Source organism: Kitasatospora sp. NPDC001095 (genome assembly GCF_053598615.1).
Genome location: NZ_JBSFKQ010000010.1, coordinates 140,599 through 196,670, shown reverse-complemented (window position 1 = coordinate 196,670; position 56,072 = coordinate 140,599). Strand labels below are relative to the sequence as shown.

Annotated in this window: 49 protein-coding genes, 1 tRNA gene and 1 pseudogene (1 of these 51 running past the window's edge); 38 read left to right on the top strand and 13 right to left on the bottom strand. The window is 73.8% G+C overall.

What is annotated here, in order from left to right; genetic code table 11:
- Together ACWDBB_RS12655 and ACWDBB_RS12650 are read right to left on the bottom strand one after the other, a co-directional pair.
- Positions 1-881: the 5' portion of a cation diffusion facilitator family transporter gene (locus tag ACWDBB_RS12655; protein WP_449789556.1), read on the bottom strand. It extends 190 nt beyond the left edge of the window; only the first 881 of its 1,071 coding nucleotides appear in the window; it begins with the start codon at positions 879-881; the stop codon falls past the left edge of the window.
- Between the two features lie 194 nt (positions 882-1,075).
- Positions 1,076-1,804: a gamma-glutamyl-gamma-aminobutyrate hydrolase family protein gene (locus ACWDBB_RS12650; RefSeq protein WP_449789555.1), complete on the bottom strand. Its 729-nt coding sequence runs from the start codon at positions 1,802-1,804 to the stop codon at positions 1,076-1,078.
- A gap of 210 nt (positions 1,805-2,014) precedes the next feature.
- Between ACWDBB_RS12650 and ACWDBB_RS12645 the strand changes: the two genes are divergently transcribed.
- From ACWDBB_RS12645 to ACWDBB_RS12630, 4 genes are all read left to right on the top strand, one after another.
- A complete protein-coding gene (locus tag ACWDBB_RS12645; RefSeq protein WP_449789554.1) occupies positions 2,015-3,418 on the top strand; it encodes a glutamine synthetase family protein in 1,404 nt (467 codons plus the stop codon).
- Positions 3,419-3,421: 3 nt separating this feature from the next.
- On the top strand, positions 3,422-4,828 hold the full coding sequence (locus ACWDBB_RS12640) for an aldehyde dehydrogenase family protein (protein ID WP_449789553.1): 1,407 nt from the start codon (positions 3,422-3,424) through the stop codon (positions 4,826-4,828).
- Between the two features lie 7 nt (positions 4,829-4,835).
- Entirely contained in the window at positions 4,836-5,636 is an 801-nt protein-coding gene (locus tag ACWDBB_RS12635) for a 3-oxoacyl-ACP reductase (RefSeq protein ID WP_449789552.1), read from the top strand.
- Between the two features lie 110 nt (positions 5,637-5,746).
- Positions 5,747-6,919, top strand: a complete 1,173-nt coding sequence (locus ACWDBB_RS12630) for a DUF2510 domain-containing protein (RefSeq protein WP_449789551.1) — start codon at positions 5,747-5,749, stop codon at positions 6,917-6,919.
- A gap of 136 nt (positions 6,920-7,055) precedes the next feature.
- Here ACWDBB_RS12630 and ACWDBB_RS12625 read toward each other — a convergent pair whose 3' ends face one another.
- The 3 genes from ACWDBB_RS12625 to ACWDBB_RS12615 form a co-directional block, all read right to left on the bottom strand.
- Positions 7,056-7,970: a lytic polysaccharide monooxygenase auxiliary activity family 9 protein gene (locus ACWDBB_RS12625; protein WP_449789550.1), complete on the bottom strand. Its 915-nt coding sequence runs from the start codon at positions 7,968-7,970 to the stop codon at positions 7,056-7,058.
- Between the two features lie 242 nt (positions 7,971-8,212).
- The gene (locus ACWDBB_RS12620; protein ID WP_449789549.1) at positions 8,213-8,632 is read right to left on the bottom strand and encodes a hypothetical protein; all 420 of its coding nucleotides are present in this window, start codon (positions 8,630-8,632) and stop codon (positions 8,213-8,215) included.
- Between the two features lie 59 nt (positions 8,633-8,691).
- On the bottom strand, positions 8,692-9,915 hold the full coding sequence (locus ACWDBB_RS12615) for an amino acid deaminase/aldolase (RefSeq protein WP_449789548.1): 1,224 nt from the start codon (positions 9,913-9,915) through the stop codon (positions 8,692-8,694).
- Between the two features lie 91 nt (positions 9,916-10,006).
- On the opposite strand from ACWDBB_RS12615, the gene ACWDBB_RS12610 reads away from it, so the two are divergent.
- Positions 10,007-10,780, top strand: a complete 774-nt coding sequence (locus ACWDBB_RS12610; RefSeq protein ID WP_449789547.1) for an SseB family protein — start codon at positions 10,007-10,009, stop codon at positions 10,778-10,780.
- Between the two features lie 75 nt (positions 10,781-10,855).
- Here the strand turns inward: ACWDBB_RS12610 and ACWDBB_RS12605 are convergent, their stop codons facing one another.
- Positions 10,856-11,233 (bottom strand): DUF1844 domain-containing protein, encoded by a 378-nt coding sequence (locus tag ACWDBB_RS12605; RefSeq protein ID WP_224281591.1) that lies wholly within the window; start codon positions 11,231-11,233, stop codon positions 10,856-10,858.
- 465 nt (positions 11,234-11,698) lie between these two features.
- Here ACWDBB_RS12605 and infC point away from each other — a divergent pair, with 465 nt between their 5' ends.
- From infC to ACWDBB_RS12550, 11 genes are all read left to right on the top strand, one after another.
- The gene (gene infC, locus ACWDBB_RS12600) at positions 11,699-12,424 is read left to right on the top strand and encodes a translation initiation factor IF-3 (RefSeq protein WP_449789568.1); all 726 of its coding nucleotides are present in this window, start codon (positions 11,699-11,701) and stop codon (positions 12,422-12,424) included.
- 143 nt (positions 12,425-12,567) lie between these two features.
- Positions 12,568-12,762: a 50S ribosomal protein L35 gene (rpmI, locus tag ACWDBB_RS12595; protein WP_030286227.1), complete on the top strand. Its 195-nt coding sequence runs from the start codon at positions 12,568-12,570 to the stop codon at positions 12,760-12,762.
- A 109-nt stretch (positions 12,763-12,871) separates the two neighbouring features.
- Positions 12,872-13,267, top strand: coding sequence for a 50S ribosomal protein L20 (gene rplT / locus ACWDBB_RS12590; protein WP_030055649.1), 396 nt, complete (start codon positions 12,872-12,874; stop codon positions 13,265-13,267).
- 98 nt (positions 13,268-13,365) lie between these two features.
- The gene (locus ACWDBB_RS12585; RefSeq protein WP_449789546.1) at positions 13,366-14,232 is read left to right on the top strand and encodes a TrmH family RNA methyltransferase; all 867 of its coding nucleotides are present in this window, start codon (positions 13,366-13,368) and stop codon (positions 14,230-14,232) included.
- A 118-nt stretch (positions 14,233-14,350) separates the two neighbouring features.
- Positions 14,351-15,454 carry a sensor histidine kinase gene (locus ACWDBB_RS12580; protein ID WP_392874529.1) on the top strand — a complete coding sequence of 368 codons (1,104 nt, stop codon included), beginning with the start codon at positions 14,351-14,353 and terminating at the stop codon, positions 15,452-15,454.
- Positions 15,455-15,580: 126 nt separating this feature from the next.
- On the top strand, positions 15,581-16,702 hold the full coding sequence (gene pheS, locus ACWDBB_RS12575) for a phenylalanine--tRNA ligase subunit alpha (RefSeq protein WP_316520288.1): 1,122 nt from the start codon (positions 15,581-15,583) through the stop codon (positions 16,700-16,702).
- On the top strand, positions 16,702-19,203 hold the full coding sequence (pheT, locus tag ACWDBB_RS12570) for a phenylalanine--tRNA ligase subunit beta (RefSeq protein WP_449789545.1): 2,502 nt from the start codon (positions 16,702-16,704) through the stop codon (positions 19,201-19,203). The genes pheS and pheT overlap by 1 nt, the downstream gene beginning before the upstream one ends.
- A gap of 122 nt (positions 19,204-19,325) precedes the next feature.
- Positions 19,326-19,763 (top strand): GntR family transcriptional regulator, encoded by a 438-nt coding sequence (locus tag ACWDBB_RS12565; RefSeq protein ID WP_449789544.1) that lies wholly within the window; start codon positions 19,326-19,328, stop codon positions 19,761-19,763.
- On the top strand, positions 19,763-20,689 hold the full coding sequence (locus tag ACWDBB_RS12560; RefSeq protein WP_449789543.1) for an ATP-binding cassette domain-containing protein: 927 nt from the start codon (positions 19,763-19,765) through the stop codon (positions 20,687-20,689). The genes ACWDBB_RS12565 and ACWDBB_RS12560 overlap by 1 nt, the downstream gene beginning before the upstream one ends.
- A complete protein-coding gene (locus tag ACWDBB_RS12555; RefSeq protein ID WP_449789542.1) occupies positions 20,686-21,651 on the top strand; it encodes an ABC transporter permease subunit in 966 nt (321 codons plus the stop codon). Before ACWDBB_RS12560 ends, ACWDBB_RS12555 begins: the two co-directional genes overlap by 4 nt.
- Before the next feature lie 145 nt (positions 21,652-21,796).
- On the top strand, positions 21,797-22,639 hold the full coding sequence (locus tag ACWDBB_RS12550; RefSeq protein ID WP_449789541.1) for a chitosanase: 843 nt from the start codon (positions 21,797-21,799) through the stop codon (positions 22,637-22,639).
- A gap of 73 nt (positions 22,640-22,712) precedes the next feature.
- Here ACWDBB_RS12550 and ACWDBB_RS12545 read toward each other — a convergent pair whose 3' ends face one another.
- Positions 22,713-23,582: a 3-hydroxybutyryl-CoA dehydrogenase gene (locus ACWDBB_RS12545; protein ID WP_449789540.1), complete on the bottom strand. Its 870-nt coding sequence runs from the start codon at positions 23,580-23,582 to the stop codon at positions 22,713-22,715.
- A gap of 303 nt (positions 23,583-23,885) precedes the next feature.
- Here ACWDBB_RS12545 and ACWDBB_RS12540 point away from each other — a divergent pair, with 303 nt between their 5' ends.
- Positions 23,886-24,704 (top strand): SDR family NAD(P)-dependent oxidoreductase, encoded by an 819-nt coding sequence (locus ACWDBB_RS12540; RefSeq protein WP_449789539.1) that lies wholly within the window; start codon positions 23,886-23,888, stop codon positions 24,702-24,704.
- Between the two features lie 48 nt (positions 24,705-24,752).
- Here ACWDBB_RS12540 and ACWDBB_RS12535 read toward each other — a convergent pair whose 3' ends face one another.
- Entirely contained in the window at positions 24,753-25,655 is a 903-nt protein-coding gene (locus ACWDBB_RS12535) for a polysaccharide deacetylase family protein (protein WP_449789538.1), read from the bottom strand.
- A gap of 214 nt (positions 25,656-25,869) precedes the next feature.
- On the opposite strand from ACWDBB_RS12535, the gene ACWDBB_RS12530 reads away from it, so the two are divergent.
- The 3 genes from ACWDBB_RS12530 to ACWDBB_RS12520 all read left to right on the top strand — a co-directional run bounded on the left by ACWDBB_RS12530 (position 25,870) and on the right by ACWDBB_RS12520 (position 27,995).
- Entirely contained in the window at positions 25,870-26,754 is an 885-nt protein-coding gene (locus tag ACWDBB_RS12530; protein WP_449789537.1) for an SAM-dependent methyltransferase, read from the top strand.
- A 134-nt stretch (positions 26,755-26,888) separates the two neighbouring features.
- The gene (locus tag ACWDBB_RS12525; RefSeq protein ID WP_449789536.1) at positions 26,889-27,443 is read left to right on the top strand and encodes an HD domain-containing protein; all 555 of its coding nucleotides are present in this window, start codon (positions 26,889-26,891) and stop codon (positions 27,441-27,443) included.
- A 45-nt stretch (positions 27,444-27,488) separates the two neighbouring features.
- Positions 27,489-27,995, top strand: coding sequence for an FBP domain-containing protein (locus ACWDBB_RS12520; RefSeq protein WP_449789535.1), 507 nt, complete (start codon positions 27,489-27,491; stop codon positions 27,993-27,995).
- A 105-nt stretch (positions 27,996-28,100) separates the two neighbouring features.
- Here the strand turns inward: ACWDBB_RS12520 and ACWDBB_RS12515 are convergent, their stop codons facing one another.
- Positions 28,101-28,475 (bottom strand): RNA-binding S4 domain-containing protein, encoded by a 375-nt coding sequence (locus tag ACWDBB_RS12515; protein WP_392874564.1) that lies wholly within the window; start codon positions 28,473-28,475, stop codon positions 28,101-28,103.
- Between the two features lie 36 nt (positions 28,476-28,511).
- On the bottom strand, positions 28,512-28,916 hold the full coding sequence (locus tag ACWDBB_RS12510; protein WP_392874567.1) for a VOC family protein: 405 nt from the start codon (positions 28,914-28,916) through the stop codon (positions 28,512-28,514).
- A gap of 79 nt (positions 28,917-28,995) precedes the next feature.
- Here ACWDBB_RS12510 and ACWDBB_RS12505 point away from each other — a divergent pair, with 79 nt between their 5' ends.
- From ACWDBB_RS12505 to cobA, 16 genes are all read left to right on the top strand, one after another.
- Positions 28,996-30,207: a methyltransferase gene (locus ACWDBB_RS12505; RefSeq protein ID WP_449789534.1), complete on the top strand. Its 1,212-nt coding sequence runs from the start codon at positions 28,996-28,998 to the stop codon at positions 30,205-30,207.
- Between the two features lie 94 nt (positions 30,208-30,301).
- Complete coding sequence (argC, locus tag ACWDBB_RS12500) at positions 30,302-31,330, top strand: N-acetyl-gamma-glutamyl-phosphate reductase (RefSeq protein WP_449789533.1); 1,029 nt, start codon at positions 30,302-30,304, stop codon at positions 31,328-31,330.
- Positions 31,327-32,499 carry a bifunctional glutamate N-acetyltransferase/amino-acid acetyltransferase ArgJ gene (gene argJ / locus ACWDBB_RS12495; RefSeq protein ID WP_449789532.1) on the top strand — a complete coding sequence of 391 codons (1,173 nt, stop codon included), beginning with the start codon at positions 31,327-31,329 and terminating at the stop codon, positions 32,497-32,499. Before argC ends, argJ begins: the two co-directional genes overlap by 4 nt.
- Positions 32,500-32,672: 173 nt before the next feature.
- Entirely contained in the window at positions 32,673-33,548 is an 876-nt protein-coding gene (gene argB, locus ACWDBB_RS12490; RefSeq protein WP_449789567.1) for an acetylglutamate kinase, read from the top strand.
- Positions 33,545-34,777: an acetylornithine transaminase gene (locus ACWDBB_RS12485; protein ID WP_449789531.1), complete on the top strand. Its 1,233-nt coding sequence runs from the start codon at positions 33,545-33,547 to the stop codon at positions 34,775-34,777. Before argB ends, ACWDBB_RS12485 begins: the two co-directional genes overlap by 4 nt.
- 23 nt (positions 34,778-34,800) lie before the next feature.
- The gene (locus ACWDBB_RS12480; protein ID WP_360343103.1) at positions 34,801-35,349 is read left to right on the top strand and encodes an arginine repressor; all 549 of its coding nucleotides are present in this window, start codon (positions 34,801-34,803) and stop codon (positions 35,347-35,349) included.
- Positions 35,350-35,463: 114 nt separating this feature from the next.
- On the top strand, positions 35,464-36,888 hold the full coding sequence (argH, locus tag ACWDBB_RS12475; RefSeq protein WP_449789530.1) for an argininosuccinate lyase: 1,425 nt from the start codon (positions 35,464-35,466) through the stop codon (positions 36,886-36,888).
- A gap of 128 nt (positions 36,889-37,016) precedes the next feature.
- Complete coding sequence (locus ACWDBB_RS12470; protein ID WP_449789529.1) at positions 37,017-37,274, top strand: hypothetical protein; 258 nt, start codon at positions 37,017-37,019, stop codon at positions 37,272-37,274.
- Between the two features lie 207 nt (positions 37,275-37,481).
- Positions 37,482-37,982: a GNAT family N-acetyltransferase gene (locus ACWDBB_RS12465; RefSeq protein ID WP_449789528.1), complete on the top strand. Its 501-nt coding sequence runs from the start codon at positions 37,482-37,484 to the stop codon at positions 37,980-37,982.
- A gap of 545 nt (positions 37,983-38,527) precedes the next feature.
- The gene (locus ACWDBB_RS12460) at positions 38,528-39,568 is read left to right on the top strand and encodes a methionine ABC transporter ATP-binding protein (RefSeq protein WP_449789527.1); all 1,041 of its coding nucleotides are present in this window, start codon (positions 38,528-38,530) and stop codon (positions 39,566-39,568) included.
- Positions 39,565-40,296 (top strand): methionine ABC transporter permease, encoded by a 732-nt coding sequence (locus ACWDBB_RS12455; RefSeq protein WP_449789526.1) that lies wholly within the window; start codon positions 39,565-39,567, stop codon positions 40,294-40,296. Before ACWDBB_RS12460 ends, ACWDBB_RS12455 begins: the two co-directional genes overlap by 4 nt.
- Positions 40,297-40,353: 57 nt before the next feature.
- Complete coding sequence (locus ACWDBB_RS12450) at positions 40,354-41,178, top strand: MetQ/NlpA family ABC transporter substrate-binding protein (RefSeq protein ID WP_392874598.1); 825 nt, start codon at positions 40,354-40,356, stop codon at positions 41,176-41,178.
- A 198-nt stretch (positions 41,179-41,376) separates the two neighbouring features.
- On the top strand, positions 41,377-42,039 hold the full coding sequence (locus tag ACWDBB_RS12445) for a GNAT family N-acetyltransferase (RefSeq protein WP_449789525.1): 663 nt from the start codon (positions 41,377-41,379) through the stop codon (positions 42,037-42,039).
- Between the two features lie 139 nt (positions 42,040-42,178).
- Positions 42,179-43,432 carry a precorrin-6y C5,15-methyltransferase (decarboxylating) subunit CbiE gene (gene cbiE, locus ACWDBB_RS12440; RefSeq protein WP_449789524.1) on the top strand — a complete coding sequence of 418 codons (1,254 nt, stop codon included), beginning with the start codon at positions 42,179-42,181 and terminating at the stop codon, positions 43,430-43,432.
- A 483-nt stretch (positions 43,433-43,915) separates the two neighbouring features.
- Complete coding sequence (cobT, locus tag ACWDBB_RS12435; protein ID WP_449789523.1) at positions 43,916-47,905, top strand: nicotinate-nucleotide--dimethylbenzimidazole phosphoribosyltransferase; 3,990 nt, start codon at positions 43,916-43,918, stop codon at positions 47,903-47,905.
- A gap of 107 nt (positions 47,906-48,012) precedes the next feature.
- Complete coding sequence (cobA, locus tag ACWDBB_RS12430) at positions 48,013-49,260, top strand: uroporphyrinogen-III C-methyltransferase (RefSeq protein ID WP_449789522.1); 1,248 nt, start codon at positions 48,013-48,015, stop codon at positions 49,258-49,260.
- Between the two features lie 57 nt (positions 49,261-49,317).
- On the opposite strand, the gene ACWDBB_RS12425 is transcribed toward cobA, so the two are convergent.
- Positions 49,318-52,059, bottom strand: a complete 2,742-nt coding sequence (locus ACWDBB_RS12425; RefSeq protein ID WP_449789521.1) for a SpoIIE family protein phosphatase — start codon at positions 52,057-52,059, stop codon at positions 49,318-49,320.
- Positions 52,060-52,148: 89 nt separating this feature from the next.
- On the opposite strand from ACWDBB_RS12425, the gene ACWDBB_RS12420 reads away from it, so the two are divergent.
- On the top strand, positions 52,149-52,961 hold the full coding sequence (locus ACWDBB_RS12420; RefSeq protein ID WP_449789520.1) for a TrmH family RNA methyltransferase: 813 nt from the start codon (positions 52,149-52,151) through the stop codon (positions 52,959-52,961).
- Between the two features lie 821 nt (positions 52,962-53,782).
- On the opposite strand, the pseudogene ACWDBB_RS12415 reads toward ACWDBB_RS12420, so the two are convergent.
- Positions 53,783-55,072 (bottom strand): annotated as a pseudogene (locus tag ACWDBB_RS12415) (serine/threonine-protein kinase); the annotation flags it as partial.
- A gap of 406 nt (positions 55,073-55,478) precedes the next feature.
- Between ACWDBB_RS12415 and ACWDBB_RS12410 the strand changes: the two are divergent.
- Positions 55,479-55,679, top strand: coding sequence for a hypothetical protein (locus ACWDBB_RS12410; RefSeq protein ID WP_449789519.1), 201 nt, complete (start codon positions 55,479-55,481; stop codon positions 55,677-55,679).
- 307 nt (positions 55,680-55,986) lie between these two features.
- On the opposite strand, the gene ACWDBB_RS12405 is transcribed toward ACWDBB_RS12410, so the two are convergent.
- Positions 55,987-56,058: transfer RNA gene (locus tag ACWDBB_RS12405), tRNA-Val, on the bottom strand.
- Positions 56,059-56,072: the final 14 nt, after the last annotated feature.

The window sequence follows — 56,072 nt, the reverse complement described above, 5'->3', positions numbered from 1 at the left end:
GCGTGGCAGTCGCCGCCGGGGGTGACCAGGATGTGTGCGGACAGGGCGGGCTGGCCGGAGGTGATCTCCCAGATGTGCAGGTCGTGGATCTCCTCGACCAGCGGCTCGGTGACCATCCGGTCGGCCACCGTGTCCGGGTCGATCCCGGCCGGGGCGGCCTCCAGGAAGATCCGCCCGGAGTCCCGGACCAGCGCGATGCCGGCCTTGAGCATCAGCGCGACGACGATCAGCGAGGCGATGGCGTCGGCCCGTGCGAAGCCGGTGGTCAGGACGACGGCGCCGGCGACGGCGGTGGCGATGAACGCGTACAGGTCGGTCAGCACGTGCTGGAAGGCGCCCTCGACGTTCAGCGAGCTGCGGTTGGCCTTGGACATGCACCAGGTGGCCGCGAGGTTGACCACGATCCCGACCAGCGCGGTGACCAGCACCAGTGAGCCGGTGACCTCCGGCGGTTCGAGCAGCCGGGTGATCGCCTCGTAGCCCAGCCAGGCCGACAGCACCAGCAGGGTGACGCCGTTGGCCTGGGCGGAGAGGATCTCGGCGCGCTTGAGTCCGTAGGTGTAGCCGCCCCGGGCCGGGCGGGCGGCGAGCCGCATGGCGACCAGCGCGAGCACGATCGAGGCGGCGTCGGTGAGCATGTGGGCCGCGTCCGAGATCAGCGCCAGGGACTGGGCGGCGAAGCCGACCGCGACCTCGCCGGCCATGAAGACGACGATCAGGGTGAGGGCGCCGAGCAGCCAGCGTCGGTCCGCGTCGGCGGAGACGCCGTGCGAGTGGCCGCCGTGGCCGCCCGAACCGTGCGCGTGCCCGCCTGAGCCGTGCGCATGCGAGTGCCTGTGGTCATGCGCATGATCATCGTGCGAATGCTCCTGCCCGGCCATGGAAGTCCTCTCTGGGCGCACGGGTGGGAAGCGGGGTGCGTCGTGACCGCCCCGCAACCGAAGTGAACCGCAGAATCGACAAAGATCCAAAGGCTGTACTGGTGACCGTTGTCGTTGCCGTTCCCAGGGGCGCACCCGGTGCGTTCCGCACCCCGCCGAACAACCGAAATCCCCTTCCCCCGCGCCCAGTTGTGCTACCCCAGCATCAGTGTGTCGAGGACCGCCGCGGTGGCCGCCCTGACCAGGGCCCGCATCAGCCGCAGGTCGTCCCCCTGCTCCGGGTGCCACTGCACCCCGAGCGTGAACCCCGGCCCCTCCACCGCCTCCACCGTCCCGTCCGGCGCGTGGGCGCTCACCCGTAGACCCGACCCCACCCGGTCGACGGCCTGGTGGTGGAAGGTCGGCACCTCCAACTCGCTCTCCGGCAGCAGCCCGCCCAGCAGCGTCCCCGGCACCGGGCGCACCGGGTGCGAGCCGTAGCGGCCGGGCGTCCCGCCGTGCACGTCCACCGGCACCACGTCCGGCAGGTGCTGCACCAGCGTCCCGCCGCACACCACGTTCAGGATCTGCATCCCCCGGCAGACCGCCAGCAGGGGCATGCCCGCCGCCAGTGCCGACCGCAGCAGCGCGACCTCCCAGGCGTCCCGCTCCGGCGAGTCCACCTCCGTCGCCGGGTGGGCCGGCTCCCCGTAGTAGGCCGGGTCGATGTCCGGCCCGCCGGCGATCACCAGGCCGTCCAGCCGGGCCAGCACCTCCGGCGCGCGCTCCGGGGCGTCCGGCGGCAGCAGGACCGCGATCCCGCCGGAGTCCCGGACCTGCGCGGTGTACCGCTCGGGCAGCAGGGCCACCCGGCGGCCCCGCCAATCGCTCCAACTTGCGTCCACCAGGTAGGTGCTGACGCCGATCAAAGGCCTGCGATCCATGGCGCGCATTCTCCCTCCGAAGGGGCTGATCCACCGTCAGCCACGCGCGTCGGCGCGCCCCGGGCGGGCGGCGTCGTGTCGGTTCCCGGCCGGACCCCGGCCCGTCCCCTCCCGACACCCGCCCGCCCTCTTCCGCCCCGCGAGCCGCAGGCCGTACGGTTCGCTGTGACCGCTTGATCTCGAAGAGTGATCGAGGAGGAGGGCTCGGCCATGCCCGATACGCCCGAACTGTCCGCACGGGCCGCCGCCGGCGCGCCGTCCCGGCCGCCGCTGACCCTGGACGGCCTGCGCACCCTGGTGGACGCCGGCGAGGTGCACACCGTCGCGCTCGCCTTCACCGACATGCAGGGCCGTCTCCAGGGCAAGCGCTTCGCCGCCCGGTTCTTCCTCGACGAGGTCGCCGAGCACGGCGCCGAGGCCTGCGACTACCTGCTGGCCGTCGACGTCGACCTGAACACCGTGGACGGCTACGCCTTCTCCTCCTGGGCCACCGGCTACGGCGACTTCGCGATGCGCCCCGACCTCGGCACCCTGCGGCTGACCCCCTGGCAGCCCGGCACCGCCCAGGTCACCGCCGACCTCGCCCGGCACGGCGGCCACCCGGTGGACGCCGCCCCGCGCCAGCTGCTGCGCCGCCAGATCGCCCGGCTCGCCGAGCACGGTCTGGCCGCCGACATCGGCACCGAGCTGGAGTTCCTGGTCTTCCGCGACACCTACGAGCAGGCCTGGCAGGGCGGCTACCGCGGCCTGACCCCGGCGAACCTCTACAACGTGGACTACTCGATGCTCGGCACCGCCCGGGTCGAGCCGCTGCTGTCCCGGATCCGCACCGAGATGGCCGGCGCCGGCCTGGTGGTGGAGTCCGCCAAGGGCGAGTGCAACCTCGGCCAGCACGAGATCGCCTTCCGCTACGCCGACGCCCTCACCACCTGCGACCAGCACAGCGTCTACAAGACCGGCGCGAAGGAGATCGCCGCCCAACTCGGTTGCTCGCTCACCTTCATGGCCAAGTACGACGAGCGCGAGGGCAACAGCTGCCACATCCACCTCTCGCTGCGCGACGCCGTCGGCGCCCCCGCCTTCGCCGACCGGGACGGCCGGATGACCGACACCATGCGGCACTTCCTGGCCGGCCAGCTGGTCGCGCTGCGCGAGTTCGGCCTGCTGTACGCGCCGAACATCAACTCCTACAAGCGCTACCGCCCGGGCTCCTTCGCTCCGACCGCCGTCGCCTGGGGCCGGGACAACCGCACCTGCGCCTACCGGGTGGTCGGCCACGGCCCCGGCCTGCGGATGGAGAACCGGGTGCCGGGCGGCGACGTCAACCCGTACCTCGCGGTGGCCGGGATGATCGCGGCCGGCCTGCACGGGCTGCAGCGCAAGCTGGAACTGCCCCCACCCTGCCTCGGCAACGCCTACGCGGTCGAGGAGTACGCCCGGGTGCCCGCATCGCTGCGCGAGGCGGCGGACCTGTGGGCGCAGAGCGCCCTGGCCCGGGAGGCCTTCGGTGACGACGTGGTCGACCACTACCTGAACATGGCCCGGGTCGAGCAGGCCGCCTACGACGGGGCGGTCACCGACTGGGAGCGCTACCGATCCTTCGAACGGATGTGACCCGTGACCGAGCCGAACGCGAACACGAACGCGGACGCGGACGCGGACGCCGAAAGCAGCAGCAGCGTCCGCAATCCCGCCACCGGCGAGGTGCTCGCCACCGTCCCCGACACCACCCCCGGGCAGCTGGACGCGGCCGTCCGGCGCGCGGTGAGGGCCCAGGCCGGCTGGGCCGCGCTGGCCCCCGGCGAACGCGCCCGGCTGCTGCGCCGGTTCGCCGACCAGGTCGACGTGCACGTCCCCGAGCTGGCCGCCCTGGAGGTGGCGCAGGCCGGCCACCTCCTGGCCAACGCCCACTGGGAGGCCGGCAACGTCCGGGACCTCCTGGAGTACGCGGCCGGGGGAGTGGAGCGGCTGACCGGCCGGCAGATCCCCGTCCCCGGGGGCCTGGACGTGACCTTCCACGAGCCGGTGGGCGTGGTCGGGGTGATCGCACCGTGGAACTTCCCGATGCCGATCGCCGCCTGGGGCTTCGCCCCCGCCCTGGCGGCCGGCAACGCCGTCCTGCTCAAGCCCGCCGAGGCCACCCCGCTGACCGCCCTGCGGCTGGCCGAACTCGCCCTCGCGGCCGGCCTGCCCGAGGGCCTGTTCCAGACCGTCCCCGGCGCGGGCGCCACCACCGGCCGGGCCCTGGTGGACCACCCGGCCGTCCGCAAGATCGTCTTCACCGGCTCGACCGTCGTCGGCAAGGAGGTCGCCGCCCGCTGCGCCGCCCACGCCAAGCGGGTCACCCTGGAACTCGGCGGCAAGAGTCCCAACATCGTCTTCGCCGACGCCGACCTGGCCCGCGCCGCCGACCCGATGTCCTTCGCCGACAACAGCGGCCAGGACTGTTGCGCCCGCAGCCGGATCCTGGTCCAGCGCGAGGTGTACGAGGACTTCCTCGCCCTGCTGCTGCCCGCCGTCGAGACCCTGCGCACCGGTGACCCGGCCGACCCGCAGGCCCAGCTCGGCCCGCTGATCTCGGCCGCCCAGGTCCGCCGGGTGTCCTCCTACGTCACCCCCGACCTGCCGGTGCTGGCCCGCGGAAAGGTCCCGGACGGGCCCGGCTACTGGTACCCGCCGACGGTGATCGCCCCCGGGAACCCGGAGGTCCCGGCCGTCACCGAGGAGATCTTCGGCCCGGTCGCCGCCGTCCTGCCGTTCACCGACGAGGCCGACGCGCTGCGGCTGGCCAACGCCACCCGCTACGGGCTGTCCGGCTCGATCTGGACCCGGGACGTCGGCCGGGCGCTGCGCCTGGCCCGGGGCGTACGGGCGGGCAACCTGTCGGTCAACTCGCACTCCTCGGTGCGCTTCTGGACACCCTTCGGCGGCTACGGCGAGTCCGGGGTGGGCCGCGAGCTCGGACCGGACGCGCTGCGCCACTTCACCGAGACCAAGAACGTCTTCATCCACAGCGAGGAGTGACAGCCCGATGAGCGAGAAGCACGCCGCGCGGGACGACGTCGTCTGCCGCCGGCTGGTCGGCCGCACCGCCGTGGTCACCGGCGCGGGCAGCGGGATCGGCCTGGCCGCCGCCCGGCGGCTCGCCTCGGAGGGCGCGAAGGTGGTCTGCGCCGACCTCGACGAGGAGACCGGGCGGGCCGCCGCGAAGCGGGTCGGCGGGCTGTTCGTGCACACCGACGTCACCGACCCGTACATGGTCGAGGCGCTGTTCGACGAGGCGTACGAGACCTACGGCAGCGTGGACGTCGCCTTCAACAACGCGGGCATCTCGCCGCCCGAGGACGACTCGATCCTGACCACCGGACTGGACGCCTGGCGGAAGGTCCAGGAGGTCAACCTGACCTCCGTCTACCTGTGCTGCAAGGCCGCGCTGCCGTACATGCGCCGGCACGGGCGGGGCTCGATCATCAACACCGCCAGCTTCGTGGCCCGGATGGGCGCGGCCACCTCGCAGATCTCCTACACCGCCTCCAAGGGCGGGGTGCTGGCGATGTCCCGCGAGTTGGGCGTGCAGTTCGCCCGGGAGGGCATCCGGGTCAACGCGCTCTCGCCCGGGCCGGTGGACACCCCGCTGCTGCGTGAGCTGTTCGCCGCGGACCCGGAGCGGGCCGCCCGCCGGCTGGTGCACATCCCGCTCGGCCGGTTCGCCCGGGCCGAGGAGATCGCCGCCGCGGTGGCCTTCCTGGCCAGTGACGACTCCTCGTTCATCACGGCGAGCGAGTTCCTGGTGGACGGCGGCATCTCCGGGGCGTACGTGACCCCGCTGTAGTCGCCGCGGGCGGCGCGGCCGGGGTTCTCACCGGAATCTCATCGAAAACGGCCGGAATTCCCGGCTGCGCTGATTTCGCGCTTATCCGGCTGCCTTTAGATTTCTCTACCGTGAGCGAGCAGATTCCCGCCGGGTGGTACCCGGACCCGAAGGACACCTCCGGCGACCCGAGGCCGCAGCGGTGGTGGGACGGCAGGGGCTGGACGGCCGACACCCGGCCCGCGCCCTCGGACGCCCCGACGCCGGGCGCCCCGGCGGGCACTCCGGACTCCCCGCAGGCGGGCACTCCGGACTCCCCGGAGGCGGATCCGACGGGCGCCGCGACCCCGCAGCCTGGGACGGCCGACCGTCCCCGGGTGCTGGAGGGCGAGGTGCTGGACAGCGGCCCGACCGTCCGCTACCCGGAGCCGCCGCCCTTCGGCACCGCCTACGGCTCGCCCGCCGGGCCGCCGCGCAAGCCCCGGCGCAAGCCCTCCAAGCTGGTGGTCGCGACCACCCTCGCCGCCCTGCTCGGCCTCGGCGCGGGCTCGGGGATCACCTACCTCGCGATGGACGGCCACGGGGACCGCGCCCGGCGCAGCGCCCGCCCGGCCCCGCAGGACGGCTCCGGCCCGTGGGGCGGCCTCCCGGGCTTCGGCGACCCCGGCGACGGCGGGAGCGGGGACGGCAAGGGCGGCAAGGGCGGCAACGGGGGCGGGGGCGGAAACGGCGGCGGCCGGACCCGCCCGAGCACCGACCAGGCGATCGACGTGGTCAACCGGATCGTCCTGCCGGTCCCGGACGGCTGGCAGGCCGGCACCACCGACAAGGGCTACGCCATGCTCACCGTCGGCTCGTACACCTGCGTGGACGGCAAGAACGAGTGCTCCCTCGGCGGGGCGACCACCGGCCGGATCACCGGCGGCGGCACCGACGTCCAGGCGGCGGCCAAGGCCGACATCGCGTCGGCGGCCAAGGACTCGTACGGTGACCTCACCGGGCACCAGGAGCTCAAGTCGGAGGCCGTGAAGGTCAACGGCCAGGACGGCTACCTGGTCCGCTGGAAGGCGGACGCGGCCAAGGGCAACAGCGGCTACGTGCAGACCGTGGTCTTCCCGTCCGCCGACGGGAAGGCGCTGGTCTCGGTGCACTTCGGCTTCGACATCGCCGACAAGTCGCCGGACGTCGCGGTGATGGACACCATCGTCCAGGGCATCACCACCTACAAGGGCAAGCTCCCGGCCATCCCCGGCCTGCCCGGGACCGGCTCCGGCGGGCCCGGCGCCGGCGGCACCACCACCTGAGCCCCGCGCTCCTCACACCACACGGCGGCGGCCCACCCGGAGGGAAACCGGGCGGGCCGCCGTTCGTCGTCGCGCGGGGTGGTGTCACGGGACCGGGCCGGACGGGGGAGTGGCCGGCCCGGTCCCGTGCCCGGCGTCAGGAGTCGCGTCGAACAGCCTCGACGCGACGGCGCCGGAGCACCATGCCGGCCCAGCCGACGCCGATCGCGGCGGCGCCGGCGAGCAGCAGCGGACCGGTGGCCGAGGTGCCGCCCACGGCCGCGGAGGCGGTCGGGATCACCCGGCCGGCCGGGGAGTCCGGGTCCCCGCCGTGGCCGTGGTGGGCGACCGTGGACTTGGAGGCGTCGGCCGCGATCTGGGCGTCGCTGGGCGCGGCCGGAGCCTGGGCGGCGAGCGCAGACACGGCGGTGGTGGAGGCGCCGAAGTCGACGTCGGAGCAGGAGTAGAAGGCCTCCGGGCTGTCGCTGCGCTGCCACACCGTGTAGAGGACCTGACGGCCGGTGCGCTGCGGCAGGGTGCCGGAGTAGGTGTAGAAGCCGTTGACGGCGTTGCGGTCGACCTGCACCTGGGCGACCGGGGTCGAGTCGAGGTCCGACCACTTCAGCGGCTTGGTGGGGTCGTAGCCCGGCTTGGTGATGTAGACGGTCTGGGTGCCGACGTGCGGCGCGGTGGTGCGGAACTGGAAGGTGAAGGCACCGGCCTTCACCGCGGTAGCCGGCCAGTCGGTGCGCGGCCAGTCCAGCGCCGCGTACTTGTCCCGGTTGGCCGAGCAGAGCTTGCCGTCCGGGATCAGCGCCTGGGAGTTGCCGTTGGCGTTGGCGATGTTGACCTCGTTCCAGTCGTACAGCGGCTGGGTGCCGCCGGCGGCGACGAGGTCCTTGCAGACCTGGGACACCGGGTGCTCGGGGCCCTCGGCGTAGCAGGCGGCGACGCGGCTCACGGGGTTGGTCATCGTGCCGTGGGCGCTGGCGGTACCGGCGGTGGCACCGGCCACCGCGACGACCGCGGCGCCGATCACGCCGACGGACAGGGCGGTTCGCTTGATGGGCATGGGGTGGGGACTCCTCGACCGTCGTTCCGGGCGTGTGTGGGGGAACGGGCACGCCTGCCCGTTCGGGAGCCGCCGGCCCGGCGCGCGACCCCCGGGCCGAAGCGTAGGATTGGTCTGGACCAGAAGGCAATAGCCGTGCGCGCTGCGCTCGTTGACGGACTGTAGGCCCCCGAGCAGCGCAAAGGCCCGACGGACGGCTGTGGTTAGCCGTTCCATCGGGCCCCGTTAAGGCTCCGGAAAGGTCAGCGCTGCATGCCGTGGATGCTGCCGGCCTGGATCACGAGGTCGCTGTTGACGGTCGAGCTCCCGCTGATGACGTTGATGATGTACGTCCCGCCGGGCTCCTTGTGGAACTGGCCGGGAAGGAACTCCTGGAGGATCTCGAAGAGCTCCTCGGCCGCCTCCGGGTTCGCCCGGAACAGTGCGCGCAGCCGGTTGCGAACCGCCGCGGCCTGGTCGGCCAGGACCTCCTCGTCGCCGCCCGCCTCCAGCACCTCGGCGCGGATCACCTCCAGCTCCGCGCTCGCCTCCTCGTCCCGCTCGCCGCGCCCGAGCAGCCGGGCGATCCGCGAACTGGCCTGGTTCCAGGCGGCCGTGGCCATCAGCCCGGCCACCGAGGTCGCCCCGGACCTCAGCATCTCCTGCACGAGTTCGGCGTCCATGCTGCTCCCTTGTCGTACCGCAATGTCGGCACCACGGTAGGGCAAGGGCGGACGAGGCGTCAGAGGAACGTCTTCCCCTCGCCCCGGTACGTCGGCACGGTCCGTACGATCCGGTCGCCCTCGACCAGGTGCAGCTCGGCGAAGCGTTCGCACAGCTCGCCCGCCTTGGCGTGCCGGAACCAGACCCGGTCGCCGATCAGCAGGTCGTCCGCCGCCGAGCCGAGCAGCGGGGTCTGCACCTCCCCGGCGCCCTCCATCGGGTCGTAGCGCAGCCCGGCCGGCAGGTACGGCACCGGGGAGCGGTCCGGGCCGGCCGCGCCGGAGGCCGGGTAGCCGCCGCCGAGGACGGTCACCACGCCGAGGCCGGGGCGGCGCACCACCGGCTGGCCGAACAGCGCGGCCGGGCGGCCCCGGAAGGCGCGGTAGTTGTCGAAGAGCTGCGGCTGGTACAGCCCGGAGCCGGCCGCCACCTCGGTGACGGCGCGCTCGGCCACGGTGGATTCCACGCTGCCGGTGCCGCCGCCGTTGACGAACTCCAGGTCGGCCACCCGCCGCAGCCGCCGGACCGCCGCCGCGCGCCGCTCGGCCAGCTCCGTCCTGGCCTTGGCCTGCATCAACCGGATCAGCCCGGAGCGCACCGGCCGCCCGGGCACCCGGTCTCCCACCCCGGCGACGTGCCCCTCGTACGCCATCAGGCCGACCACCCGGAAGCCCCGGCGGCGCTGGACGAGCTCGGCGAAGGCGCCGAGGTCCTCGGGGGTGCGCAACGGCGAGCGGCGGGCGCCGACCCGGACCCGGCCGCCGAGCAGTTGCAGCGAGGTGTCCAGCTCCAGGCAGACCCGCACCTCGGCGTCGCCGCCGCGGGCCTCGTCGATCAGGTCCAGCTGGGCCGGGTCGTCCAGGACGACGGTGATCTCGCGGGCGGCCTCCGGGTCGGCGGTCAGCTCGGCGAAGCCGGCCCGGTCGGCGCTGGGGTAGGCGAGCAGGACGTCGCGGACGCCGGTGCGGGCCAGCCAGAGCGACTCGTCCAGGGTGAAGCTCATCACGCCGAGGAAGCCGTCCACGGCCAGCGCCCGGTCCAGCAGGGCCCGGCAGCGGATCGACTTGCTGGCCAGCCGGATCGGCTTGCCGCCGGCCCGGCGGACCAGGTCGGCGGCGTTCGCGTCGAACGCGGCGAGGTCCACGACGGCCACCGGACCGTCCAGGTGGGCGGTGGCACGGTCGTACCGGAGGCGGTCGGACACCGGGGCGGGTGCGGTCGCGGGCGCGTCGAGGATCACCATGGGCGCAGGGTGCCACAGCGCGCTACCGGTGGGTAGGGGCCGCGTGCAGGGAAATGGGGCCGTCCGCGCGCGGTGGCATAGGGTCGGGCGGGTGGACCGCAAAGACTTCTCCAACCCGGCGTTCGTCGGCAAGAGCATCCCGAACCCCGGCTTCTCCGACGACGACGGCACCGCCGACCCGGCGCTCGCCGAGGCCCTCGCCCGCTGGTCCCAGGACCGCGCGGCCGAGCCGGAGGTGCTGGCGGCACTGCCCCCCACCCGGCTGATGGTCCCGATCGTCGCGATCCTCGGCGAGGTCGAGGTGAGCCCGGACGGGCACCGGCACGAGAAGACCAGCGACATGGCCGTCCCGGTGCTGGAGGCCCCGGACGGGCGCCGCGCGCTGCCGGCCTTCACGTCGCTCGAGGCGCTCACCCGCTGGCGCGCCGACGCCCGCCCGGCGCCGACGGCGGCCCCGCAGGCCGCGATGGTCGCCTACTCGGAGCGCGCCGACACCCTGCTGATCGACCCGGCCGGGCCGGTGGCGTTCCAGCTGAGCGGCGCCCGGCTGCGGGCGCTCGCGGAGAACCGCCCGTTCCTGCCGCCGGTCCGCGACCCGGAGGTGCGCGAGGCGGTCCGTGCGCTGCTGGCGGCCGAGCCGCAGGTGGTCAGCGGGCTGCTGGCGGCCTCGGAGGGCTCGGACGGGGTGCTCGCGGTGGTGTTCGACCCGGCGCTGGACCAGGCCGGGCTGCAGGCGGCCGCGCAGCGGGTCGGGCAGGCGGTGGCCGCCGACCCGGTGCTGCGGGTGCGGCTGGACCGGGGGCTGGACCTCGCGGTGCTGCCGGCGAGCGCGGAGCTGCCGGGGGAGCCGCTCCACAGGCGGTAGGGAACGGAGAAGGCCACCGGCTCGCGGGAGTCGGTGGCCTTCTCCGTTCCTCCTCGCGCGAGGAGGAACCGAAGCTCAGGAGTAGACCGGCCCGGTGAACTTCTCGCCCGGTCCGGCGCCCGGGGCGTCCGGGACGATGGACGCCTCGCGGAAGGCGAGCTGCAGCGAGCGCAGCCCGTCCCGCAGCGGCGCGGCGTGGAAGTTGCTGATCTCCGGGGCGCCGGCGGTGACGAGCCCGGCGAGCGCGGTGATCAGCTTGCGGGCCTCGTCCAGGTCCTTGTCCTTCTCGCCGCCCTCGGCGAGACCGCACTTGACGGCGGCGGCGCTCATCAGGTGCACCGCGACGGTGGTGATCACCTCGACGGCCGGGACCTCGGCGATGTCGCGGGTGAGGTCGTCGAAGCCGATCGCGTCGTCGTCCGCGCCGGGGGTCTGGGTGGGCTCGCTGCTCAAGGGGGGCTCGTTCCTTCGTGCCGTGTGGGTACACGTGGAGCGTACAAGGGCCCCGGGGGACGCGGACGGGGCAGTGCGCCGGGGCGGAATAGCGTTCGACCTCCCGACGCTGTAAGCTTCGAGACTGACCGGCCGGGATCCCGTATGGGCACTCGGCCAGCAAGTGGAGGCTCCACTGAGGAGGCCCGAGAGGGCAACCGCGAAAGTCTCCCACCTGATCGGCCTCCGGGTCGACGGGTCCCGGTCCGCGACGGGCGCCCCTGGTGCCGAGTCGCCGCAGCGCCCCTCACCGGGCGCAGCCCCCGGTTGTGTGGAGCCCCGCTTGTACCGAGCGGGGCTTTTTTCGTGTGGCGGTGTACGTACCGGACAGCGCAGCACGAATGAAGCCCCGCCCAGTGGTCGAGTCCACTACGTGCGACCGCCGTCCGACGGCCGCATCGCAGAAGGTGCAACCGAGGAGGCCCCATCAGCACCGAGCCCCGCATCAACGACCGGATTCGCGTCCCCGAGGTGCGACTCGTCGGTCCCAGCGGCGAGCAGGTCGGCATCGTGCCGCTTGCCAAGGCGCTGGAGCTCGCGCAGGAGTACGACCTCGACCTGGTCGAGGTCGCGGCGACCGCCCGGCCGCCGGTGTGCAAGCTCATGGACTACGGCAAGTTCAAGTACGAGTCGGCCATGAAGGCCCGTGAGGCGCGCAAGAACCAGGCGCACACGGTCATCAAGGAGATGAAGCTCCGGCCGAAGATCGACCCGCACGACTATGACACCAAGAAGGGTCACGTCGTCCGGTTCCTCAAGCAGGGCGACAAGGTCAAGATCACGATCATGTTCCGCGGTCGTGAGCAGTCCCGCCCCGAGCTGGGCTTCCGTCTGCTTCAGCGGCTCGCCGACGACGTCCAGGACCTGGGCTTCGTCGAGTCCTCGCCCAAGCAGGACGGCCGTAACATGATCATGGTCCTTGGCCCGCACAAGAAGAAGACCGAGGCGATGGCCGAGGCCCGCGCCCTCGCGGACGCCCGCAAGGCCGAGCGTCAGGGCCGCACCGCCGGCTCCGACGCCCCTGCGGAGGCCGAGGTCGAGGACGCCGTGACCGAGGATGCCGTGACCGAGGCGCAGGACGCCCCGGCCGAGGCGCCGGCCGTCGAGGCCGACGCTCCGGTCGAGCAGCCGGCCGCCTCCCAGGGCGCCTGAGCCTTCACCGGCCAGGAGGGCCCGGGAGACCGGCCCACAGGGTGACGGGGCGTCCCGCCCGGTCACCGCAGATCCATCCAGTTCACGCCCGCGTGGCGACCGCCGCGCGGGCGTGAACGGGACCGACGAGGAGATACGGCGAAATGCCGAAGCAGAAGACGCACAGTGGCGCCAGCAAGCGCTTCAAGATCAGTGGCTCTGGCAAGGTGCTGCGCGAGCGCGCCGGCCGCCGCCACCTCCTGGAGCACAAGCCCTCGACGCTGACCCGCAAGCTGGCCGGGACCGTCGAGATGGCCCCCGCTGACGCCAAGAAGATCAAGAAGCTTCTCGGCAAGTGATCGCCCTCCCGCCCGGCGCGAGCCGCGAGCGGGGCAGCTGATCCTTCCCGACCCATTCGAATGACGGACCACGTGAAGTAGTCCGTGGTCCAACCCAAGGAGTAATCAAGTGGCACGCGTCAAGCGGGCAGTCAACGCCCACAAGAAGCGCCGGGTCATCCTGGAGCGCGCCAGCGGCTACCGTGGCCAGCGTTCGCGCCTGTACCGCAAGGCCAAGGAGCAGGTCACCCACTCGCTGGTCTACAACTTCAACGACCGCAAGAAGCGCAAGGGCGACTTCCGTCAGCTGTGGATCCAGCGCATCAACGCTGCGGCCCGTGCCAACGGCATCACCTACAACCGCTTCGTGCAGGGCCTGAAGGCCGCCAGCGTCGAGATCGACCGCAAGATGCTGGCCGACCTGGCCGTCAACGACCCGGGTGCGTTCGCCTCCCTGGTCGAGGTCGCCCAGAAGGCGCTGCCGGCCGACGTGAACGCCCCGAAGGCCGCCGCCGACGCCGCCTGATCTTCCGAGATCGGTTGAGCTCTGACCGGACCCGCAGGTTCGCCTGCGGGTCCGGTCCTGCTTTGCCCCCTCCTTCAGCGCCTCCGGAGAACGAGACCATGCCCAGCACCGACACCCCCCTGCTGACCTCCCTGCGCTCGCCGCGCGTCGTGGCCGCCCGCCGGCTGGCCAAGCGCAACCAGCGCACCAAGGAGCGCCGCTTCCTGGCCGAGGGCCCGCAGGCCGTCCGGGAGGCCATCGCCTTCGGCAGGCTGCCGGGCACCGGTGAGCACGCCGTGGTCGAGGTCTACACGACCGTGGAGGCCGCCGAGCGGCACGCCGGCATCGTCGAGGCCGCCCTGACCGAGGGGCTGCCGGTGCTGACCGCCACCGACGAGGTGATCGCCGGGATCTGCGACACGGTGACCCCGCAGGGCATCGTGGCGCTCTGCCGCTTCATCGACACCCCGTTCGACGAGGTGCTCCAGGCCCGCCCCAAGCTGGTCGCGATCCTCGCCCACGTGCGCGACCCCGGGAACGCCGGCACCGTGCTGCGCACCGCCGACGCGGCCGGCGCGGACGCCGTGGTACTCACCGACGCCTCGGTGGACCTCTACAACCCGAAGGCCGTCCGGGCCTCCGTGGGCAGCCTGTTCCACCTGCCGGTGGCGGTCGGCGTGCCGGTCGAGGAGGCCGTCGGCAGGCTGCGCGAGGCCGGGGTCCGGGTGCTCGCCGCGGACGGCGCCGGGGAGCGCGACCTGGACCGGGAGCTGGACGAGGGCACCCTGGGCGCGCCCGGCGCATGGGTGTTCGGCAACGAGGCGTGGGGGCTTCCGGAGGAGACCCGCGCGCTCACCGACGAGGTCGTGCGCGTCCCGATCCACGGCCACGCCGAGAGCCTCAACCTGGCCACCGCGGCGGCCGTCTGCCTGTACGCCTCGGCCCGCGCCCAGCGTTCGCCCGGCGGCTGCCGTTCGAACGCCTGACGCACCCCGGGGGCGCGTCCGGATCACCCCCTTGCAAGCCCTACTGCACGGGCTCGGGAGGCGCTAGGGTCTGCCTCTGTGGGGGGAACGGCACGGTGGGTAATCGGGGAGGCAACCCATGGTCGGCAGCGGGCCCGAGCTCGACCCGGACGACCTGCCGGACGGCCTGGTGGTCGCCGACGCGCTGGGCCGGGTGGTCTGCTTCAACCGGGTCGCGGCCCGGCTCACCGGCGTGCTCCCGCAGGCCGCGCTCGGCAGTGAGCTGGAGGACGTCCTCCCGCTGGAGGACCTGGACGGCCGCCGCTGGTGGCAGCTGACCGACCCGTACGGCGGCCTGGCCATCCGCACCCGCCAGCCGGAGCGCAACCTGCTGCTGCCCGGGGGGCGCGAGGTGCTGGTCTCCGCCCGGTACGTGCGCAGCGCGCCGGGCGGGCCGCTGGAGCGGCTGGTGATCGCCCTGCGCGGCACCGAGGCCAGGCGCCGCACCGAGCGCAGCCACGCCGAGCTGATCGCCACCGTGGCGCACGAGCTGCGCTCCCCGCTCACCAGCGTCAAGGGCTTCACGGCGACGCTGCTGGCCAAGTGGGAGCGGTTCACCGACGGGCAGAAGCGGCTGATGCTGGAAACCGTCGACGCCGACGCCGACCGGGTCACCCGGCTGATCGCCGAACTGCTGGACATCTCCCGGATCGACTCCGGCCGGCTGGAGCTGCGCAAGCAGGTGGTCGACCTGGCCGCGGCGGTGCGCCGGCACGTCGAGCGCAAGGTCGCCACCGGCATCCCCGAGGACCGCTTCGACATCCGGATCAGCGAGCCGCTGACCGTCCTGTGGGCCGACCCGGACAAGGTCGACCAGGTGCTCGCCAACCTGCTGGAAAACGCGGTGCGGCACGGTGACGGAACTGTCACCATCGAGGTGGCACCGGCCAAGGAGGTCGTCGAGGCGCCCCTCTGGGAGCGCGACGGCACTCCACCCCGCATCGTGGAGGGCACAGCGGTCACCGTGAGCGACGAAGGCGGCGGGATCCCCGAGGAGTCGGTGCCCCGCGTCTTCACCCGCTTCTGGCGCGGCTCCAAGCGCGGCGGCACCGGCCTGGGCCTCTACATCGTCAAGGGCATCGTGGAAGCCCACGGCGGCTCGATCCGCGTCGACCGCGCCCCGGGCGCCGGCGCCCGGTTCCGATTCATCCTGCCCGCCGGGGTCCCGGACTTCATGCTCTAGGGCTCCGCGGGGGCGGGCTGCGGGGAAGCGGCGCCGAGCGGCGCTACACGCTGCGACTACACTCGACCTTTGGCGTTGACCCCAAGACCTTGAGCACGGACGAGCAGGAGCACGGGAAAGATAGAGATGTCGGCACCCAACAAGTCGTACGACCCGGTCGAGGTCGAGGCCCTCAAGCCCGAGGTGGTGGAGCAGGCGCGGGACGAGGCGATCGCCGCGTTCGCCGCCGCCGGCTCCCTGGACGAGCTGAAGCAGGCCAAGGTCGCCCACACCGGCGACCGCTCCGCGCTCTCGCTCGCGAACCGCGAGATCGGCGCCCTGCCCCCGCACGCCAAGGCGGCCGCCGGAAAGCTGATCGGCCAGGCCCGCGGGGCCGTCAACCAGGCCCTCGCCAAGCGGCAGGCCGAGCTGGAGGCCGAGCGGGACGCCCGCGTGCTGGTCGAGGAGGCGGTGGACGTCACGCTGCCGTACGACCGCGCCCCGCGCGGCGCCCGGCACCCGCTGACCACCATGGCCGAGCGCATCGAGGACACCTTCGTCGCGATGGGCTACCAGGTCGCCGAGGGCCCCGAGGTCGAGGCCGAGTGGCTCAACTTCGACGCCCTCAACCTGGGCCCGGACCACCCGGCCCGCTCGATGCAGGACACCTTCTTCGTCCAGGCCCCGGACGGCTCCGCCGACTCCGGCGTGGTGCTGCGCACCCAGACCTCCCCGGTCCAGGCCCGCACCATGCTCGACCGCGAGCCCCCCATCTACGTGGTGTGCCCGGGCCGGGTCTACCGGACCGACGAGCTGGACGCCACCCACACCCCGGTCTTCCGCCAGGTCGAGGGCCTCGCGGTGGACGAGGGCATCACCTTCGCCGACCTCAAGGGCACCATCGAGGTGCTGGTCGAGAAGCTGATCGGCGGCGGCCTGGAGCTGCGCTGGCGCCCCTCGTACTTCCCGTTCACCGAGCCGAGCGCGGAGATCGACCTCCAGTGCTTCGTGTGCCGCGGCGAGAGCGTCGGCAACCCGGACCGGCCGTGCCGGACCTGCTCCTCCGAGGGCTGGATCGAGCTCGGCGGCTGCGGCGTGGTCAACCCGCGGGTGCTGGTCGCCTGCGGTGTCGACCCCAACCGCTACAGCGGCTTCGCCTTCGGCCTGGGCCTGGAGCGGATCCTGATGAATCGTCACAACGTCGCCGACATGCGCGACATGGTCGAGGGTGACGTCCGCTTCACCCTCCCGTTCGGGATGGAGATCTGATGCGCGTCCCGCTTTCCTGGCTGCGCGAGTACGTCGACCTGCCGGCCGGCGAGACCGGTCGTGACGTCGCGGAGCGCCTGGTCCGGGCCGGCCTGGAGGTCGAGACCGTCGAGCAGCTCGGCGCGGACCTCAAGGGCCCGCTGGTGGTCGGCGAGGTGCTCTCCATCGAGGAGCTGTCCGGCTTCAAGAAGCCGATCCGGCACTGCTTCGTGAACGTCGGCGACGCCAACGGCACCGGCGAGCCGCAGGAGATCGTCTGCGGTGCGACGAACTTCGCCGTCGGCGACAAGGTCGTCGTCGTGCTCCCGGGCGCCGTGCTGCCCGGCCCGTTCCCGATCGCCGCCCGCAAGACCTACGGCCACACCTCGGCCGGCATGATCTGCTCCGCCCGCGAGCTGGGCATGGGCGACGACCACAACGGCATCATCGTGCTCCCGCCGGAGTACGAGCCCGGCACCGACGCCATCGAGCTGCTCCAGCTCGTCGACGAGGTGCTCGACATCGCCGTCACCCCGGACCGCGGCTACTGCCTGTCCATGCGCGGCGTGGCCCGTGAGGCCGCCGCCGCGTACGGGCTGCCGCTGGCCGACCCGGCGCTGCTCGACGTACCGCCGGCGAACTCCTTCGGCTACCTGGTGAAGGTCAACGACCAGGCCGGCTGCGACCGCTTCGTGGCCCGTACGGTCGTCGGCCTCGACCCGAACGCCAAGTCCCCGATCTGGCTCCAGCGCCGGCTGCAGAAGTCGGGCATCCGCCCGATCTCGCTGACCGTCGACATCACCAACTACGTGATGCTGGAGGTCGGCCAGCCGCTGCACGCCTACGACAAGCAGCGCGTGGACGGCCCGATCGTCGTCCGCCGGGCGGAGCAGGGCGAGGTGCTCACCACCCTCGACGGGGTCGAGCGCAAGCTCTCCGCCGAGGACCTGCTGATCTGCGACAACAGCGGCCCGATCGGCCTGGCCGGTGTGATGGGCGGCGCCTCCACCGAGATCCTCGACCCGGCCGCCGGCCCGGGCACCACCGAGGTGATCATCGAGGCGGCGCACTTCGACGCGGTCGCCATCGCCCGCAGCGCCAAGCGGCACAAGCTGCCCTCCGAGGCGTCCAAGCGCTTCGAGCGCGGCGTCGACCCGGAGGCCGCCCGCGCCGCCGCGCAGCGCGCCGTCGACCTGCTGGTCCTGATCGCCGGCGGTACCGCCGAGGCCGGGGTCACCGACATCGCCGCCCCGCACCCGGTGCGCACCATCACCATCGCCGCCGACCTGCCCGACCGGGTGGCCGGCACCGGGTACGGCCGCGAGACCGTCACCCGGCGCCTGCAGGAGATCGGCTGCTCGGTCTCCGGCGCCGACATCCTGGAGGTCACCCCGCCGACCTGGCGCCCCGACCTCACCGACCCGTACGACCTCGCCGAGGAGGTCATCCGGCTGGAGGGCTACGACAACGTCCCCGCCCGGATGCCCGACGTCCCCCCGGGCAAGGGCCTGACCGAGGCCCAGCGGGTGAACCGCCGGATCGGCGTCGCGCTGGCCGGGGCCGGCTACGTCGAGGTCAACAACTACCCGTTCCTCGGCGAGACCGCCTTCGAGGCGCTCGGCCTGGAGGCGGACGACCGGCGCCGCCGCACGGTGAAGCTGGTCAACCCGCTGAACGACGAGGAGCCGGCGCTGCGCACCACGCTGCTGCCGGGCCTGCTCGGCGCGCTGCGCCGCAACGTCGGCCGGGGCAACACCGACCTGGCGATCTTCGAGACCGGCACCGTCTTCCTGCCCAAGGACGAGCTGAGCGTGGCCCCGCGCCCGGCGGTCGACCACCGGCCCAGCGACGAGGAGCTGGCCGCGCTGGACGCCGCGCTGCCGGAGCAGCCGCGCCGCATCGCCGTCGCCCTCGCGGGCGAGCGGCTGCCCTCGGGCTGGTGGGGCAAGGGCGCCCAGGCCTCCTGGGCGGACGCCGTCGAGGCGGCCCGCACGGTGGCCCGGGCGGCCGGCATCGAGCTGACCGTCCGCCAGGGCCAGCTGGCGCCGTGGCACCCGGGCCGCTGCGCCGAGCTGCTGGTGGCGGGCACCGACCGGGTGGTCGGCCACGCCGGTGAGCTGCACCCGCGGGTCGTCAAGGCGCTCGGGCTGCCGGCCCGCACCGCCGCGATGGAGATCGACATCGACCTGCTCACCGCCGACGGCGCCGAGCGGGTCGGCGGCCCGACCGTCTCCGGCTTCCCGGTGGCGACCCAGGACGTCGCGCTGATCGTCGACACCGCCGTTCCGGCGGCCGAGGTCGAGGCCGCGCTGCGTGCCGGCGCGGGCGAACTGCTGGAGGCCATCCGGCTGTTCGACGTGTTCACCGGCGAGCAGGTCGGCGAGGGCAAGAAGTCGCTGGCGTACGCGCTGCGCTTCCGCGCGGTCGACCGCACCCTGACCGCCGACGAGGCCACCGCCGCCCGCGAGGCGGCCGTCGCCGAGGCCGTCGCCCGCACCGGCGCGGTGCTGCGCGGCGCCTGACGCGGCAGCGCCCGAGGAGGGCCCCGCCCCGGACCACGAGTCCGGGGCGGGGCCCTTTCCGTTTCCCGCCGCCTCCTCCGCGGAGTTGACGGCACCTCAGTCCGTGGTTTATTTCTTTACCTATGGAAGTAGATAAAGGCGCCGACCAGCCCTCCCCGATCGAGTTCCGTCTGGACCCGGCCTCCGGTGTCCCGACCTACCTGCAGCTCGTGCAGCAGGTCGAACAGGCGCTGCGGATGGGCTGGTTGACCGAGGGGGACCGGCTGCCCCGAGTGCGCGAGGTGGTGGCCGGCCTCGCGATCAACCCGAACACGGTGCTCAAGGCGTACCGCGAGCTGGAGCACCGCGGTCTCGCGGCCGGCCGCCGGGGCCAGGGCACCTTCGTACGGGGCCTGCCCGCCGGCGTGGTGCCGCTGCGCGAGCGGACCGCGCTGCGCCGGGGGCTGCTGGACTGGATGCGCTCGGCGCGGACCGTCGGGCTGGACGAGGAGGGGATGGCCGCGGTGTTCGAGGACGCGCTGCGCGACCTGCGCGAGGGCCGGGACGGGGTGGTGGCCTGATGGCCGTGGACACGGTGATCGACTGCGCCGGGCTCGGCAAGCGCTACCGCCGCTCCTGGGCGCTGCGGGACTGCCGGCTCGCCGTCCCCGCCGGGCACGTAGCGGCCCTGGTCGGCCCGAACGGCGCCGGCAAGACCACGCTGCTCGGCCTGGCCGCCGGACTGGTTCTGCCGAGCGAGGGCGCGCTGACCGTCCTCGGTGGCCAACCGCCCGGCTCGCCGCGCGCGTTGGACCGGGTCGGCTTCGTCGCCCAGAACGCCGCGCTCTACCCCGGCCTGCCGGTGCGCGACCTGCTGGCGATGGGCCGACACCTCAACCGCCGCTGGGACGAGGCCCGGGCGCGTACCCACCTGGACGGCCTCGGCATCCCGCTGGACCGCAGGTACGGCCGGCTCTCCGGCGGCCAGCAGGCCCAGGTCTCGCTCGCCCTGGCCCTCGCCAAGCGGCCCGAACTCCTGCTGCTGGACGAGCCGTTGGCGTCCCTCGACCCACTCGCCCGGCACGACTTCATGGCCGTGCTGCTGACCGCGGTGGCCGAGGACGGGATGTCCGTGGTGTTCTCCTCGCACGCCGTCAACGAGCTGGAGCAGAGCTGCGACTACCTGGTGGTGCTCGGCGGCGGCCGGGTCCAGGTGGCGGGGGAGGTGGACGACCTGTTGGCCGGCCACCGGATGCTGACCGGTCCGACCGCGGAGGCCGACACGGTCGCGCGGCGGCTGCCGGTGGTCCGCGACCGCCGGGCGGGCGTCCAGTCCCACCTGCTGGTGCGCACCGGCGGCCCGGACGCCCCGGTCTCCGGCTCCTGGCGCCAACAGCGTGTCGGACTGGAGGAGTTGGTGATCTCCTACCTGCGCGAACCGGCCGTCTCCGCCCTCCCCGGCCCGCGCGGGGCCGTCCCCCCGAACGCGAAGGTGCTGCTGCCGTGAGCTCCCTGTCCCTGGCCCCGCCCCGCTCCGCCGTCCTGCGGGCGGCCGTGCTGCGCCACCGGCCCGCGCTGCGGACCCTGCTGGGTGTCCTCGCCGGGTTCCTCGTCGTGCTGGGCGTCACCGGGTACTACATCCACGCAGCGCTGGACCGCTCCGGTGCGGCCGGGTGTGACATGGCGCTGCGGAGCTGCACCGAGCGGTGGAAGGAGTTCCTGCGCGAGTCCGGATCCGAGCTGATGGTCGGTGGGAATGTGACGTACTTCCTCGGGGGCGCCCTCGGGGCGTTCGTCGGATCCCCGCTGCTGGCCCGGGAGTTCGAGCACGGCACGGTCCGCTTCGCGTGGACCCAGGGGGCCGGGCGCACCCGCTGGACGGTCGGCGGGCTGGTGGTCGGCGGCAGTGCGCTGGCCGTCGCGACGGCCCTGGTGGCGGCGGTGCTCAGCTGGTGGATCGAACCGATGGCGGTCCACGGGGGGCGGTTCACTCCGTTGGTGTTCACCAGTGCCCCGCCCGCGCTGGTCGGACGGGTGCTGCTGGTCTTCGCGATCTCCGTGCTCGCCGGGGTGGTGCTGCGGCGGACGGTGGTGGCGCTGGGGATCGGGGTGGTGGCCTCGGTGGTGACCACCCTGGTGGCCGAGTCGCTGCGCTTCCACTACCGCCCACCGCTCGAGGACACCCTGCACACGCTCGCCCAGACCTCGCTGGACCACCGCTGGGAGGGCGGCATCCGGGTCACCGACCCGGCGGGGAACCGACTCGACCTCGGCCGGCTCTACGACCTGGGCGGCGACTACTACGGAGCTCAGAAGCTGCTGAGCGACGGCGGCTATTCGCTGCACGAGTCCTACCAGCCGGACAGCCGCTACTGGACGTTCCAGTTCATCGAGTTCGGCTGGATGGCCCTGCTCGCCGTGGCCCTGTGCGCGGCGGCGGTCTGGTGGGTGCGGCGCAGGGCGTTCTGACCCGGCGTCCGGTCGACGGCTGCGATCCGCGGTTCCGGGGTTTTCTTGAAGAGGTTCCGTCAAAACGCTTGCGCGAGTGCGGCCCGAGGGGTTTCCTTCTTCTCGTTAGGAAAGTTTCCTAACCCACGAGGAATCGGAGCGTCCCATGCGCCCTCAGCCCCGTCGTGCCCTCCGCATCGCCCTCGCCGCCGCCCTGGTGGCCGCGCCGCTCACCGTCGCGGCCACCTCGGCGGCCCAGGCCGCCCCGTCGCCGGCCGCCGTCGTCCGGCTCGCGGGGGTCGGGCTGGACGACCCGCACAAGAAGGACATCGCCATGCAGCTGGTGTCCAGCGCGGAGAACTCGTCGCTGGACTGGAAGGCCCAGTACAAGTACATCGAGGACATCAAGGACGGCCGCGGCTACACCGCCGGCATCATCGGCTTCTGCTCCGGCACCGGCGACATGCTGGAGCTGGTCCAGCACTACACCGACCTCAAGCCCGGCAACGTCCTGGCCAAGTACCTGCCGGCCCTGAAGAAGGTCAACGGCACCGACTCGCACGCCGGCCTCGGCTCCGCGTTCGAGAAGGACTGGGCCGCCGCCGCCAAGGACACCGTCTTCCAGCAGGCCCAGAACGACGAGCGCGACCGGGTGTACTTCAACCCCGCCGTCAATCAGGCCAAGAGCGACGGCCTGCGCGCGCTCGGCCAGTTCGCCTACTACGACGCCATCGTCATGCACGGCCCGGGCAACAGCTCGGACAGCTTCGGCGGCATCCGCGCCGCCGCGATGAAGAAGGCCAAGACCCCCGCCCAGGGCGGCGACGAGGCCACCTACCTCAAGGCCTTCCTGGACGCCCGCAAGGTGGTCATGAAGAAGGAGGAGGCGCACTCCGACACCAGCCGGGTGGACACCGAGCAGCTGGTCTTCCTCAACGCCAAGAACTTCGACCTCAACCCGCCGCTGAAGTGGAAGGTCTACGGCGACAGCTACACCATCAACAGCTGACGCCGCACCGGACAGCGGGGCCCGGCGGCCGTGAACCGGCCGCCGGGCCCCGCTGTCCGGGAGCGCCGGGGTGTCAGGCGCTCGCGGTGTAGTCGTAGAAGCCCCGGCCGGACTTGCGGCCCAGCAGGCCCGCGTCCACCATCCGGGAGAGCAGCGGGGGAGCGGCGTACAGCGGCTCCTTGTACTCGTCGTACATCGACTCGGCGATCGAGACGATGGTGTCCAGGCCGATCAGGTCGCACAGCCGCAGCGGGCCCATCGGGTGGGCGCAGCCGGCCTCCATGCCCTTGTCGATGTCCGAGGCGGTGGCCACGCCCGACTCGAACATCCGCACCGCGGACAGCAGGTACGGCACCAGCAGCGCGTTGACCACGAAGCCGGCCCGGTCGCGGGCGCGGATCGGCTCCTTGCCGAGCACCTGGGAGGCGAAGGCCTCCACCCGCTCGGTGGTGGTCGCCGAGGTGGTCAGCGTGGGGATGACCTCGACCAGCTTCTGCACCGGCGCCGGGTTGAAGAAGTGCAGGCCGATCACCTGCTCCGGGCGGGTGGTGGCGGCGGCCAGCTTCACGATCGGGATCGAGGAGGTGTTGGAGGCGAGGATCGCGTCGCGGCGCTCGATCACCCGGTCCAGGGTCTCGAAGATCCCGACCTTGATGTCCTCGCGCTCGGCGACGGCCTCGACCACCAGGTCGCGGTCGGCGAAGTCGGACAGTTCGACGGTGAAGGACAGCCGGGCCAGCGCCTCGTCCCGCTGCTCGGGCGTCAGCTTGCCCCGCTTGACCGCCGTCTCCAGGGAGTTGGTCAGCCGGGTGCGGCCGAACTCCAGCGCCTCACCGCTGGCCTCCGACACCAGGACGTCCAGCCCGGCCCGGGCGAAGACCTCGGCGATGCCCGACCCCATCAGGCCGCAGCCGATCACTCCGACGCGCGCGATGTCACTCACTCAGTTGCCCTTCGACGGTGCTGGGGGTCGCCCAGCTACGGGTGGCCCAGCGAGCTGCTGGACGACGGGCCGGTGTACCGGAATGGGTGCACCGGTCACCGCCCCGACGACGTTACTACTCCGTACCGGCCAGTAGGTCACCCCCTCCCCGGCAGGGTGCCACCGGCGGGAATCCCCCGAACGGGTGAGGCAGGGGCCCCGGTCCCGTGTGCCCGGGGCCGGCTCCACCGCTCGGCCGACAGAATGCCGCAGAGGGGGACGGGGCCGAAGCGGACAGGGCCGGGGGCACGAAGGGAGCACAGCGTGTCGACGGTAACGCTCGCAGGACAGGTCGCCCTGATCACCGGCGCAGGCCGGGGCATCGGCCGGGAGCTCGCCATCGGCCTGGCCGCCGAGGGGATGTCCGTCGGCCTGGTCGGCCGCACCCACGAGACCCTGACCGACACCCTCAAGGAGTGCGTCAAGCGCGGCTCCCGGGGCGTCGCCGTGACCGCCGACGTCACCCGCCCGGGCTCGGTGCGCGAGGCGGTCCGGGTGGTCGAGCGCGACCTCGGGCCGACCAACCTGCTGATCAACAACGCCGGCCTGGTCGACCGCGCCGAGGTGCCGCTCTGGGAGACCGACGCCAACCAGTGGTGGCAGGTGATCGAGACCAACCTGCGCGGCCCCTACAACCTGCTGCGCTGCGTGCTGCCCGGCATGGTCGCCCGCCGGCGCGGCCGGGTGATCAACCTCAACTCGGGCTTCGCGCTGCGCCCGGACGGCAACTACACCGCGTACGCCACCTCCAAGGGCGCGCTGCTCCAGCTCTCCGACAACATGGCGGACTCGCTCGCCCGCAACGGCATCGTGGTCCTCGACATCAGCCCGGGCGCGGTGGCCACCGACATGACCGCCGGGATGCCGATGTTCCGGGACACCACGGCCTGGGGCTCCATCCCGTACATGGTGGCCGTCACCGTGGACGCCGCCCGCGGCCGCTTCGACGGGCTGCACGGCCGGTTCATCCACGCCGGCCGGGACAACCTGGAGGAGCTGGTCAACCGCGCCGACGCGATCAGCGCCGCGGACGCCCGCACGCTGAGGCTGCGCCCGTACAAGGACGACGACCCGATGGTCTGACCGGGTGTCCGGGCCGGAGCGTTCGGGTGCCCGGGCCGGGGCCGGGGGTCAGGCGCAGAGCTGGCTGGCGGTCACCGGCTTGAGCCCCGCCTTGGCCAGGCCGTCCAGGATCGCGGGCAGCGCGTCCACCGTGCACTGGTGCCCCATGTGCAGTGCCACCACTGAGCCGCCGCGCGCCGAGTTCAGCACCCGGCGCTGCAGCTCGGCGGCCGAGGGGTCGTTGTAGTCGCGCGGGTCCACGTCGAAGGACAGCACGTGCTCGTACCCGACCGCCTTGGCCTGCTCGCGCACCATCGGGGTGGCGTACTGCGCGGCGGAGGGGCGGAACCAGCGGCCGATCGAGCCGGTGAGCTTCTGCAGGCGCTCCGCGCACTGGGCGATCTCGGCACGGGCCTGCTCCGGTGTCATGGCCGAGATGTTGAGGTGGTTCTGGGTGTGGTTGCCCAGCTCGTGGCCGCCGTCCAGGATCCGCCGGGCCATCTGCGGCTGCTGGTCGAGCCAGCTGCCGACGACCATCACGGTCAGCCTGGCGCCGCGCTGCTCGGCGACCTCCAGCAGCGCGGTGGCCAGCTTCGGGTCGCCGCTGCCGTGGAAGGTGAGCGCCACGTTCCTGCCGGTGCGAGGCCCGTACGCGACCTCGACCGGGGTGCCCGGCGCGAGCGGCGGCAGCACCGGCGGGGCCGGCGGGGTGGACGGCTCGGCGGCGGTCGGCTCGCCGTCGGGCCGGGCTTCCGCCGGGACGGTGGGCGTGGCGGAGGCCGGGCCCTCGCCGCCGCTCCAGGCCGGGTCGGTGGTGTGCTGCGGGTCCACGGTGCCGGGGTGCGCGGCCAGCGCCCCCGGGTCGGCCCGGCGGAGGTTCCCGGTGCCGCAGGCGGTGAGCAGGCCGCCCGCGGCGGCGAGGGCGGCGAGGCGGACGGTGGAGTGCAGTACGGTGCGGCGGTCGGCAGTCATCGGCAGCCAGCATAGAGAGGACGGCTCCGGCGGGCGATCCGGTCCGTCCGGTCGGCCGGACCGGCCTTGACGTGCACACACTCTGTCGCCGGCAGTTGCGTAAACCTGAACTCCCGCTGTTTCCGTGCCGTGTCCTTGGATACGATCGCCGCGCACCGCGTGTTGACAGGCGGTGGCCAAACTCTTCCGGTATTGCGCATTGGGGGCGGACAGGATGTACGAGGACGGCGCGGCGACCGGCCGGGGCACGGACACCGAGTGGGACTGGGCCAGAACCGACGACTGGCAGCCGCCGAGCGAGCTGGACACCGGCGTCCCGCACACCGCCCGGATGTACGACTACTACCTCGGCGGCAAGGACAACTTCGAGGCCGACCGCAAGGCCGCCCAGGCCGCGATAGCGGCCTACCCCGCGCTGCCGCTGCTGGCCCGCACCAACCGGCAGTTCCTCGGCCGCGCCGTGGAGTTCGTGGCGGGCCGGGGCGTGCGCCAGTTCGTCGACATCGGCACCGGCATCCCGGCCGTCGGCTCCACCAGCGAGGTCGCCCAGCGGGTCGCCCCGGACGCCCGGGTGGTGTACGTGGACAACGACCCGATCGTCGCCACCCACGCCCGCGCCCTGCTGGCGAGCCACCCCGCCGGGCACACCTCGGTGATCGAGGCCGACCTGCGGGACCCGGCCGCGATCCTCGGCCACCCCGCGCTGGCCGGCGCCATCGACCTCTCCCAGCCGGTCGCGCTGATGCTCGTCGCCGTGCTGCACTTCATCCGGGACGAGGACGGCGCCCAGCAGATCGTCCACACCCTGCGCGACGCGCTCGCCCCCGGCAGCGCGCTGATCCTCTCCCACGGCAGCCCGGACTTCGCCTCCCGCGAGAGCGCCTCCGCGGGCACCCGCGTCTACCGCAGCGCCAGCGCCCCGCTCGTGCTGCGCTCCCGCGCCGGCGTCGAGCCCTTCTTCGGCGACTTCGAGTTCGCCGGCCCCGGGCTCGTCCAGCTCCCGCTCTGGCGTCCCACCGCGGGCCACGTTCCCACCACCGAACTCCCCGAGGGCTGGCAGGACGTGTCGGCGTACGCCGGCGTCGCCTTCAAGAAGTGACCTCAGCCGGCCTCCGGTAGTTCTCGGTCGTTCGCTCAGGTCCGGTCCCGGCGCCCCCTCCTACGCCGGGACCGGACCGTCGAAGCCTACGTACCCCCACTGACAGACCCTCACCGTCCCGGCTACCCTGCGGCGTGACCGCCACCGCCCTGCCGCCGCTGCCCCCGGACGTCGCCGAACTGCTGCGCGCCCTCGACGCCCCGCCCCGCCTGGTCGCCCACCTCGCCCTGGTGCACGAAGTGGCCGAGGAGATCACCGGGTTCTGCGCCCGCGAGGGCCTGGTCTTCGACCGCGAGGCCGTCCTCTACGGCGCCGCCACCCACGACATCGGCAAGACCGTCCACCCCGAGGAGCTCTCCGCCCCCGGCTCCAGGCACGAGCCCGCCGGACACGCCCTGCTGCTCGCCCACGGCGTCCCCGAGCACCTCGCCCGCTTCGCCCGCACCCACGCGAGCTGGGGCGGCCCCGGTGTCACCGTCGAGTCGCTGCTGGTCAGCCTGGCCGACAAGGCCTGGAAGGACAAGCGGGTCCGGGGCCTGGAGGACCTGGTGGTCGAGCGCCTCGCCGCCGCCGGCGGACGGGAGCGCTGGGAGGTCTTCCTCGCCCTGGACGACCTGCTCAGCCGGATCGGCGAGGACGCCCCGCGCCGGCTCGCCGTCCAGGCCGCCCACCCGGTGCGGACCGGGTGAAAATCGGCGCGACACGGCCGGTCGGCGGGTGTTAGCTTCCGCGGCATGGAATCCCTGGGTGAGAACGAGATCCGCGCGTCCTTCGTCAACTGCTCCAAGGGCGAGGCCCGTCGGCTCAACCTGCCCCGGGGCCTGGCCGAACTGCCCTGGGAGAACCTGGACTTCCTCGGCTGGCGGGACCAGGGCGCGCCCGACCGGGCGTACCTGGTGGCGCCGTACGGGGGCGAGCTGGTCGGCGTGACGCTGCGCTCGCCGGTGATCCGGCGCAGCCTGACCAAGACCAACGTGTGCTCGCTGTGCATCACCTCGCACGCCGGGTCGGGGGTGGCGCTGCTCGCCGCCCGCCGGGCCGGGGCGGCCGGGCGCGAGGGCAACACGGTCGGCACCTACATCTGCGCCGACCTCGCCTGCTCGCTCTACGTGCGCGGGCTGAAGAAGTCCACCCTGGTCACCCGGCCCGACGAGTCGCTGCCGCTGGAGCTGCAGATCGACCGTACGGTGGCCAACCTCGACGGCTTCCTCGCCAAGGTGCTCGCGACCGCGGCCGCGTAACGGCTCCGGGGCTCTCCGCACCCGGGGCTCTCCGCACCCGGGGCTCTCCGCATCCGAGGCTCTCCGCACCCGCGGCCCCGGCGTCCGGGGCCGCTCAGTGCCCGCTCAGTGCCCACGCAGCTGGTCCAGCTCGCGGCGCTCCCGCTTGGTCGGCCGCCCGGTCCCGCGGTCCCGGGTCCCGGCCGCCGCGACGAACTCGCGCGGCGGCCGCGGCGGGCTGTTGTCGACCAGGCACTCCGCCGCGACCGCGGCGCCGACCCGCTTGCGGATCAACTGCCGCACGACCACGACCCGCTCGTACCCCTCCTCGCGGACCCGCACCTCGTCGCCGGGCTTCAGCGCCTGCGCGGGCTTGGCCCGCTCGCCGTTCACCTTGACGTGCCCGGCGCGGCAGGCGGCCGCCGCCAGCGCCCGCGTCTTGACCAGCCGGACCGACCAGATCCAGCTGTCCACCCGCACGCTTCCCTCGTGTTCAGCCATCCTCGGAGCCTACCCAAGGCCGGGGGCCGGTCCGCCCTACGCGGCGCGCGGCGCCTCCTGCACCGCCCAGCCGTTCCCGTCCGGGTCGTTGAAGAACACGAAGTTGTTCCAGGCCTCGCCGTGCCCGTCGACCCGGCCCCCCGCCACGAAGTGCTGGACCGGGCTGACCTGCACGCCCCTGGCCTGCAGCTCGGCGTGCGCCCGCTCGATGTCGGGCACCACCAGCTGGAGCCCCTTGACCGAGCCGGGCGGCGAGTCGATCACCCCCTCGCCCACCACGATCGAGCAGGGCGAGCCGGGGGGCGTCAGCTGGACCACCCGGACCCCGTCCCGGAGCAGGGTGTCGTGGTTGACGGTGAACCCGGCCTGCTCCTCGTAGAAGAGCTTCGAGCGGTCCACGTCGGACACCGGGACCACCACGACTTCGAGTTTCCACTCCATCACCCTCACCCCTCTCGGCCGGGCCCTTCCAGTATCCGTCCGTAACCGCCGCCGGGAGGTCGGATAGCCTGAGAACACGATGAATCCCCAGACCACGCCCGCCGCGACCCCGCCGGACACCGCCTTCGCCACCCCGTGGGGCACCTTCGAACTCACCCGCTTCCCCGAGGATCCGCGCGAGCGGCTGCGGGCCTGGGACGCCGCCGACGAGTACCTGCTGCGCCACCTCGCGGGCGAGGCGGACAGCGCGGCCGGCGCCGCGACCGGGCTGGCCGACCGCACGGTCGCCGTCCTCGGCGACCGCTGGGGCGCGCTGACCACCGCGCTCGCCGACTACCGACCGTTCCAGATCACCGATTCCCACCTCGGCCGCCGGGCCACCCTGGCCAACCTGGCCAGGGTGGGCGCCGTCGTCGAGGAGTCCCGGCTGCTCACCACCCGGGACACCCCGCCGGAGCGGATCGACGTGCTGCTGGTGCGCGTCCCCAAGAGCCTGGCCCTGCTGGAGGACCAGCTGCACCGGCTCGCCCCCGCCCTCCACGAGGACACGGTGGTGATCGGCACCGGCATGGTCACCGAGATCCACACCTCGACGCTCCGGCTCTTCGAGCGGATCCTCGGCCCGACCCGCACCTCGCTGGCCGCCCGCAAGGCCCGGCTGATCTTCTGCGCCCCCGACCGGGCGCTCGACCCCGGCCCCAACCCGTGGCCGCACCGCTACGCGCTGCCCCCGGACATCGGCCCCGTCTCCGGCCGTACCGTCGTCAACCACGCGGGCACCTTCTGCGCCGATCGGCTGGACATCGGCACCCGCTTCCTCCTCGCCCACCTGCCCGTCCCCGCCCCGGGCGCCCGCGTGGTGGACCTCGGCTGCGGCAACGGCGTGGTCGGTACGGCCGCCGCGCTGGCCGGGCCCGGCGCGGAGCTGGTGTTCGTGGACGAGTCGTACCAGGCGGTGGCCTCCGCCGAGGAGACCTTCCGCACCAACCTGGGCCCGGACGCCGCGGCCGAGTTCCTGACGGCCGACGCCCTGGCCGCGGACGCGGTGGCGCCCGGCTCGGTGGACCTGGTGCTCAACAACCCGCCGTTCCACTCCCACCAGGCCACCACCGACGCCACCGCCTGGCGGATGTTCACCGGCGCCAAGCGGGCGCTGCGGCCCGGCGGGGAGCTCTGGGTGGTCGGCAACCGCCACCTCGGTTACCACGTCAAGCTGCGCCGCCTCTTCGGCAACTGCCAACTCGTCGCCGGGAACCCCAAGTTCGTGGTGCTGCGAGCCGTGAAGCGCTGACCCCGCCGCCCCGCCCCGGCGGGGGTCCGGCGCGAACTCCTTGCATGAATTTTCCACCGCGCGTATATTCATGCCAAGACGAAGGAGGAACGCCATGGCATTGCGAGTCGCCGTCGCCGGCGCGAGCGGTTACGCGGGCGGCGAGGTGCTGCGCCTGCTGCTCGGCCATCCGGAGGTGGAGATCGGGGCGCTGACCGGCGGCTCGAACGCGGGCACCAGACTGGGCACGCTCCAGCCGCACCTCCTCCCGCTCGCCGACCGCGTCCTCGAGGCCACCACCTCCAAGGTGCTGGCCGACCACGACGTGGTGTTCCTGGCCCTGCCGCACGGTCAGTCCGCGGCCGTCGCCGAGGAGCTCGGCCCGAACGTCCTGGTGATCGACTGCGGCGCCGACTTCCGGCTCAAGGCCGCCACCGACTGGGAGCAGTTCTACGGTTCCGCACACGCCGGCACCTGGCCCTACGGCCTGCCCGAACTCCCCGGCCACCGCGCCGCGTTGGCGGGCAGCAACCGGATCGCCGTACCCGGCTGCTACCCGACGGCCGTCTCTCTCGCGCTGTTCCCCGCGTACGCCGCGCAGCTCGCCGAACCGGAGGCCGTGGTGGTCGCCGCCTCCGGCACCTCCGGCGCCGGCAAGGCCGCCAAGCCGCACCTGCTGGGCAGCGAGGTGATGGGCAGCGTCAGCCCGTACGGCGTCGGTGGCGTCCACCGGCACACCCCGGAGATGGCCCAGAACCTCTCCCCGCTGGCGGGCGAGCCGGTCACCGTCTCCTTCACCCCCACCCTCGTCCCGATGCCGCGCGGCATCCTCGCCACCTGCTCGGCCAAGGCCAGGCCCGGGGTGACGGCGCAGAGCCTGCGCACCGCGTACACCGAGGCCTTCGCGGACGAGCCCTTCGTCCACCTGCTGCCCGAGGGGCAGTGGCCGCAGACCAGCAGCGTCTACGGCGCCAACACCGCCCTGGTCCAGGTCGCCCTGGACGCCGCCGCCGGGCGGATCATCGCGATCAGCGCGATCGACAACCTGGTCAAGGGCACCGCCGGCGGCGCGGTGCAGAGCATGAACATCGCCCTCGGTCTGCCCGAGGGGCTCGGCCTTCCCGTGAACGGAGTCGCACCGTGAGCAAGAGCACGAACGTCGGAGTGACCGCCGCCAAGGGCTTCCGGGCCGCCGGCGTGACCGCGGGCATCAAGGCCTCCGGCACCCCCGACCTCGCCCTGGTGGTCAACGACGGCCCTTCGCTCGCCGCGGCCGGCGTCTTCACCGCCAACCGGGTCAAGGCGGCACCGGTGCTCTGGTCCGAGCAGGTCCTCAAGGGCGGCCGGGTCTCCGCCGTCGTCCTCAACTCCGGCGGCGCCAACGCCTGCACCGGCCCGCTCGGCTTCCAGGACACCCACGCCACCGCGGAGAAGGTCGCCGCCGAGCTGGGCCTGAACGCGGGCGAGGTCGCCGTCGCCTCCACCGGCCTGATCGGCGTACGGCTGCCGATGGACATCCTGCTCCCCGGGGTCGCGCTCGCCGCCGGCGAACTCGCCGAGGACGGCGGCGAGGCCGCCGCGATCGCCATCAAGACCACCGACACGGTGCACAAGACCGCCCAGTACACCAGCCCGGCCGGCTGGACGGTCGGCGGCATGGCCAAGGGCGCGGGCATGCTCGCCCCGAGCCTCGCCACCATGCTGGTCGTCCTCACCACCGACGCCGACCTGGACGGCGCCGCCCTGGACACCGCGCTGCGCGGCGCCACCCGCACCACCTTCGACCGGATCGACTCCGACGGCTGCATGTCGACCAACGACACCGTGCTGCTGCTCGCCTCCGCCGCCTCCGGCGTCACCCCGGAGCAGGCCGAGTTCGCCGAGGCCGTCCGCACGGTCAGCGCCGACCTGGCCCGTCAGCTGATCGGCGACGCCGAGGGCGCGAGCAAGGAGATCCGGATCGACGTCACCGGCGCCGCCACCGAGGACGAGGCGGTCGAGGTCGCCCGGACGATCAGCCGCAACAACCTGCTCAAGTGCGCCATCCACGGCGAGGACCCCAACTGGGGCCGGGTGCTGGCCGCGATCGGCACCACCTCCGCCGCCTTCGACCCGAACGAACTGGACGTCGCCATCAACGGCGTCTGGGTGTGCAAGTCCGGCGGCGTCGGCGAGGACCGCGACCTGGTGGACATGAAGGGCCGCGAGGTCGTCATCACGGCGAACCTCAACGCCGGCCCGGCGGGCGCCACGCTGTGGACCAACGACCTGACGGCCGACTACGTTCACGAGAACAGCGCCTACTCGACCTGACCGGCGTCACTTCGTCCGCGACACCCTGAGCCGCGACACCCCGGGCCGCGACACCCGATCCGCGACATCCTCCCCCAGCCTCCGGCCGGGGGGACCCCCATCGACGAGGGAAACCCGTGCAGATCGCACCCAAGGGCGAACAGGCCCGCAACAACACCGCGTTGCCCAAGGCCATGACGCTGATCGAGGCGCTCCCGTGGCTGGAGCGCTTCCACGGCAAGACCGTCGTGATCAAGTTCGGCGGCAACGCCATGGTGGACGAAGGCCTCAAGGCCGCCTTCGCCCAGGACGTCGTCTTCCTCCGCTACGCCGGTCTGCACCCCGTCGTGGTGCACGGCGGCGGCCCCCAGATCAGCGCCCAACTCGACCGGCTGGGGCTGGAGTCGAGCTTCACCAACGGCCTGCGGGTCACCACCCCGGAGACCATGGACGTGGTCCGGATGGTGCTGGCCGGCCAGGTGCAGCGCGAGCTGGTCGGCCTGCTCAACGAGCACGGCCCGTTCGCCGTCGGCATGACCGGCGAGGACGCCCACACCATGACGGCGGTCAAGCGCTACGCGGTGGTGGACGGCGAGCAGGTCGACATCGGCCTGGTCGGCGACATCGTCAACATCGAGGCCGGCGCGGTGAAGGCGATGATCGCCGACGGACGGATCCCGGTCATCTCCTCGATCGCCCGCAGCGCCGACGGCCACGTCTACAACATCAACGCGGACACCGCCGCCTCCGCGCTCGCGGTCGCGCTCGGCGCCGAGATGCTCGTCGTCCTCACCGACGTCGAGGGCCTCTACAAGGACTGGCCGAACTCCGACGACGTGATCAGCCAGCTCACCGCGACCGAGCTGGAGGAGCTGCTGCCCGACCTGGCCAGCGGCATGCTCCCCAAGATGGAGGGCTGTCTGCGGGCCGTCCGCTCCGGCGTGGGCACCGCCCGCGTGCTGGACGGCCGGGTCCAGCACAGCCTGCTGCTGGAGATCTTCACCGACGAGGGCATCGGCACGATGGTCGTGCCGGACGACGAGACGACCGTGATCGGGGGACTGGCATGACCGGCACGACCGGCGGCACCGGAGCGACCCACAACGAGCAGTTCACCGAGCGGTGGCAGCACTCCTTCACCGACAACTACGGCACCCCCCGCATCCCACTGGTGCGCGGCGAGGGCAGCAAGCTCTGGGACGCCGACGGCAAGGAGTACACCGACCTGCTCGGCGGCATCGCCGTCAACGCCCTGGGCACCGCCCATCCGGCCGTCGTCGAGGCGGTGAGCAGGCAGATCGCCACCCTCGGCCACGTCTCCAACCTCTTCATGGCCGAGCCCACCATCGCCCTCGCCGAGCGGCTGCTGGAGCTGGACGGCCGCCCCGGCGGCCGGGTGTTCTTCTGCAACTCGGGCGCCGAGGCCAACGAGGCGGCCTTCAAGATCAGCCGGCGGACCGGCCGCACCCACCTGGTCGCCCTCCAGGGCGCCTTCCACGGCCGCACCATGGGCGCCCTCGCGCTCACCGGCCAGCCCGCCAAGCAGGACCCGTTCCGCCCGCTGCCCGGCGACGTCACCCACGTCCCGTTCGGTGACGTCGAGGCGCTGCGAGCGGCCGTCACCACCGGGACCGCGGCCGTCTTCCTGGAGCCGGTCCAGGGCGAGAACGGCGCGATCCCGCTGCCGGACGGCTACCTGAAGGCCGCCCGCGAGATCACCCGGGCCACCGGCACCCTGCTGGTCCTGGACGAGATCCAGACCGGCGTCGGCCGCACCGGCCACTGGTTCGCCCACCAGGCGTACGAGGACGTGGAGCCTGACGTGGTCACCCTGGCCAAGGCGCTCGGCGGCGGCCTGCCGATGGGCGCGGTGCTGGCCTTCGGGCCGGCCGCCGAGCTGCTCACCCCGGGCCAGCACGGCACCACCTTCGGCGGCAACCCGGTGGCCGCCGCGGCCGGGCTGGCGGTGCTGGACACCATCGAGTCCGAGGGCCTGCTGGAGCACGTCCGCAAGCTCGGCGAGCGGCTTCGCGACGGCGTCGAGGCGCTCGGCGACCCGCTGCTCTCGCACGTGCGCGGGGCGGGCCTGCTGCTCGGCATCGTGCTCACCGAGCCGGTCTCGGCCAAGGTCCAGGCCGTCGCCCAGGAGGCGGGCTTCCTGGTCAACGCGGCCGTCCCGGACGCCGTCCGGCTGGCCCCGCCGCTGGTGCTGACCGAGCAGGAGGCGGACGCCTTCCTGGCCGCGCTGCCGGGCATCCTCCGGACGGTGCGAGAGAGCGCCCCGGCCGATGCGAGCTGACCGTTGTCCGGGAGAATAATCACATGACCGCTTCCCACTCCGGCCCGTCCGCCACCGGCCCGACGCCGCAGGTCCCGCAGACCCGCACCGCGCGCCACCGGCGGATCGTGGACCTGCTCACCCGCCAGCCCGTGCGTTCGCAGAGCCAGCTCGCCAAGCTGCTCGCCGACGACGGACTCGTGGTCACCCAGGCCACCCTCTCCCGGGACCTGGACGAGCTGGGCGCGGTCAAGATCCGCAACCGGGACGGCGCGCTGATCTACGCCGTCCCGGCCGAGGGCGGCGACCGCACGCCGCGCGCGCCGATGGGGGAGTCGGCCAGCGAGGGCCGGATGGCCCGGCTGGCCGGCGAGCTCATGGTCTCCGCGACGGCCTCCGGCAACCTGGTGGTGCTGCGCACCCCGCCGGGCGCCGCCCAGTTCCTGGCCTCGGCGATCGACCAGGCCGAGGTGTTCGAGATCATCGGCACCATCGCCGGCGACGACACCGTGCTGCTGATCAGCCGGGACCCGGCCGGCGGCCAGGCGCTCGCCGACCACCTCATGCAACTCGCCCAGGCGAAGGCGCAGTAGCGTTCCGACCCGAAGAACCCCGGCCCGACGGAGACCGTCCGGCCGGGGTTTGTTTTTCATACGGCGTCGTGCATACTTATGCCATCCGCTGCACATGCATGAAGGAGCCAAGCGATGACCGCCGAGCAGTCCTCCGACGTCCGCCTCTGGGGCGCGCGCTTCGCCGACGGCCCGTCCGAGGCGCTGGCCAGGCTCTCGGCCTCGGTCCACTTCGACTGGCGCCTCGCGCCGTACGACATCGCCGGCTCCAAGGCCCACGCCCGGGTCCTGCACAAGGCGGGCCTGCTCTCCGACGAGGAGCTGGCCGGCATGCTGGCCGGGCTGGACCAGCTGCTCGCCGACGTCGAGGCGGGCACCTTCACCGGCACCGTCGCCGACGAGGACGTGCACACCGCCCTGGAGCGCGGCCTGCTGGAGCGCCTCGGCCCCGACCTCGGCGGCAAGCTGCGCGCCGGGCGCTCGCGCAACGACCAGATCGCCACCCTGTTCCGGATGTACCTGCGGGACCACGCGAAGACCATCGGCGGCCTGCTGCTCGACCTCCAGCAGGCCCTGGTCGGCCTCGCCGAGGCGCACCCGGACACCGCGATGCCGGGCCGCACCCACCTCCAGCACGCCCAGCCGGTGCTCTTCGCCCACCACGTCCTCGCGCACGTGCAGGCCCTCGGCCGGGACGCCGAGCGGCTGCGCCAGTGGGACGCCCGCACCGCCGTCTCGCCGTACGGCTCCGGCGCGCTGGCCGGCTCCTCGCTCGGCCTCGACCCGCAGGCCGTCGCCGCCGACCTCGGCTTCGAGAGCGGCTCGGTCGGCAACTCCATCGACGGCACCGCCTCGCGCGACTTCGTCGCCGAGTTCGCCTTCGTGACCGCGATGATCGGCGTCAACCTCTCCCGGATCGCGGAGGAGGTGATCATCTGGAACACCAAGGAGTTCGGCTTCATCACGCTGCACGACGCCTTCTCCACCGGCTCCTCGATCATGCCGCAGAAGAAGAACCCGGACATCGCCGAGCTCGCCCGCGGCAAGTCCGGCCGGCTGATCGGCAACCTGACCGGCCTGCTGGCCACCCTCAAGGCGCTGCCGCTCGCCTACAACCGGGACCTCCAGGAGGACAAGGAGCCGGTCTTCGACTCCTGCGACACGCTGGAGGTGCTGCTGCCCGCGTTCACCGGGATGATGGCCACCCTCACCGTGCACAGGGAGCGGCTCGAGGAGCTGGCCCCGGCCGGCTTCTCGCTCGCCACCGACATCGCCGAGTGGCTGGTCAAGCAGGGCGTGCCGTTCCGGGTCGCGCACGAGGTGGCCGGTGCCTGCGTCAAGGTCTGCGAGGCCGAGGGCATCGAGCTGTCCGACCTGACGGACGAGCAGTTCGCCGCGATCTCGGAGCACCTGACGCCCGAGGTGCGCTCGGTGCTCAACGTCCACGGAGCCATCGCCGCCCGCAGCGGGCGCGGCGGAACCGCCCCCTCGGCGGTCGCGGTCCAGCTCGCCGAGGTGAAGGCGGACCTGGCGCGGCAGCAGGAGTGGTCGCGGGGCTGAGCCCCGACCCGGGGGGCTGATCCCCGGCGCGACGGGGGAGGGGCGCGGCGGTCGGACCGGCGCGCCCCTCCGGCGTCCGCGCCTCGGCCCGGGCGTAACCGGCCCCGTCCCGGACCGTCATGCACGGTGTGTGCACCGCCCTTCCACCCGCCCCCTCCGCCGAGGACGTCTACCTCGCCGAACACCGCCGCCGCGTGGTCCGCGAGACCGTCGCCGCCCTGCCCGGCCGCTGCCCGCAGCTGATCGCCGCGCTCGCCGAGGATCCGCCGCCCACCTACCGTGAGCTCTCCGAGCGGCTCGACATGCCGCGCGGCTCGATCGGCCCCACCCGTTCCCGCTGTCTGGCCTGCCTGCGGATGCTGCTCCACGCGGAGCGGTACCCCTGAGCGCGGGCCCGTACGACCGGGCGCGGCGCACCCGGCCCGGCAGGTGACCCTCCTCACGTCCGCCCCCGCGAAGGTTGAGCGGAGCTGACACCCGGGTAGAGCGCTGGCGAACGCAGCTCTTGACGGTGGCGCGATCGCTCGGATACTGAGCGTGAGCGCGCGCCACCCTCTGCGCGCCGGGCACGACGACTGGGGAGGCCCCTCCACATGGGCATGAGCGTGATCATCTCGGCTGCCGAGGCCGACGACGCGGAGCAGATCCTCAAGCTCCAGTACCTCGGCTACCAGCCCGAGGCCGAGCTGTACGGCGACTGGGCGATCGAGCCCCTGACGCAGAGCCTGGAGAGCCTGCGCGCCGAACTGTCCGAGCAGCACTTCCTGGTGGCCCGGCTGGGCGACGAGGTGGTCGGCACCGTCCGCGGCCGGGTCGGCGCCGACGGTGTCGCCCGGATAGGACGCCTGGTCGTCCACCCGCGGATGCAGCGCCACGGCCTCGGTGGCCGCCTGCTGGACGCGCTGGAGCGCCGCATCGCCCAGGACGGCCCGGTGAGCGCCTACCGGCTGGTCACCGGCCACCGCAGCCTCGGCAACCTGCGGCTGTACGCTCGACAGGGGTACCGGCAGACCGAGGTCGAGCAGGTCAACAGCCGGCTGAGCTTCGTCCACCTGGAGAAGCCCGCCACGACCGCGCTCGCCGCGACGGCCTGAGCCCGCCGCCCCGCGCACGCCTCCCGGCGCCGCCACCATCCGGACCACCGGTGGCGGCGCCGAGCCATGTCTCCGCTGGTCAAGGCGTTGCATGTCCGCATTGCGGACAGCTCGGCCAAAAGATTGGGCGGAATTCGACCCATCTGTTTTACTGGCTCACATGACTGCGACGACGAACTGGACCCCCACCGGCACCCTGCCGGCAGGTGAGCGTGCCATGTGTCGTCGAATGTGTCACTGCTGAGGGCCATCGCCCCCGGCGCCTGCTGAAGGTGCCCCTCCCTCGCGCCCCGAAGCGAGACTCCGGCGCCGCTCCCGCCCGTGCGAGCGCGCCGCTCCTCCCGGACCCCTCCCTCGGCCGTGCCCGCCCACCCGCGGGCCGGGTGACTCGTCAGGGCCACGCCGTCGCGCGGCCCGGCCCTGCCGCGGCCACGACCGAGGGAGTCGAGTCCGGATCCCCCCGGCGCAACGCCGTGACGCCGTCGACCGCACGCCGGTCGGACGGTCGATCCACGCCGCCCGCCCCCGACCCACGGAAAGCCGCTGTGATCACCACCACGGACCTGACGAAGGTCTACCGTTCCCGAGGCCGCGAGGTGACCGCCCTCGCCGGCGTCGACCTGCACGTCCGCCCGGGCGAGGTCTACGGAGTCGTCGGCACCAGCGGTGCCGGCAAGTCCACCCTCATCCGCTGCGTGAACATGCTGGAGCGCCCGACCTCCGGCACGGTCACCGTGGACGGGCTCGAGCTCACCGCACTGTCCGGCGGCGAGAACCGGGCCGGCAGGGAACTGCGCGAGGCCCGCCGCCGGATCGGCATGGTCTTCCAGCACTTCAACCTGCTCTCCTCGCGGACCGTGCAGCAGAACGTCGAACTCCCGCTGGAGATCGTCGGACTGGACCGCACCGAGCGCCGCCGCAAGGCCGCCGAACTGCTCGACCTGGTCGGCCTCGGCGACAAGGCCCGCAGCTACCCGCACCAGCTCTCCGGCGGCCAGAAGCAGCGCGTCGGCATCGCCCGGGCGCTGGCCGGCGACCCCAAGGTGCTGCTCTCCGACGAGGCCACCTCGGCGCTCGACCCGGAGACCACCCGTTCGATCCTCAAGCTGCTGCGCGACCTCAACCAGCAGCTGGGCCTCACCGTCCTGCTGATCACCCACGAGATGGACGTCATCAAGTCCGTCTGCGACTCCGCCGCCCTGATGCGCGGCGGCCGGGTGGTCGAGTCCGGCGAGCTCACCGACCTGCTGGCCCAGCCCGGCTCGGAGCTGGCCCGCGAGCTGTTCCCGCTCGGCGAGTTCGGCACCGGCCGCCCCGCCTCCACCGTGCTGGAGATCACCTTCCAGGGCGACAGCTCGGCCCAGCCGTTCGTCTCCCAGCTCGCCCGCACCTACCAGATCGACATCAACATCCTCGGCGCCGCGGTGGAGACCATCGCCGGCCGGACGGTCGGCCGGATGCGGGTCGAGCTTCCCGGCAGCCACCAGGACAACGTGGTGCCGATCGGCTACCTGCGCGAGCAGGGCCTGCAGGTGGCCGTCCTCGACTCGGACGGCGTCGGTGTGACGAACGGAGCGGTGGCATGACCTGGGACCAGATGCAGGAGCTGATGTGGCCCGCCACCCTGGAGACCTTCCAGATGGTCGGCGTGTCGACCGTCTGCACCGTCCTCCTCGGACTGCCCCTCGGCATCCTGCTGGTGCTCACCTCCAAGGGCGGGGTGCTCCAGAACCAGCCGGTGAACAAGGTGCTCGGCGCGGTCGTGAACCTCACGCGCTCGATGCCGTTCATCATCCTGATGATCGCGCTGATCTCCTTCACCCGCTGGCTGACCGGCAACTCCCTCGGCTGGCAGGCGGCCACCGTGCCGCTGACCGTCGGCGCGATCCCGTTCTTCGCCCGGCTGGTCGAGACCTCCGTCCGTGAGGTCGACCGCGGCCTGGTCGAGGCCGTCCACGCGATGGGCGGCGGCACCTGGACCCTGGTCCGCAAGGTGCTGGTCCCCGAGGCCCTCCCCGGCATCGTCGCCTCCGTCACCACCACGGTCATCGCGCTGATCGGCTACTCCGCGATGGCCGGCACCGTCGGCGGCGGCGGCCTCGGCGACCTCGCCTACCGGTACGGCTACCTGCGGTTCGAGACCACCTTCATGTGGATCATCGTGGCGGAGATCGCGGTCATCGTCACCGTGATCCAGCTGGCCGGCGACTACGCCGTGCGCCGGCTGGGCAACCGCGGCCACGGCGGCGGACGCACCCGACTGCTGCGCAACCGCCCCGCCGCCCCCGCCGACGAGGACCTCGTCGCCCCCTAGACCTCCCTCGTCCGACCCCGGACGCGGCTCCCCGTTCCACGCAGAAAGGCACTTTTCGTGCGCAACGCCCTGAAGTTCACCAGCATCCTCGCCACCGCCGGCGTCGCCCTCTCGCTCGCCGCCTGCGGCAGCTCCGGGTCCTCCTCCTCGGACCCGAACGCGCCGCTCAAGGTCGCGGCGACCCCCACCCCGCACGGCCAGATCCTGAAGTTCGTCAAGGACAACCTCGCGGAGAAGGCGGGCCTCAAGCTCGACATCAAGGAGGTCACCGACTACGTGACCCCCAACACGGCGGTGCAGGACGGTTCGGCCGACGCCAACTACTTCCAGCACCTGCCGTACCTGGAGGACTTCAACAAGAAGAACGGCACCGACCTCGTCTCGGTCGAGAACGTGCACCTGGAGCCGCTCGGCGCCTACTCCAAGAAGGTCAAGTCGCTCGCCGACCTGCCGGACGGCGCCACCGTGGGCCTGCCGAACGACGCCACCAACGAGGGCCGCGCACTCAAGCTGCTCGCCGACAACAAGCTCATCACCCTCAAGGACGGCGCCGGCACCGCCGCCACCCCGGCCGACGTCACGGGCAACCCGAAGAACCTCAAGTGGAAGGAGCTGGAGGCCGCCCAGCTGCCCCGCTCCTACTCCGACCTGGACGCCGCCGTCATCAACAGCAACTTCGCGATCCAGGCCGGCCTGAAGCCGACCACCGACGCCCTGGTGCTGGAGAAGGCCGAGAACAACCCGTACGCCAACATCCTGGTCGTCAAGAAGGGCAAGGAGAACGACCCGCGGGTGAAGAAGCTGGAGGAGCTGCTGCACTCCGACGAGGTCAAGAAGTACATCGCCGACACCTTCCAGGGCTCGGTCATCCCGGCCTCCTGAGCCGAACCCCGCCCCACGCCCCGATCCCGACCGGGCCCCCGCCGCACCTCGGCGGGGGCCCGGTCGGGCAGTATGCGGCAGGGACGCTCCGGCCGGCCGCGTTCTGACGTACCGTCGTGCGGGCGGCGCACCGCGTGGCATCCGGGGCACGACGGAGGCGTACGGTGTTGTGTTCACGACCCGGCGAGGAGAGACGGCATGGCAGCGAGCTTCCCCGAGACCGCCATCAGCACCGAACGGCTGCTGCTGCGCCCCCTGGCGGAGGACGACGCCCCCGGCCTGGCCACGATGATGGCCGACGACCTCGTCCTCGCCTGGACGGACCTGCCCCACCCCTTCACCGAGGCGTACGCGGCCGAGCTCGCCCGCACCCTCGCCCCCGCCCACCGGGCCGCCGGACGCGGCATCGTCTTCGCCGTCACCGAGCACCTGACCCAGCGCCTGGTCGGCCTGGTCGAGCTGCGCAACACCGACTGGCGGCTGCGCAGCACCGAGATCTCCTACGTCACCGCCGTCTGGGCGCGCGGCGAGGGCTACGCGCCGGAGGCCGTCCTCGGCGTCGCCCAGTGGCTGTTCGAGGACCGCGGCTTCCTGCGCCTGGAGCTGCGCACCGCCGCCGGGAACACCGCCGCCCAGCAGGTCGCCCAGAAGGTCGGCGGGATCAGCGAGGGCGTGCTGCGCAGCGCCTGGATAGTCCGGGGGGAGTCCGGCGAGGCGGCGGGGGCACCTCCCGGCCGCCAGGCCGGGGGAGAGAGCCGCAGCGACCTCATCCTGTGGAGCCTGCTCCCGGAGGACCTGGAGTCGCCCGAAGCGCACCGCGCCGGCTGGCACGGCGACCACCGCTACGTGCTGCGCGACTGATCGTTCCCGCCCCCGTTCACCCGACGCGGACATGTGTGCGAGATGTCGGGCTCCGGGGTACCACACCCGGTAGCCTCTGGACCGGCACCGCACGACAGCGGATCGAGTGGCGCACCGAGGCGAGGGAGAACGGCCGCAGATGGCTGACCGGATCACGGTCATCGGGTGGGACGGCACACCGCTGACCGAGGCCGCCGGCGCGGCCCTGGCCGCGGCGACCCTGGTGGCGGGCGCCCCCTACCAACTGAACGCGCTCCCGGTGCCGGAGTCCGCCGAGCGGATCACCCTCGGCAACGTCCGGCAGGCCGCCCGCAGGATCGCCGAGCACCGCGGCGCCGCCGTCGTGGTCGCCGAGGGCGACCCGGGCTTCTTCGGAGTGGTGCGCACCCTGCGCCGCCCCGAGTTCGGCCTCGAACTGGAGGTGCTGCCCGCCGTCTCCTCGGTGGCCGCCGCGTTCGCCCGGGCCGGCATGCCCTGGGAGGACGCCCAGGTGGTCAGCGTGCACGGCGGACGGCTGCGCCGCGCCGCCAACATCTGCCGGGCCCACCCCAAGGTCGCAGTGCTCACCGCGCCGGGCGCCGGGCCCGCCGAACTCGCCCTGATGCTGCGCGGGGTGCACCGGACCTTCGTGGTCTGCGAGGCCCTCGGCACCCCCGAGGAGGACGTCACCGTCCTCACCTCCGACCGGATCGCCGACCACGTCTGGCGCGACCCCAACGTGGTGCTGGTGATCGGCGGCGCCCAGGCCGCGGCGGTGGACGAGGCGGCCGGCTGGCTCGCCGGGCGCCCGGTCGGCTACCCCGGCGTGGAACGCGGCTGGGCGCTCCCCGGTGACGCCTACGCGGGCGCCGGGCGCACGGAAGGCGAGCCGGGCGCGCCCGGGGCACTCCCCGCCCATGTGCGCGCCCTGGTGCTGGCCCGTCTGGGTGCACGTCCCGGGGACCTGGTCTGGTCGGTCGGGGCCGGCAGCGGCGCCCTCGCCGTGGAGGCGGCCCGGTTCGGTGCCGCGGTGGTCGCGGTCGAGGGGTCCCGTTCGGCCTGCGCCCGGCTGACCGTCAACGCCCGCCGCTACGGCGTCGAGGTGGAGGCGGTGTACGGGAGCGGACCCGAGGTGCTGGGCGGCCTGCCGGAGCCGGACGCGGCCGTGGTGGAGTCCGGCGGCCTGGACGTGGTGCGCGCGGTGCTGGCCCGCCGGCCCGAGCGGTTCGTCGCACTGCCCCGGACCCTCGCCGAGGCGGAGGAGGTCCGCCGGGCGATCGCCGGGGCGGGCTACCGGGCGGACGGCGCGCTGCTCCAGGCGACCCCGCTGCGGCCGGTGGACGAGGGCGACGGGCTGGCACTGGGCGCGGGCACGACCGGCGCGCTGGTGCTCTGGGGTGAGCAGATCGTGTGAAGGCCCTGGGCGCGCGCCGGTGCCGTCCACTGCCGTCGACGGTGATCCAGGTCGCATCCGGACACCGATTCGAGAGGTGACCGCGCGGTGCCGGTAGTGTGACGTCCTGGGCGGTTGCATCGGTCGGCGACCCACCCGATTCGGTCGGTTTGTCACCTTTTTGACGTGGTGCAATCCGATTCCGCTCGGAGTGTGGGCAATTCGACGGGCCTCGTGCCGGACCTGGAGAATGCCGTAGGGTCCGGTGCGGTCGTGCCGGTTGCTCCGGGTTGTCGTTGTTTCAGACGATGTGCCGCCCCGTACGGGCGGTGCGCCGGGCCGGGGTGCCGCAGCGCGCCGGATGGACTTGGGCCGCAGCGCCACGGCGCGGCGGCCGCGTGTGGTTAGGGGCGGGTCGGTGCTGGTTCGGCCCGTGCGGATGGGCGCTGCGATCGGTGATCGTGTCGCCGAGGGCGCGGCAGCGGCCTGGAAGGAGCTTTGACAATGACCGATGGCGGCCACGTCCCGGGCGAGGGACTGCCCGAGCACCTGCACGCCGGGCCTGACCCGCTCGGCGGACCGGAGGGCGTCGCGGGTGTTGCACCCCTCCACGGCGTCGCGACGGACGGCGGTGTGATCCCCAACCCGGCGGCCCCGGTCGGCGGCGTCCCCGGTGCGATGCCCCCGGGCACGGGTGCCATCCCGCCGCAGGGCCAGCACGGCTACGGCGTTCCGGGCGTGCCCCAGCCCGGTCACCCGGGCGAGGGCTGGGCCGTCGACCAGGGCGCCCCGCGCCCGGCCTTCCACTTCCTCGACCAGCCGGACGGGCTGGACGACGATGACGACGTGCTGCTGATGCCGGGCCCGCAGGGCTCCTGGGGCGAGCCCGCCGCGGCCGTCCCGGTCGATCAGATGCCGCTCGCGCCGCAGCAGGACCGCACCCCGGTCGAGCCGTCCTGGCCGCCGGTGGACCCGCCGGTGCTCGGCGCCGAGCACGCCGTCCAGCAGCAGCCCGTCCAGGTGCAGCCGCAGCAGCCGATGACGCAGGCTCAACAGCCGCGCCGGCCGCTGCACGCCGGTCCGCCTATCCCGGACCCGTCGGTGATGACCGGCCAGGTGCCGGTCCGCTCGCTGGCCGACCGCGGCCCCTCCCAGGGCGGCACGCCCGCGCACGGCATCCCGGTGGTCGGCCGTCCGCCGATGGCAGAGGCCGCCGCCCAGGCTCAGGCCGCCGCGCCGCAGGCCGTCCCGGTGGCTCCGGCCGCTCCGGCGGCCCAGGGGATCCCGGTCGTCGACGGGCAGCAGCTGTCGCAGACGCCGGACTTCCAGCAGGCCCACGGCGCCCAGCAGGTGCCGCTGGCCGCGCCGCCGGTCGAGACCGCGCTGGCCGTCGAGACGGTCGGGGCGATCGAGGTGATCGAGGTCGTCGAGTTGCCGGAGGCCGTCCAGGCCGCCCCGGCCCAGCCCGCGCAGGACGTGACGGCGGCCCAGGCCGCCGAGACCGTGGCGGTCGTCGAGACCGCCGCGGAGGCCGTCGCGGTCGCGCCGCAGGCCGTCGTGGCCGAGCAGGGCCAGTCGGCGGCCGGGATTGCCGAGGCGCCCGTGACCGAGGCCGTCGCCGTCGAGGGCGTCGCCGCTGAGGGCGTCGCCGCTGAGGGCGTCGCCGCTGAGGGCGTCGCCGTCGAGGGCGTCGCCGCTGAGGGCACCGCCGTCGAGGGCGCTGCCGTGCCCGCCGAGCAGCCCGAGGCCGTGGCCCCGGCCGGTCAGCCGCGCCGGATCTCCGCCTTCCTCGCCGCGCCCACCCCGCACGGCCTGCCCAAGGTCGAGGCGGCCCAGCAGGCTCCGGTCGTCCAGGAGGCGGCCCCGCAGCAGTCCGCGCCCATAGCGGCTGCCGAGGCCCCGCAGGCCGTGGAGACCGCCGAGGCCCCCAGCGCCGAGGTCGTGGCGGGTGCCGAGCCCGCCCCGGCTGTGGAAGCGGCCGAGGTCGTCGAGGCCGCTGAGCAGGCCCCCGCCGCCGAGGCCGCGCCGGAGGCCGCTGCCGGGCCGGTCGCGCAGACCGCCGCGGGCACCGGCGAGATGCCCTCCGGCCAGGCCGTCACCGAGCCCGCCGCCGAGCCCGTCGTCGCCGAGGCCGAGCCCGCTGCCGCCGAGGCCGAGCCCGCTGCCGCCGAGGCAGAGCAGCCGCAGCAGGCCGAGGTCCCGGCCGAGCCGGTCGCGGAGCAGCCCGTGGAGGCGCCTGCGGAGGCCGACGCCACCGCCGGTGCCACCGCTGCCGATCCGGCCGCCGAGGCACCCGCCGAGGCCGCCCCCGAGGCGGAGCCGGCGCAGCCCGCCGAGGCCGCTGAGGAGCCCGCCGCCGAGGCCGCCGCGCCCGCCGAGGAGGCCGTACCCGCCGAGGGGGTCGCCGAGCAGCAGGCCGCCGCCCCCGAGGCGGAGACCCCCGCGGAGCAGGCCGCCGAGCCCGCCCAGGCCCTGGCCGAGGTCGAGGCCGAGCCCGCCGTCGCGGAGCCCGTCCAGGAGCAGCCCGCCGAGGCCGAGCCCGTCGGCGAGCAGGCCGCCGAGGCGACGGCGGAGCCCGTCGAGCAGCCGCAGGCCGCGCAGCCCGCCGCGGAGCAGGCCGCCGAGGCGTCCGAGGCCGTCGAGGCCGTCGCGGAGCAGCCCTCCGCCGAGGAAGCGCGGGAGGCGCAGGAGGCGCAGGAGCAGCCGGAGCAGCAGCCCGAGGAGCCTGCCGAGCCGCGCGGCCCGGCCGCCCCCGGCTACGACGAGGCCGGCCGCGAGGCCGTCCACCAGGTGATCCGCGAGCGCCGCGACGTGCGCAACGGCTTCCGCCCGGACCCGATCCCGCACGAGGTGCTGATCCGCGTCCTGGAGGCCGCCCACACCGCGCCCAGCGTCGGCTACTCGCAGCCCTGGGACTTCGTGGTGATCCGCTCGGCGAAGACCCGCCGGCGGATGCACGCCCTGGCGGAGCGCCAGCGCGAGGCGTACGCGGACTCGCTGCCCAAGGGCCGGGCCAAGCAGTTCAAGGAAATCAAGATCGAGGCCATCCTCGACACCCCGGTCAACATCGTGGTGACCGCCGACCGCACCCGTGGCGGCCGGCACACCCTGGGCCGGCACACCCAGCCGCAGATGGCCCCGTACTCGGCCGCCCTGGCCGTCGAGAACCTCTGGCTGGCCGCCCGCGCCGAGGGCCTGGGCGTCGGCTGGGTGAGCTTCTTCGACGACGAGGAGCTGGTCCGCGAGCTCGGGCTGCCCGAGCACCTGGAGGTCGTCGCCTACCTGTGCGTCGGCTTCGTCGACGAGTTCCCGGACGAGCCCGAGCTGGAGCAGCAGGGCTGGGCCAAGAAGCGTCCGCTGTCCTGGGTCGTCCACGAGGAGCAGTACGGCAACCGGGCGCTGCCCGGCGAGGAGCCGCAGAGCCTGCTCGCCGAGACCCTGCGCGGCATCCGCCCGCTGGACGCCAAGGCGCTCGGCGAGGCCTGGGACCGGCAGAAGCGGATGACCAAGCCGGCCGGCTCGCTCGGCATGCTGGAGATCATCTCCGCCCAGCTGTGCGGGCTGTCCCGCAAGTGCCCGCCGCCGATCCCTGAGCCCGCCTGCGTGGCGGTCTTCGCGGCCGACCACGGCGTGCACGCGCAGGGCGTCAGCCCCTGGCCGCAGGAGGTGACCGCCCAGATGGTCGCCAACTTCCTGGCCGGGGGAGCGGTGATCAACTCCTTCGCCAAGCAGATCGGCACCGAGGTCTGCGTGGTCGACGTCGGCGTCGCCGCCGAACTGCCGGAGGCCGTCCAGCAGGGCCGCGCGACCGGTCTGCTGCCGCGCAAGGTCCGCCCCGGCACCGCCGACATGACCCAGGGCCCGGCGATGACCCGCGAGGAGGCCCTCAAGGCCATCGAGGTCGGCATCGAGACCGCCCGCGACCTGGTCGCGGCGGGCAACAAGGCGCTGATCACCGGCGACATGGGGATCGCCAACACCACCGCCTCGGCCGCCCTGATCTCGGTGTTCACCGGCCTCGACCCGGCCGAGGTCACCGGCCGCGGCACCGGCATCGACGACGAGACCCACGCCCGCAAGATCGAGGTCGTCCGCGCCGCGCTGGCCCTGCACCAGCCCGACCCGAACGACCCGGTCGGCGTCCTCGCCGCCGTCGGCGGCTTGGAGCACGCCGCCCTGGCCGGCTTCCTGCTGGGCGCCGCCTCGCTGCGCACCCCGGTGGTCCTGGACGGCGTCATCGCCGGTTCGGCCGCGCTGGCCGCCAAGGCCATCGCCCCCGAGGTGCTGGCCGCGTGCATCGCCGGCCACCGCTCCGCCGAGCCGGGCCACCAGGCCGCGCTGGCCAAGCTCGGCCTGCGTCCGCTGATCGACCTGGACCTGCGGCTCGGCGAGGGCACCGGTGCCCTGCTGGCCCTGCCGCTGGTGCAGAGCGCTGCCCGGGCGATGCACGATGTAGCCACCTTCGACTCCGCCGGGGTCACCGAGAAGGCCTGAGGCACCCCGTCACCGCTCCGCGGACCGGCCCGAGGGCGCGCCGGACCGCGGAGCGGTGACGTGCCGTACCGTCCCCACACCCTCACCCCCGATCAGGAGCACCGCCGATGACCGCGCCCACCCCGCACCCGAGCACCGAGGGCCGCACCCCCTACCCGGTGGGCCTGCTGCTGGCCGGCCGCCGCGTCGTCGTGGTCGGGGGAGGCCAGGTCGCCCAGCGGCGGCTGCCCGCCCTGATCGCCACCGGCGCCGACCTGCACCTGATATCGCCCGCCACCACCCCGGCCGTCCAGGCCATGGCCGACGCCGGCGAGCTCACCTGGCACGCCCGCCCGTACCGGGACGGCGACCTGGCCGACACCTGGTACGCCCTGGTCGCCACCGACGACCCGGCCGTCAACGAGGCGGTCAGCGCAGAGGCCGAGCGCGAGCGGGTGTTCTGCTCCCGCAGCGACGACGCCGCCGCGGCCACCGCCTGGACCCCGGCCAGCGGCCGCGACGCGGGCGCCACCGTCGCCGTCCTCACCGGCGACCCGCGCCACTCCGCCGCCCTGCGCGACGCCATCGTGGACGGCCTGCGGGACGGCTCGCTGGCCGCCCGCCAGTACCGCTCGCACGGCGCCGGCGTGGCCCTGGTCGGTGGCGGCCCCGGCGACCCGGACCTGATCACCGTGCGCGGCCGACGGCTGCTCGCCGACGCCGACGTGGTCGTCGCCGACCGCCTCGCCCCGCGCGAGCTGCTCGCCGAACTGCCCGAGCACGTCGAGGTGATCGACGCCTCCAAGATCCCGTACGGCCGGTTCATGGCCCAGGAGGCGATCAACCGCACCCTGGTCGAGCACGCCAAGGCCGGCAAGTTCGTGGTCCGGCTCAAGGGCGGCGACCCGTACGTCTTCGGCCGCGGCGGCGAGGAGCTGCTGGCCTGCGTGGAGGCCGGGCTGCCGGTCACCGTGGTGCCCGGGATCTCCAGCTCGATCAGCGTCCCCGCGGCGGCCGGCGTCCCGGTCACCCACCGCGGCATGACCCACGAGTTCACCGTGATCTCCGGCCACGTCGGCCCGGACGACGAGCGTTCGCTCACCAACTGGGAGGCCGCCGCGAAGATGAGCGGCACCCTGGTGCTGCTGATGGCCGTGGACAAGATCGGCGCGATCGCCGCCCGCCTGGTCGAGTACGGCCGTCCGGCGGACACCCCGGTCGCCGTCGTCCAGGAGGGCACCACCGCCGCCCAGCGCAGGGTGGACGCCACCCTGGGCACCGTCGCCGCGGTGGTCGAGGCCGAGGGCGTCAAGCCCCCGGCGGTCATCGTCGTCGGCGACGTCGTCAACGTGCTGGCCGCGGCCTTCCAGCCGTAAGGCCGCACGGGAGCGGTCCTGTCCTGCCGGGAGTGGGAAGTCGGCCCGGCCGACTTCCTACTCCAGCGGCTGCTCCGTCCAGATGACCTTCCCGGTCGCCGTGTAGCGAGTCCCCCAGCGCTCCGCGAACTGCGCGACCAGGAACAGCCCGCGCCCGCCCTCGTCCTCGGTCGCCGCGTACCGCAGGTGCGGCGAGGTGCTGCTGCCGTCCGACACCTCGCAGATCAGCGAACGGTCCCGCAGCAGCCGTACCCGGATCGGCCGGGCGCCGTACCGGATCGCGTTGGTCACCAGCTCGCTCAGGATCAGCTCGGTGACGAACGCCGACTCCTCCAGCCCCCACGCCGTCAGCCGCTCCGCCACGGCGGCCCTGACCTGGCCCACCGCGGCCGGGTCGGAGGGCACCTCCCACTGCGCCACGTGGTCCGGCGCCAGCACCCTGGTCCGGGCCACCAGCAGCGCGATGTCGTCCTGCTGGTGCGCCGGCAGCAGCGCCGCCAGCACGTCCGCGCAGGTCTGGTCCGGGGAGCGCGGCGGCCCGGCCAGCACCGCCCGCAGCAGCTCCAGCCCCGCGTCGATGTCCCGCTCCCGGTCCTCCACCAGCCCGTCCGTGTACAGCACCAGCCGACTGCCCTCGGCCAGCTCCAGGTCGGCGGTCTCGAACGGCAGCACCGCCAGACCCAGCGGCGGCCCGGTCGGCAGCTCCGGGAACACCACCCGGCCCTGCGGGTCCACCACGGCCGGCGGCGGGTGGCCGGCGCTGGCCAGCGTGCAGCGCCGCGACACCGGGTCGTAGATCGCGTACAGGCAGGTCGCCCCGGCCAGCTCCGCGCGCTCGCCGCCCGCCGCCTCGTCCTGGTCGATCCGGTTCACCAGCTCGTCCAGGTGCCCCAGCAGCTCGTCCGGCGGCAGGTCCAGGGTCGAGAAGTTGTGGGTCGCCGTGCGCAGCCGGCCCATCGTCGCCGCCGCGTGCAGCCCGTGCCCCACCACGTCCCCGACCACCAGCGCCACCCGCGCGCCCGGCAGCGGGATCACGTCGAACCAGTCGCCGCCCACCCCGGCCTGGGCCGGCAGGTAGCGGTGCGCCACCTCCAGCGCCGACTGCTCCGGCAGGGTTCGGGGCAGCAGGCTGTGCTGGAGCGTCACCGTCATGGTGTGCTCCCGGGTGTAGCGGCGGGCGTTGTCGATGCACACCGCCGCGTGCGCCACCAGCTCCTCGGCCAGCGCCAGGTCCTCCGCCTCGAACGGCTCCGTCCGCTGCGCCCGCCAGAACCGGGCCACCCCCAGCAGCACCCCGCGCGCCCGCAGCGGCACCCGCACCAGCGAGTGCACCCCGTACGCCAGCACCTGCGCCGACCCCTCCGGATCCTGCTCCCGCCACCGGCCGGCGTCCGTCAGGTGCGGCTCGACGGCCGGCTCCCCGCTGTGCAGGGCGACCGCCAGCGGGGTCGAGGGCACCACGTCCAGCACCGTGCCGACCGGGTAGAACGGCGCGTCGTCCGCCACCCCCGCCACCGCGACCCGGCGCATCCGCCCCAGCGAGGGGCCCGGCGGCGGCTCCTCGCCGGTCAGCACCTGGTCCGCCAGGTCCACCGTGACGAAGTCCGCGAACCGCGGCACCGTGACCTGCGCCAGCTCCTGCGCCGTCCGCGTCACGTCCAGCGTGCTGCCCACCGTGACCCCGGCGTCGTACAGCAGCCGCAGCCGCCGCTGGGCGCGCTCGGCCCGGCCGGACAGCGCCGCCAGCTCGGTGGAGTCGCGCAGCGTGGCGACGCAGCCGGGCGGACCGCCGGGCCGGTCGATCAGCCGGACGTTCACCGCCAGCAGCCGCTCCCCGGACAGCACCACCTGGTCCGTCACCGGGCGCCCGGCGGTCAGCAGCTCCAGCGGCTCCTGGTCCAGGCCCAGCCCGCTCACCGGACGGCCCTCGGCGTCCGGCGGCAGGTTCAGCAGCCGGCCCGCCTCGTCGTTGCAGAGCAGCAGCCGCCCGTCCCCACCGACGATCATCACGCCCTCGCGCACGGCGTGCAGCACCGCCGAGTGGTGCTCGTACATCCGGGTCATCTCGACCGGGCCCAGCCCGTGCGTCTGGCGTCGCAGCCGCCGGCTGATCAGCGCCGTCCCGAGCGTGGCCAGCCCCACCGCGGCCGCCGCCGCGCCCAGCACCACCGGCAGCTGCCGCTCGCTGGCGCTGCTGATGTTCCTCAGCGTGACGCCCGCCGAGACCGCCCCGACCACCGAGCCGTCCGGCGCGTACACCGGGACCACCGCCTGCACCAGCCGGCCGAGGGTGCCCGTGACGTGCTGGGTCACCACCTGCCCGTGCAGCGCGGGCTCGTAGACACCGATGAACTTCTGGCCGATCCGGGCCGGGTTCGGGTGGGTGTAGCGGATGCCGTGGTCGTTCAGCACGACGATGAAGTCCACCCCCGAGGTGACCCGCGCGGCCTCCGCGCTCGGTTGCAGCAGGGCCGTCGGGTTCGGGGAGCGCAACGCGTCGACGATGCCCGGGGAGTTGGCGAAGGTCTGGGCCACCGCCACCGAACGGTTGCGCGCCTCGTGATCGGCGTCGTTGCGCGACTGCACCACCAGCGCCACCGCGGCCGCCGCCACCAGCAGCAGCACGACCACGACCTGGAGCGCGAACACCTGCCCCGCCACCGACCGGCGCCACACCAGCCACCGCGGCTTCGCGCGCGCCAGCTGTGGCCGACCGTGTGGGCCCCCACCGGGGGAGCCGGCGGAGTCAGTGGCACCAGAGGCCGACGGAACCCAGGATCGGCCCGGATTTCGGGCCATAGGGTCATATTTGCACTACGACCAGCCGGGGACCACCCCGCCCCCTCGGCCGTTTGGCCTTCCCCGCCCGGGCTTGGCAAGATCGCAGGGTGTCCGAACCCCGCACCATCACCGACCCCGCCGACCTCCGCCTCGCCGACTACACGGGCCTCACCGACGTCGAGCTGCGCCGCCGGCGTGAACCCGCCGAGGGCCTCTTCATCGCCGAGGGGGAGAAGGTCATCCGCCGCGCCCTCGCCGCCGGCTACCGGATGCGGTCGATGCTGCTCACCCCCAAGTGGCTGGAGGTGATGGGCGACGTCATCGCCGAGGCCGACGCCCCCGTCCACGTGGTCGAGCCCGCCCTCGCCGAAGCCGTCACCGGCTACCACGTGCACCGCGGCGCCCTCGCCTCGATGGAGCGCAAGCCCCTCCCCGACGCCGCCGAGGTGCTCGCCGGGGCCCGCCGGGTCGCCGTGCTGGAGGGCCTGGTCGACCACACCAACCTCGGCGCCATCTTCCGCAGCGCCGCCGCCCTCGGCATGGACGCCGTCCTGCTCTCGCCCGACTGCGCGGACCCGCTCTACCGGCGCGCCGTCAAGGTCTCCATGGGCGCCGTCTTCGCGGTCCCGTACGCCCGCCTGGACCCCTGGCCCGTCGCCCTCGACACCGTCCGCGAGGCCGGCTTCACCCTGCTCGCCCTCACCCCCGCCGACACCGCCGTCGACCTCCACACCCTCACCCCGCACAGCCTCCCCAAGGCCGCCCTCATGCTCGGCGCCGAGGGCGACGGCCTCACCCCCCGCGCCATCGCCGCCGCCCACCACCCCGTCCGCATCCCCATGGCCCACGGGATCGACTCCCTCAACGTCGGCGCCGCCGCAGCCGTGGCCTTCTACGCCGTCACCACCCCCACCCCCTGACCCCGCCCCCGCATGAGAAGTCGGCCCGCCCGACTTCTCATGCACGCGCCCTTTCCCCGTCCCGCCCGGCGCCCGCCTCCACGGGGCTCTCCCGCCGCGTGCTGCTGGCGCCCCGAGAGGGGCTCGTGCTGCACGCCGCGCCTCGTCGCTCCGCCAGACGTCGGCCGGCCCGGCTTCTCGTGGCGCGGGTGTCAGCCGAGGGGGGAGGTGGGTGGGGCCGCGGCGGCGGCGGGGGGAGGGGTGGTGGCGCCGGGCCAGGATTCGTCGAGGGTGCCGTCGGGGCGGACGGCGTAGCGGGTGGAGGTGACGGTGCCGGTGGCGGCCGCGCGCTCCTCGCGGACGACCGTGCTGCCGTCCAGCCGCCAGGTGGCCGCCGCCTGCGGGTCCGCCACCGAGGTGCGGGAGGTGACGGCGACGGGGGTGTCTCCGGTGAAGGTGTAGAGCTGGACGAGGTCGACCGAGGTGGAGCCCTCCGCCCGCCGCAGGACGACCACCGTGGCCGGTAGGCCCTTGTACCGGGCCGGCAGCACCGCACTCAGCGCGACCTGTGGCCCGGCCCCGACGGAGTGCCCGTTCTGCAGCGCGGTGGCCGGCCCGCCGGCTCCGTCGGGGTAGCTGTGGTTGGGCCAGTCGACCGCCGGTACCGGTGCCTGCGGCGGTGTCAGACCGGCGTCGGCACCTGCGCGCGCCGCGGCCGGGAGCGGCGCGGTCGCGGCCGGCGGTGCGACGTCCGCCGAGGTCCCCGGCACCGCCTGCGCGCCGCCGGAGCCCGTGGTCGCCACCACCCCGGTCGGCGGCCGCACGCTCCGGTTGTCCCGGTTCTCGCACCCCTGAGCCGCGGCGATGGCCAGCGCCACTCCGATGGTCACCGTGACGAAGACGATCAGCCGCTGCCGGAGCAGCCGCTGCCGGGCGGTGCCGGGACGTCCGCCGGGGGCGGGGGTGTGCTGGCGGTCCCGGGGGCGCGCCCGGTCGCGGGGGCCGGGCCCGGGGCCGGGGCGGGCCGGCGGTGGGGTCTGGGGACGGTCCGGACGCTCCCGCAGCGGGCGGGTCACCGGTGTCGGCTCGGGCCGGGGGGCGGGTGCGGCCGGCCCCTGCTGCGGGCGGCGCCCGGCGGCTCCGGCCGACTGTGCGCCGGGGCGGCCCGCCGCCGCCCTGGCCCGTGCCGCGGCGGGCGGCTCGGGGGAGCGTCCGGGGGCCGGTACTCCCTGACGGCCGTTCTCCTGCCGGGCCGGAGCCGGCGCGGCCGCGCCCCGCCCGGGCCGTGTCGCGCGGGTGCTGCCGCCCGCCGCCCCGCGCGCCGCCAGTTCGCTGAGCCGCTCGTGCAGCGCGGCGGCCCCGGGCCGCTCGGCGGGCTCCTTGGCCAGGCAGGCGCGGATCAGCGGCGCGAGTTGCGGCGGTACGGCCGAGAGGTCGGGCTCCTCGTGGACGACCCGGTACAGCATCACTTCGGAGGACGCCCCGGAGCCGAACGGGGTGTCCCCGGTGAGGGCGTAAGCGAGGGTGGCGCCGAAGGCGAACACGTCGGTGGCGGGCGTGACGGCGGCCCCGCGTACCTGCTCGGGCGCGAGGAAGCCGGGGGAGCCGACCGCGGTGCCGACGTGGGTGAGCGTGCTGGCGCCGCGCGACCACGCGATGCCGAAGTCGATGATCCGCGGGCCCCGGGGCGAGAGCAGGATGTTGGAGGGCTTGAGGTCCCGGTGGACCACGCCGGCCTCGTGCACCTTGACCAGTCCGTCGGCCAGTGCGGCCCCGATCCGGGCCGCCTCGGGCCAGCTCAGCGGGCCTTCGTCGCCGACCCGCTTGTAGAGCGAGGGCCCCGGTACGTACGCGGTGGCCAGCCAGGGGCGTTCGGTCTCGATGTCCGAGCCGACCACGCGTGCGGTGCAGCCGCCCCGGATCCGGGAGGCGGCGGCGATCTCGCGGGCGAAGCGGGTACGGAACTCCTGGTCCTCGGCGAGCTCGGCGCGGATCAGCTTGAGGGCGACGCGCTGCCCGCGGCGGTCGGACCCGAGGTAGACCACGCCCATGCCGCCGGCGCCCAGTCGCCGGTGCAGGCGGTACGGCCCGACGATGCGGGGGTCCTCACGCCTCAGCCGCATCATCGCCATGTTTCGTTCCCCGTCAGCCGGTGGGTGAGGCCCCGTCGGTTGGGCCATCGTCAGTTCCTGTCTGGCACAGCTTACGGACTGCCCGCTGCGGTGTGCTGATACGCAACACCTGAAGCCACCGTGCGATTGTCCGATCTTGCGCTGATCTGCAGGTCGCAGGAGTGTCGAAGCGCTTCTCGGGGTTCCCCCTCAGGGTTCCCTCGGGGGTCGGATGAGCCTTCCGTCCCCCTGCGGTAGTAGGCCCCGAGTCTGATCGTCATCCTCCCGGACGTCCGAGGAACAGTACGACGGCATGACGCCCGGAGGACCCCCTGACCAATAGCGTTGTGCTCAGCGGTGGACGGGGAGCTCGTCCCCCGAGGTAAGCCGTCCACCGCGCCAACTCGACCGGATCAGGAGCAAGGACATGGCACCGCAGCTCACGGGAACCCCCCGCCGCCGTCGGCCGGCCTTCGTCCAGTCCCGGTCCGCCGAGCAGCCCACGCGGCACCCCGCCGTGGCGCTGGCCATGGCCCTGCCGTGCGCCGTGCTCCTGGTGCTGCTCTTCGGCGGGTGGGAACAGATGGCGAGCCAGGCCCAGGCCGTCGCCGATCTGATCGCCCGCTGAGCAGGAAGAAGGACACCGGCCCCCGAGGCCGGTCGAAGACGGGCACCGAACCCCTGGGGACGGGGAGCGGTGCCGCCGGGGAGGCCGCGGCCGCGATGACACGCGGACGGGCGAGGAGCGGCGCGCAGAGCGCCCCGGCAGGCGGAGATGCCGCGTGCGGACGTCGGTGAGGGCGTCCGTACGCGGCTCTTCTCTTTTCGTTCCCCGACGCTTCCCGGCACACGGCACGGCGGTAGGGCAGGGCCGCAGACAGACGACAAACGGCCGGGGCCGCGACCCTGACGGATCGCGGCCCCGGCCGTTACTGTGCGCGATACTGGGATTGAACCAGTGACCCCTACCGTGTCAAGGTAGTGCTCTCCCGCTGAGCTAATCGCGCCTGGTATGGCGGTG

What these genes read in the sequence shown, in the direction of transcription:
- ACWDBB_RS12645 (WP_449789554.1), top strand. Translation starts at nt 2,015, where the DNA reads ATGCCCGATACGCCCGAACTGTCCGCACGGGCCGCCGCCGGCGCGCCG.
- ACWDBB_RS12465 (WP_449789528.1), top strand. Translation starts at nt 37,482, where the DNA reads ATGGGCATGAGCGTGATCATCTCGGCTGCCGAGGCCGACGACGCGGAG.
- ACWDBB_RS12520 (WP_449789535.1), top strand. Translation starts at nt 27,489, where the DNA reads ATGGAATCCCTGGGTGAGAACGAGATCCGCGCGTCCTTCGTCAACTGC.
- ACWDBB_RS12580 (WP_392874529.1), top strand. Translation starts at nt 14,351, where the DNA reads ATGGTCGGCAGCGGGCCCGAGCTCGACCCGGACGACCTGCCGGACGGC.
- ACWDBB_RS12485 (WP_449789531.1), top strand. Translation starts at nt 33,545, where the DNA reads ATGACCGGCACGACCGGCGGCACCGGAGCGACCCACAACGAGCAGTTC.
- ACWDBB_RS12515 (WP_392874564.1), bottom strand. Translation starts at nt 28,475, where the DNA reads ATGGCTGAACACGAGGGAAGCGTGCGGGTGGACAGCTGGATCTGGTCG.
- ACWDBB_RS12480 (WP_360343103.1), top strand. Translation starts at nt 34,801, where the DNA reads ATGACCGCTTCCCACTCCGGCCCGTCCGCCACCGGCCCGACGCCGCAG.
- ACWDBB_RS12585 (WP_449789546.1), top strand. Translation starts at nt 13,366, where the DNA reads ATGCCCAGCACCGACACCCCCCTGCTGACCTCCCTGCGCTCGCCGCGC.
- ACWDBB_RS12565 (WP_449789544.1), top strand. Translation starts at nt 19,326, where the DNA reads ATGGAAGTAGATAAAGGCGCCGACCAGCCCTCCCCGATCGAGTTCCGT.
- ACWDBB_RS12615 (WP_449789548.1), bottom strand. Translation starts at nt 9,915, where the DNA reads ATGGTGATCCTCGACGCGCCCGCGACCGCACCCGCCCCGGTGTCCGAC.
- ACWDBB_RS12510 (WP_392874567.1), bottom strand. Translation starts at nt 28,916, where the DNA reads ATGGAGTGGAAACTCGAAGTCGTGGTGGTCCCGGTGTCCGACGTGGAC.
- cobA (WP_449789522.1), top strand. Translation starts at nt 48,013, where the DNA reads ATGACCGCGCCCACCCCGCACCCGAGCACCGAGGGCCGCACCCCCTAC.
- argH (WP_449789530.1), top strand. Translation starts at nt 35,464, where the DNA reads ATGACCGCCGAGCAGTCCTCCGACGTCCGCCTCTGGGGCGCGCGCTTC.
- rpmI (WP_030286227.1), top strand. Translation starts at nt 12,568, where the DNA reads ATGCCGAAGCAGAAGACGCACAGTGGCGCCAGCAAGCGCTTCAAGATC.
- cobT (WP_449789523.1), top strand. Translation starts at nt 43,916, where the DNA reads ATGACCGATGGCGGCCACGTCCCGGGCGAGGGACTGCCCGAGCACCTG.
- ACWDBB_RS12650 (WP_449789555.1), bottom strand. Translation starts at nt 1,804, where the DNA reads ATGGATCGCAGGCCTTTGATCGGCGTCAGCACCTACCTGGTGGACGCA.
- ACWDBB_RS12425 (WP_449789521.1), bottom strand. Translation starts at nt 52,059, where the DNA reads ATGGCCCGAAATCCGGGCCGATCCTGGGTTCCGTCGGCCTCTGGTGCC.
- ACWDBB_RS12550 (WP_449789541.1), top strand. Translation starts at nt 21,797, where the DNA reads ATGCGCCCTCAGCCCCGTCGTGCCCTCCGCATCGCCCTCGCCGCCGCC.
- ACWDBB_RS12620 (WP_449789549.1), bottom strand. Translation starts at nt 8,632, where the DNA reads ATGGACGCCGAACTCGTGCAGGAGATGCTGAGGTCCGGGGCGACCTCG.
- ACWDBB_RS12410 (WP_449789519.1), top strand. Translation starts at nt 55,479, where the DNA reads ATGGCACCGCAGCTCACGGGAACCCCCCGCCGCCGTCGGCCGGCCTTC.
- pheT (WP_449789545.1), top strand. Translation starts at nt 16,702, where the DNA reads ATGCGCGTCCCGCTTTCCTGGCTGCGCGAGTACGTCGACCTGCCGGCC.
- argC (WP_449789533.1), top strand. Translation starts at nt 30,302, where the DNA reads ATGGCATTGCGAGTCGCCGTCGCCGGCGCGAGCGGTTACGCGGGCGGC.
- ACWDBB_RS12455 (WP_449789526.1), top strand. Translation starts at nt 39,565, where the DNA reads ATGACCTGGGACCAGATGCAGGAGCTGATGTGGCCCGCCACCCTGGAG.
- ACWDBB_RS12635 (WP_449789552.1), top strand. Translation starts at nt 4,836, where the DNA reads ATGAGCGAGAAGCACGCCGCGCGGGACGACGTCGTCTGCCGCCGGCTG.
- argB (WP_449789567.1), top strand. Translation starts at nt 32,673, where the DNA reads ATGACGCTGATCGAGGCGCTCCCGTGGCTGGAGCGCTTCCACGGCAAG.
- ACWDBB_RS12560 (WP_449789543.1), top strand. Translation starts at nt 19,763, where the DNA reads ATGGCCGTGGACACGGTGATCGACTGCGCCGGGCTCGGCAAGCGCTAC.
- ACWDBB_RS12625 (WP_449789550.1), bottom strand. Translation starts at nt 7,970, where the DNA reads ATGCCCATCAAGCGAACCGCCCTGTCCGTCGGCGTGATCGGCGCCGCG.
- ACWDBB_RS12530 (WP_449789537.1), top strand. Translation starts at nt 25,870, where the DNA reads ATGTACGAGGACGGCGCGGCGACCGGCCGGGGCACGGACACCGAGTGG.
- ACWDBB_RS12445 (WP_449789525.1), top strand. Translation starts at nt 41,377, where the DNA reads ATGGCAGCGAGCTTCCCCGAGACCGCCATCAGCACCGAACGGCTGCTG.
- ACWDBB_RS12505 (WP_449789534.1), top strand. Translation starts at nt 28,996, where the DNA reads ATGAATCCCCAGACCACGCCCGCCGCGACCCCGCCGGACACCGCCTTC.
- pheS (WP_316520288.1), top strand. Translation starts at nt 15,581, where the DNA reads ATGTCGGCACCCAACAAGTCGTACGACCCGGTCGAGGTCGAGGCCCTC.
- ACWDBB_RS12535 (WP_449789538.1), bottom strand. Translation starts at nt 25,655, where the DNA reads ATGACTGCCGACCGCCGCACCGTACTGCACTCCACCGTCCGCCTCGCC.
- cbiE (WP_449789524.1), top strand. Translation starts at nt 42,179, where the DNA reads ATGGCTGACCGGATCACGGTCATCGGGTGGGACGGCACACCGCTGACC.